The organism is Flavobacterium sp. (assembly GCF_027484705.1).
Lineage (GTDB): Bacteria > Bacteroidota > Bacteroidia > Flavobacteriales > Flavobacteriaceae > Flavobacterium.
In genome coordinates this window covers 57,672-115,342 of sequence record NZ_JAIXSL010000024.1, presented here as the reverse complement: position 1 = coordinate 115,342, position 57,671 = coordinate 57,672, and the positions used below count along the sequence as shown (strand labels likewise).

At 42.5% G+C, this 57,671-nt stretch carries 56 protein-coding genes (2 of these 56 cut by a window edge); 21 read left to right on the top strand and 35 right to left on the bottom strand.

What is annotated here, in order from left to right:
• The 3 genes from Q0058_RS14055 to Q0058_RS14045 all read left to right on the top strand — a co-directional run.
• Window positions 1-1,084, top strand: the 3' portion of a protein-coding gene (locus Q0058_RS14055; RefSeq protein WP_298225033.1) for a right-handed parallel beta-helix repeat-containing protein. It extends 467 nt beyond the left edge of the window; 1,084 of the gene's 1,551 nt are visible here — the last part of the coding sequence; its start codon lies beyond the left edge, outside the window; its stop codon occupies window positions 1,082-1,084.
• 117 nt (window positions 1,085-1,201) lie between these two features.
• The gene (locus tag Q0058_RS14050) at window positions 1,202-1,693 is read left to right on the top strand and encodes a nuclear transport factor 2 family protein (RefSeq protein WP_298225030.1); all 492 of its coding nucleotides are present in this window, start codon (window positions 1,202-1,204) and stop codon (window positions 1,691-1,693) included.
• A gap of 94 nt (window positions 1,694-1,787) precedes the next feature.
• Complete coding sequence (locus Q0058_RS14045; RefSeq protein WP_298225028.1) at window positions 1,788-3,179, top strand: alpha-amylase family glycosyl hydrolase; 1,392 nt, start codon at window positions 1,788-1,790, stop codon at window positions 3,177-3,179.
• A gap of 80 nt (window positions 3,180-3,259) precedes the next feature.
• Here the strand turns inward: Q0058_RS14045 and Q0058_RS14040 are convergent, their stop codons facing one another.
• Both Q0058_RS14040 and Q0058_RS14035 read right to left on the bottom strand, forming a co-directional pair.
• A complete protein-coding gene (locus tag Q0058_RS14040; protein ID WP_298225026.1) occupies window positions 3,260-3,895 on the bottom strand; it encodes a porin family protein in 636 nt (211 codons plus the stop codon).
• A gap of 63 nt (window positions 3,896-3,958) precedes the next feature.
• The gene (locus tag Q0058_RS14035; RefSeq protein ID WP_298225024.1) at window positions 3,959-5,083 is read right to left on the bottom strand and encodes a cysteine desulfurase family protein; all 1,125 of its coding nucleotides are present in this window, start codon (window positions 5,081-5,083) and stop codon (window positions 3,959-3,961) included.
• 142 nt (window positions 5,084-5,225) lie between these two features.
• Between Q0058_RS14035 and Q0058_RS14030 the strand changes: the two genes are divergently transcribed.
• Window positions 5,226-6,212, top strand: coding sequence for a hypothetical protein (locus tag Q0058_RS14030; RefSeq protein WP_298225022.1), 987 nt, complete (start codon window positions 5,226-5,228; stop codon window positions 6,210-6,212).
• Between the two features lie 61 nt (window positions 6,213-6,273).
• Here Q0058_RS14030 and Q0058_RS14025 read toward each other — a convergent pair whose 3' ends face one another.
• Genes Q0058_RS14025 through Q0058_RS14015 form a run of 3 tightly spaced genes read right to left on the bottom strand, consistent with a single transcriptional unit; the run spans window position 6,274 to window position 7,217 of the window.
• The gene (locus tag Q0058_RS14025; RefSeq protein WP_298225020.1) at window positions 6,274-6,441 is read right to left on the bottom strand and encodes a hypothetical protein; all 168 of its coding nucleotides are present in this window, start codon (window positions 6,439-6,441) and stop codon (window positions 6,274-6,276) included.
• A gap of 52 nt (window positions 6,442-6,493) precedes the next feature.
• Entirely contained in the window at window positions 6,494-7,042 is a 549-nt protein-coding gene (locus tag Q0058_RS14020; protein ID WP_298225018.1) for a Smr/MutS family protein, read from the bottom strand.
• Window positions 7,035-7,217 (bottom strand): hypothetical protein, encoded by a 183-nt coding sequence (locus Q0058_RS14015; protein ID WP_298225016.1) that lies wholly within the window; start codon window positions 7,215-7,217, stop codon window positions 7,035-7,037. Before Q0058_RS14015 ends, Q0058_RS14020 begins: the two co-directional genes overlap by 8 nt.
• 105 nt (window positions 7,218-7,322) lie before the next feature.
• Here Q0058_RS14015 and Q0058_RS14010 point away from each other — a divergent pair, with 105 nt between their 5' ends.
• On the top strand, window positions 7,323-7,604 hold the full coding sequence (locus tag Q0058_RS14010) for a DUF2752 domain-containing protein (RefSeq protein ID WP_298225014.1): 282 nt from the start codon (window positions 7,323-7,325) through the stop codon (window positions 7,602-7,604).
• A gap of 16 nt (window positions 7,605-7,620) precedes the next feature.
• Window positions 7,621-7,959 carry a CCC motif membrane protein gene (locus Q0058_RS14005; RefSeq protein ID WP_298225012.1) on the top strand — a complete coding sequence of 113 codons (339 nt, stop codon included), beginning with the start codon at window positions 7,621-7,623 and terminating at the stop codon, window positions 7,957-7,959.
• A gap of 30 nt (window positions 7,960-7,989) precedes the next feature.
• On the opposite strand, the gene rocD is transcribed toward Q0058_RS14005, so the two are convergent.
• The 20 genes from rocD to Q0058_RS13905 all read right to left on the bottom strand — a co-directional run bounded on the left by rocD (window position 7,990) and on the right by Q0058_RS13905 (window position 33,706).
• Window positions 7,990-9,270 (bottom strand): ornithine--oxo-acid transaminase, encoded by a 1,281-nt coding sequence (gene rocD, locus Q0058_RS14000; RefSeq protein ID WP_298225010.1) that lies wholly within the window; start codon window positions 9,268-9,270, stop codon window positions 7,990-7,992.
• A gap of 192 nt (window positions 9,271-9,462) precedes the next feature.
• Complete coding sequence (locus Q0058_RS13995) at window positions 9,463-10,506, bottom strand: HAMP domain-containing sensor histidine kinase (RefSeq protein WP_298225008.1); 1,044 nt, start codon at window positions 10,504-10,506, stop codon at window positions 9,463-9,465.
• A gap of 166 nt (window positions 10,507-10,672) precedes the next feature.
• Window positions 10,673-12,007: a hypothetical protein gene (locus tag Q0058_RS13990; protein WP_298225006.1), complete on the bottom strand. Its 1,335-nt coding sequence runs from the start codon at window positions 12,005-12,007 to the stop codon at window positions 10,673-10,675.
• 233 nt (window positions 12,008-12,240) lie between these two features.
• Window positions 12,241-13,089 carry a 2-oxo-4-hydroxy-4-carboxy-5-ureidoimidazoline decarboxylase gene (gene uraD / locus Q0058_RS13985; RefSeq protein WP_298225004.1) on the bottom strand — a complete coding sequence of 283 codons (849 nt, stop codon included), beginning with the start codon at window positions 13,087-13,089 and terminating at the stop codon, window positions 12,241-12,243.
• A gap of 7 nt (window positions 13,090-13,096) precedes the next feature.
• The gene (locus Q0058_RS13980) at window positions 13,097-14,515 is read right to left on the bottom strand and encodes a urate hydroxylase PuuD (RefSeq protein ID WP_298225002.1); all 1,419 of its coding nucleotides are present in this window, start codon (window positions 14,513-14,515) and stop codon (window positions 13,097-13,099) included.
• Window positions 14,515-15,531, bottom strand: coding sequence for an allantoicase (gene alc / locus Q0058_RS13975; protein WP_298225000.1), 1,017 nt, complete (start codon window positions 15,529-15,531; stop codon window positions 14,515-14,517). Before alc ends, Q0058_RS13980 begins: the two co-directional genes overlap by 1 nt.
• Window positions 15,513-16,877 carry an allantoinase AllB gene (gene allB / locus Q0058_RS13970; protein WP_298224998.1) on the bottom strand — a complete coding sequence of 455 codons (1,365 nt, stop codon included), beginning with the start codon at window positions 16,875-16,877 and terminating at the stop codon, window positions 15,513-15,515. Before allB ends, alc begins: the two co-directional genes overlap by 19 nt.
• Window positions 16,878-17,060: 183 nt before the next feature.
• Window positions 17,061-18,065: a GTP 3',8-cyclase MoaA gene (gene moaA / locus Q0058_RS13965; RefSeq protein WP_298224995.1), complete on the bottom strand. Its 1,005-nt coding sequence runs from the start codon at window positions 18,063-18,065 to the stop codon at window positions 17,061-17,063.
• On the bottom strand, window positions 18,055-18,960 hold the full coding sequence (moaCB, locus tag Q0058_RS13960) for a bifunctional molybdenum cofactor biosynthesis protein MoaC/MoaB (protein ID WP_298224994.1): 906 nt from the start codon (window positions 18,958-18,960) through the stop codon (window positions 18,055-18,057). The genes moaA and moaCB overlap by 11 nt, the downstream gene beginning before the upstream one ends.
• Before the next feature lies 1 nt (window position 18,961).
• Window positions 18,962-19,408, bottom strand: a complete 447-nt coding sequence (locus Q0058_RS13955; protein ID WP_298224992.1) for a molybdenum cofactor biosynthesis protein MoaE — start codon at window positions 19,406-19,408, stop codon at window positions 18,962-18,964.
• A 5-nt stretch (window positions 19,409-19,413) separates the two neighbouring features.
• Entirely contained in the window at window positions 19,414-20,478 is a 1,065-nt protein-coding gene (locus Q0058_RS13950) for a HesA/MoeB/ThiF family protein (protein WP_298224990.1), read from the bottom strand.
• 18 nt (window positions 20,479-20,496) lie between these two features.
• On the bottom strand, window positions 20,497-20,739 hold the full coding sequence (locus Q0058_RS13945; protein WP_298224988.1) for a MoaD/ThiS family protein: 243 nt from the start codon (window positions 20,737-20,739) through the stop codon (window positions 20,497-20,499).
• Window position 20,740: 1 nt separating this feature from the next.
• On the bottom strand, window positions 20,741-21,481 hold the full coding sequence (locus tag Q0058_RS13940) for a sulfite exporter TauE/SafE family protein (RefSeq protein WP_298224986.1): 741 nt from the start codon (window positions 21,479-21,481) through the stop codon (window positions 20,741-20,743).
• 49 nt (window positions 21,482-21,530) lie between these two features.
• Window positions 21,531-22,700 (bottom strand): gephyrin-like molybdotransferase Glp, encoded by a 1,170-nt coding sequence (gene glp, locus Q0058_RS13935; RefSeq protein WP_298224984.1) that lies wholly within the window; start codon window positions 22,698-22,700, stop codon window positions 21,531-21,533.
• Complete coding sequence (locus Q0058_RS13930; RefSeq protein WP_298224982.1) at window positions 22,697-23,614, bottom strand: XdhC/CoxI family protein; 918 nt, start codon at window positions 23,612-23,614, stop codon at window positions 22,697-22,699. Before Q0058_RS13930 ends, glp begins: the two co-directional genes overlap by 4 nt.
• Before the next feature lie 12 nt (window positions 23,615-23,626).
• On the bottom strand, window positions 23,627-25,873 hold the full coding sequence (locus Q0058_RS13925; RefSeq protein WP_298224980.1) for a molybdopterin cofactor-binding domain-containing protein: 2,247 nt from the start codon (window positions 25,871-25,873) through the stop codon (window positions 23,627-23,629).
• Window positions 25,870-27,273 (bottom strand): FAD binding domain-containing protein, encoded by a 1,404-nt coding sequence (locus Q0058_RS13920; protein WP_298224978.1) that lies wholly within the window; start codon window positions 27,271-27,273, stop codon window positions 25,870-25,872. The genes Q0058_RS13925 and Q0058_RS13920 overlap by 4 nt, the downstream gene beginning before the upstream one ends.
• A gap of 14 nt (window positions 27,274-27,287) precedes the next feature.
• Entirely contained in the window at window positions 27,288-27,770 is a 483-nt protein-coding gene (locus Q0058_RS13915; protein WP_298224976.1) for a nucleoside deaminase, read from the bottom strand.
• 144 nt (window positions 27,771-27,914) lie between these two features.
• Complete coding sequence (locus Q0058_RS13910; RefSeq protein WP_298224974.1) at window positions 27,915-28,973, bottom strand: NAD(P)-dependent alcohol dehydrogenase; 1,059 nt, start codon at window positions 28,971-28,973, stop codon at window positions 27,915-27,917.
• Window positions 28,974-29,185: 212 nt separating this feature from the next.
• Window positions 29,186-33,706 (bottom strand): T9SS type A sorting domain-containing protein, encoded by a 4,521-nt coding sequence (locus Q0058_RS13905; RefSeq protein ID WP_298224973.1) that lies wholly within the window; start codon window positions 33,704-33,706, stop codon window positions 29,186-29,188.
• A 236-nt stretch (window positions 33,707-33,942) separates the two neighbouring features.
• Here Q0058_RS13905 and Q0058_RS13900 point away from each other — a divergent pair, with 236 nt between their 5' ends.
• Entirely contained in the window at window positions 33,943-34,323 is a 381-nt protein-coding gene (locus tag Q0058_RS13900) for a DoxX family protein (RefSeq protein ID WP_298224971.1), read from the top strand.
• Window positions 34,324-34,381: 58 nt separating this feature from the next.
• Here Q0058_RS13900 and Q0058_RS13895 read toward each other — a convergent pair whose 3' ends face one another.
• Window positions 34,382-35,185 (bottom strand): TIGR00266 family protein, encoded by an 804-nt coding sequence (locus Q0058_RS13895; protein ID WP_298224969.1) that lies wholly within the window; start codon window positions 35,183-35,185, stop codon window positions 34,382-34,384.
• A gap of 228 nt (window positions 35,186-35,413) precedes the next feature.
• On the opposite strand from Q0058_RS13895, the gene rlmD reads away from it, so the two are divergent.
• From rlmD to Q0058_RS13880, 3 genes are read left to right on the top strand one after another with little or no spacing between them, the layout of a single operon-like run.
• Window positions 35,414-36,829 (top strand): 23S rRNA (uracil(1939)-C(5))-methyltransferase RlmD, encoded by a 1,416-nt coding sequence (rlmD, locus tag Q0058_RS13890; protein WP_298224967.1) that lies wholly within the window; start codon window positions 35,414-35,416, stop codon window positions 36,827-36,829.
• A gap of 30 nt (window positions 36,830-36,859) precedes the next feature.
• Complete coding sequence (locus Q0058_RS13885; protein ID WP_298224966.1) at window positions 36,860-37,369, top strand: DUF6452 family protein; 510 nt, start codon at window positions 36,860-36,862, stop codon at window positions 37,367-37,369.
• Window positions 37,341-38,075 carry a DUF6048 family protein gene (locus tag Q0058_RS13880; RefSeq protein ID WP_298224964.1) on the top strand — a complete coding sequence of 245 codons (735 nt, stop codon included), beginning with the start codon at window positions 37,341-37,343 and terminating at the stop codon, window positions 38,073-38,075. Before Q0058_RS13885 ends, Q0058_RS13880 begins: the two co-directional genes overlap by 29 nt.
• A gap of 2 nt (window positions 38,076-38,077) precedes the next feature.
• Here the strand turns inward: Q0058_RS13880 and Q0058_RS13875 are convergent, their stop codons facing one another.
• On the bottom strand, window positions 38,078-38,314 hold the full coding sequence (locus Q0058_RS13875; RefSeq protein ID WP_298224962.1) for a hypothetical protein: 237 nt from the start codon (window positions 38,312-38,314) through the stop codon (window positions 38,078-38,080).
• Window positions 38,307-39,497: a THUMP domain-containing protein gene (locus Q0058_RS13870; protein ID WP_298224960.1), complete on the bottom strand. Its 1,191-nt coding sequence runs from the start codon at window positions 39,495-39,497 to the stop codon at window positions 38,307-38,309. Before Q0058_RS13870 ends, Q0058_RS13875 begins: the two co-directional genes overlap by 8 nt.
• A 69-nt stretch (window positions 39,498-39,566) precedes the next feature.
• Here Q0058_RS13870 and Q0058_RS13865 point away from each other — a divergent pair, with 69 nt between their 5' ends.
• The 11 genes from Q0058_RS13865 (at window position 39,567) to Q0058_RS13815 (ending at window position 47,098) form a co-directional block, all read left to right on the top strand.
• Window positions 39,567-40,331, top strand: coding sequence for a class I SAM-dependent methyltransferase (locus Q0058_RS13865; RefSeq protein ID WP_298224958.1), 765 nt, complete (start codon window positions 39,567-39,569; stop codon window positions 40,329-40,331).
• Window positions 40,331-40,999, top strand: a complete 669-nt coding sequence (locus Q0058_RS13860) for a ZIP family metal transporter (protein WP_298224955.1) — start codon at window positions 40,331-40,333, stop codon at window positions 40,997-40,999. The genes Q0058_RS13865 and Q0058_RS13860 overlap by 1 nt, the downstream gene beginning before the upstream one ends.
• Window positions 41,000-41,129: 130 nt before the next feature.
• A complete protein-coding gene (locus tag Q0058_RS13855; RefSeq protein ID WP_298224953.1) occupies window positions 41,130-41,852 on the top strand; it encodes a YoaK family protein in 723 nt (240 codons plus the stop codon).
• Window positions 41,853-41,906: 54 nt separating this feature from the next.
• Complete coding sequence (gene murQ, locus Q0058_RS13850; RefSeq protein ID WP_298224951.1) at window positions 41,907-42,725, top strand: N-acetylmuramic acid 6-phosphate etherase; 819 nt, start codon at window positions 41,907-41,909, stop codon at window positions 42,723-42,725.
• A gap of 273 nt (window positions 42,726-42,998) precedes the next feature.
• Entirely contained in the window at window positions 42,999-43,229 is a 231-nt protein-coding gene (locus Q0058_RS13845; RefSeq protein ID WP_298224949.1) for a DUF6095 family protein, read from the top strand.
• Window positions 43,229-43,801, top strand: coding sequence for a pentapeptide repeat-containing protein (locus Q0058_RS13840; RefSeq protein WP_298224947.1), 573 nt, complete (start codon window positions 43,229-43,231; stop codon window positions 43,799-43,801). The genes Q0058_RS13845 and Q0058_RS13840 overlap by 1 nt, the downstream gene beginning before the upstream one ends.
• Window positions 43,802-43,839: 38 nt before the next feature.
• A complete protein-coding gene (locus Q0058_RS13835) occupies window positions 43,840-44,532 on the top strand; it encodes a DUF2490 domain-containing protein (protein ID WP_298224945.1) in 693 nt (230 codons plus the stop codon).
• Window positions 44,533-44,585: 53 nt separating this feature from the next.
• Window positions 44,586-45,155 carry a DUF1572 family protein gene (locus Q0058_RS13830; protein ID WP_298224943.1) on the top strand — a complete coding sequence of 190 codons (570 nt, stop codon included), beginning with the start codon at window positions 44,586-44,588 and terminating at the stop codon, window positions 45,153-45,155.
• A gap of 98 nt (window positions 45,156-45,253) precedes the next feature.
• Entirely contained in the window at window positions 45,254-45,622 is a 369-nt protein-coding gene (locus Q0058_RS13825; RefSeq protein WP_298224941.1) for a DNA topoisomerase IV, read from the top strand.
• A 24-nt stretch (window positions 45,623-45,646) separates the two neighbouring features.
• Window positions 45,647-46,507, top strand: a complete 861-nt coding sequence (locus tag Q0058_RS13820) for a TerC family protein (protein WP_298224939.1) — start codon at window positions 45,647-45,649, stop codon at window positions 46,505-46,507.
• A gap of 156 nt (window positions 46,508-46,663) precedes the next feature.
• Window positions 46,664-47,098 (top strand): glycine zipper family protein, encoded by a 435-nt coding sequence (locus Q0058_RS13815; RefSeq protein WP_298224937.1) that lies wholly within the window; start codon window positions 46,664-46,666, stop codon window positions 47,096-47,098.
• 132 nt (window positions 47,099-47,230) lie between these two features.
• Here the strand turns inward: Q0058_RS13815 and Q0058_RS13810 are convergent, their stop codons facing one another.
• The 7 genes from Q0058_RS13810 to Q0058_RS13780 all read right to left on the bottom strand — a co-directional run.
• Complete coding sequence (locus Q0058_RS13810; RefSeq protein WP_298224935.1) at window positions 47,231-49,927, bottom strand: DNA gyrase/topoisomerase IV subunit A; 2,697 nt, start codon at window positions 49,925-49,927, stop codon at window positions 47,231-47,233.
• A 136-nt stretch (window positions 49,928-50,063) separates the two neighbouring features.
• Complete coding sequence (locus Q0058_RS13805; RefSeq protein WP_298224933.1) at window positions 50,064-51,926, bottom strand: DNA topoisomerase IV subunit B; 1,863 nt, start codon at window positions 51,924-51,926, stop codon at window positions 50,064-50,066.
• A gap of 102 nt (window positions 51,927-52,028) precedes the next feature.
• A complete protein-coding gene (locus tag Q0058_RS13800) occupies window positions 52,029-53,018 on the bottom strand; it encodes a transglutaminase domain-containing protein (protein WP_298224931.1) in 990 nt (329 codons plus the stop codon).
• A gap of 74 nt (window positions 53,019-53,092) precedes the next feature.
• Window positions 53,093-53,770 (bottom strand): porin family protein, encoded by a 678-nt coding sequence (locus Q0058_RS13795; RefSeq protein ID WP_298224929.1) that lies wholly within the window; start codon window positions 53,768-53,770, stop codon window positions 53,093-53,095.
• A 258-nt stretch (window positions 53,771-54,028) separates the two neighbouring features.
• Window positions 54,029-55,549 (bottom strand): response regulator, encoded by a 1,521-nt coding sequence (locus Q0058_RS13790; protein ID WP_298224927.1) that lies wholly within the window; start codon window positions 55,547-55,549, stop codon window positions 54,029-54,031.
• A 153-nt stretch (window positions 55,550-55,702) separates the two neighbouring features.
• On the bottom strand, window positions 55,703-56,797 hold the full coding sequence (ychF, locus tag Q0058_RS13785) for a redox-regulated ATPase YchF (protein WP_298224925.1): 1,095 nt from the start codon (window positions 56,795-56,797) through the stop codon (window positions 55,703-55,705).
• 100 nt (window positions 56,798-56,897) lie between these two features.
• On the bottom strand, window positions 56,898-57,671 hold the 3' portion of the coding sequence (locus Q0058_RS13780) for a hypothetical protein (RefSeq protein WP_298224923.1). Its footprint extends 393 nt past the window's final position; only the last 774 of its 1,167 coding nucleotides appear in the window; its start codon lies beyond the right edge, outside the window — the gene reads right to left on this strand; it ends in the stop codon at window positions 56,898-56,900.

Sequence of the window (57,671 nt, the reverse complement as noted above, 5' to 3'; positions counted from 1 at the left end):
ATATAACAACGATGCGAATAAACCACATCATAATATTGTACGAAATTGTACCGTTTCCAAATGCGGCGGCGGCGGAATATACACTTACAATGCCGATTACACCACCATCGAAAATAATACAGTTTCAGAATGCGGCTGGTATTCGCCTTATGACAATAGCGGTATTTCGATGTATCAAAACTGGAATTCTGATACCTTTACTGGAATCAAAAATTATATTGTAGGAAACACCTGTTATCGAAATGAAAATTACATTCCATTCTTCGCCGTTGGAAGCATTACCGATGGCAACGGAATTATTATCGATGATGGAAGAAACACGCAAAACGGCTCAACACTCGGCATTTATACTGCGCAAACCTATATCGCCAATAATTTAATTTTTGATAATGGCGGTCGAGGCATTCATTGTTATGAAAGCGATAATGTGATTATCGTGAACAATACTTGTTATAAAAATTGTCAATCTCCTTTTACGAGAGAGGGAGAACTTACTGCATTTGACGCTTCAAACATCACGTATCTCAATAATATTGCAGCTCCAGATACTGATATTCCTCCCATTTTTGCTTATGCTGCAACAACTTCAAACACCACCTCACAATATAATTTGTTTACTGCCAATGAAACCCTTGCAAGTCCAATAGGCACTACCAACAGTGTCGGAAATGCAGGTTTTATGTTAGCTTCCTCAAATCCAGTCATTGCTGATTTTCATCTACAAGCCACGAGTGATGCTCTAAATTCAGGAACACTGAGCAACGCACCATTGCTCGACAAGGACGGAATCGTTCGATTATCAAACGGAACCATTGATATGGGTTGTTATGAATTTCAAAACACTTTTAATGTAACAAATTTTAGTATGAATGGAGTAACTGTCTATCCAAATCCAGTGACATCCTTTTTGCATATCGATTTCACTATCAAAAACGAAAAAATTAAAGTTGTAAATCTTCAAGGTCAAATAGTATACACCAACGAAAATCCTGGAGAAACTATTGACTTCAGTACTTTTCAAAATGGCATATATTTTCTATCCTTTGAAAAACAAAACAAAACTATAAAAGTGGTTAAGCAGTGATTCAGGATAACAATTAAGCTTAAAAATAAATATTCATGATTTAAAAAACACTAACGCATTCAAAAAGAATAAGTTAAATTTACTCTGCAATTCATTCTAACTTTAATTAATATGATTATGAAAAAAAGAATTTTATCATTAGTACTTGTGGTTGCAAGTTTTGTCTTGACAACTAGTTGTAAAAAAGAAGCTGCTCATACCCAACAGACATTCGATGCCGCTGCGGCAAAAACAGAAGTAGAAGCACGATCAAAAATTTTCGTAGAAGCTTTAAATTCTAAAGACTCTGTCGGATTAGCAAATTGCTACACGAATGATGCTAAGTTCATGCAACCGAACGACAAAACGGTTGAAGGAAGAGCCAACATTCAAAAACTATTTGGTTCATGGATGAAAGGTCCGATGATGCAAATCACTATCAATACCATAGAAGTATGGGGCGACGAAAATATGCTCGCTGCTGAAAACACCTGGACTTTTATGGATCAAAATGGTAAAACAGTAGACACAGGTAAATCCTTAGAAATCTACAAAAAGGAAGATGGCGTCTGGAAATTGCATCGGGATTGCTACAATTCTGATATGCCCGCCATGCCTGCAGGGAAATAGTTTCAATCGTAAATCTAGGAAAATCCGCTTTATTCGTAGGGCGGATTTTTTTATTTCAAAAAAATAATATCTTTATGAAAATAAAATAATTGCTATGAACATACTCTGCAAAGCCGCAGTTTCCCTGCTTCTGATTACGCTGTTGGGATGCAACACCTCCGCAAAAAAAGAAACCGCAACCGATGATTCTAGATACCAGCCCCATGAATATGTAGAACTCAAACACCCGGAATGGAGCAAGAATGCTACGATTTATGAAGTCAATGTCCGGCAATTTACACCAGAAGGAACCTTCAAAGCCTTCGAAGCGCATTTGCCCAGACTCAAAGCGATGGGCGTTGATATCATCTGGCTGATGCCGATCCATCCGATTGGCGTCGAGAAAAGAAAAGGCACTTTAGGCAGTTATTATTCTGTGAAAGATTATTATGGCGTCAATCCTGAATTCGGTACTAAAGAAGATTTCAAAGCTTTGGTCAACAAAATCCACAGCATGGGCATGCATATGATTGTTGATTGGGTCGCGAACCATTCCTCATGGGACAATCCACTCGCGAAGGAACATCCGGATTGGTATTCTAAAACACCTGAAGGTCATTTTCAGCCAACGCCATGGTACGATTGGGATGATGTGATTGACTTTGATTACGAACAACCCGGATTGCGTAAATACATGACTCAAGCGCTTGTGTATTGGGTTAAGGATTTGGACATCGATGGTTATCGTTGCGATACTGCGGGATTTGTTCCAACAGATTTCTGGGACAATGCTAGAGTGGAAATGGATGCGGTGAAACCGGTTTTCATGCTCGGCGAATGGGAATCGCGCGATTTGCACAAAAAAGCTTTTGACATGACCTATTCCTGGACTTTGTGGGACAAAATGGCTGCCGTAACGCGCGACCATAAACCTTTAGGCGGATTGATTGAATATATGGCGCATGATGTGAGTACGTTCCCGCGTGATGGTTACCGCATGGTGTTTACCGACAACCACGACATGAATTCCTGGAACGGCAACCAGAAAGCCAATTTCGGTGCAGGATTAGAAGCTTCAATGGTTTTATGCGGTACGATCAATGGGATGCCGCTCGTGTATGGCGGACAAGAAGCCGGACTCGACCGCTCGTTGAAATTTTTTGATAAAGATTTAATCGACTGGAGCAAGATGCCTTATGAATCGTTGTTTAAAACTTTGTTCGATCTGAAACATAAAAACCATGCACTCTGGAACGGCAAGCAAGGCGGCGTCATGATCCGTATTTTTAATGACAAACCCGAACAGGTGATTTCATTTTCAAGAACTAAAGACAACAATCAGGTGATTCCGATCATCAATTATAGCGACAAACCCGTTACCGTAACTTTAAATTCCCAATACCAGAAAGGAAAATATAAAGAGTTGTTTTCAAACACAGATTACGAATTGAAAGGCGATGATGTCATTACATTAGCACCTTGGAAATACCTTGTTTTAGTAAAATAAATCTGAAATTTTGAAATAAATTAGCCACGAACGCACAAATTAAACGGTGCGTTCGTGGCTGTTTTTATAGTGATTGGGATCTATTTCAAAAGAAAGTTAACGCCTACATTCAAGCTGAAACGGCTGTTGGTAATGGTTCCGTCCGATTGTTTGAAAACCTGTGTAAAACCATCCTGTCCGTCGTATTCCAAGGAAATTTTCAATTTATCCGATACCGGGATTTTAACGCCAATACCTACTGAAAGTCCGAAATCGGTAGTGTTGAAGCCGTCTTTAAGATCAGTCCCAAATTTGGTTTCTTTGGCATTCATCAGAAAACCGACATAAGGCCCGAAGTTTAAATACCAATTTTTTGTTCTTCCGAAATGCCAATTGGCCATCACCGGAATGGTCAGGTAATTTAAATTAAAATCCGTTGTATAAATGTTTCCAGGTATACTTGGGTCAAATTCATTAAAGAAAGTAATATAGCCATCATTCCAGCCTTTTTGGTCATAGATCAACTTTCCTTTGATACTCCATCTTTTTGAGAAATAATAATCGGCTGCGAAACCCAAATTTATACCACTGCCTCGTGCAGCACTATTTTTTGAATTTGAAATCGTTGAGCCGTTGTAACCAATATTAATTCCGAATTCTACTTTTCCTTTATCCTGAGCAGAAGTAGTCATCGAAAAACAAAATGCAAAAAGCGCTAAGGCGAGTAATTTTTTCATGGGTTTGGTTTTAGTTTGGGCAAACATACTTTTATTTTGGATATGTCTACAAAAAATATGTCGTCAGAGGCTTTTTAGCACTTCAATTAAATAATCAATATCGGCGGTTGTATTCTGATGGCTGAGCGAAATGCGCAGCGAAGGTTTTCTGAGATCATCATCGCTGAGTATTTCCGCCAGCACGTGCGAAGGTTTGATACTTCCCGATTGACAAGCGCTACCACGAGAAACCGCAATGCCTTTCATATCGAGATGGAATAAGATCATCGTTGTTTTATCTTCTGAAAAGGGAAGTTGAATATTGATGATGTTGTAAAACCCGTTGGGGTTACCGTTGATTTTAAAATCAGGAAAATGTTGTTGGAACTGCGTTACGGTATAGGATTTCAAATCCGCAATATCCTTTTGATTCGCTTCCAAATGCTCGTATGAAAGTTCGAGTGCTTTGGCCATTCCGGCTATATTGTGAATTGATTCCGTACCCGGGCGCAAACCTTTCTCTTGTTCACCACCAAACAAAAGCGGTTGGATGGCCAATCCTTTACGAATAAATACGAAACCGACGCCTTTCGGGCCGTGAAATTTATGCGCACTGGCCACGATAAAATCTACCGGAAGTTCCTGCAGGTCAAAAGAAGTTTTTCCAATCGATTGTACTGTATCAGAATGGAAATAGGCCAGGTGCTGTCTGCAGATTCTGCCGATAAGCGCCAAATCGAGTACAGTTCCGATTTCATTATTGACGTGCATCAGCGACACGAGTGTTTTTTTGTTATCTGAAAGCAGTGTCACCAAATGCGTCACATCGACTTCACCGTTGGGCAATAGGTTGACATAATCGATTTCGATTTTAAATTCATCCTGCAAAGCATCGAGCAGGTGCAACACGGCATGATGCTCAATTTTACTCGAAATAATCCGTTCTATTTTCAAATTTGAAACTGCCGAACGCAACACCCAATTGTTGGATTCCGTGCCACCCGAAGTAAACACGATTTCCTGCGATGTGGCTTGGATTGCTTTGGCTATGGATTTTCTAGCAAGCTCCAGAACACTTTTCGCTTGACGTCCGAAACTATGCGTAGACGAAGGATTTCCATAATCTTCATGCATCACACGTGTCATTTCAGCAATCACTTCAGAATGAATGAAAGTCGTGGCTGCGTTGTCGAGATATACTTTTTTCATGGCAGCAAAGTTAATAATTTTGCGTGCTTAATCGTTGTGAAATTAATTGCCAATTTATTTTGTTTCACTCCATACAATTCGCATCGTAATACTTGCTCGGATTTCAATTAAAATCCTACTTTTGTCAAAAAATAGCCTGAATATGAAAAAATTTCTTGGATTATTGTTTTTAATGCTGATTCTCAACGGATGCGATGATGGCGATATGACCATTGAGACGATCAATTTCACAGACGTGCAAGCCGGCAGTTGCGGCGAAACCATATATAAATTGAACGGAAATGAGGCTATATATATCAAAATTCCCGGAACATTACAGCCTTTTACCAATGAGGTAACGCCTGTCGGCAGTCCGAAATCAATTCAGATTGGCAGCACTGCCAGTGGCATTGTCAGTGTCACTTACCGGGCTTATGACGGCGCAGTTACCGTAAATAACATCTGTACTACTCCGGCACCAATTTCCCCCATAGCCACAGAAGAATGGATTGCGACTTCAGGAACTATAGAAATTGCCACTATTGCAGTATATTCTACTCCTGATGCAACTACGGGGGGGTACCAAATCTCAAAATACCTCCACAATATCGTATTCAAGAACGTCGTGTTTTCCAAACCAAGCGGCACCCAAGTGTATGAGCGTTTTCCTTTTGGTGAATACTCGACAAATGCCACTGAACTGCCTCTGAATTTCGACCCTGAGGATATTAGCATTTGCCCATCAAACCAGTTGCTTTATAACGCAAGAACCAATGGTATTGAAGGAATCTACATTCAGAATTTTGACCCTACCCTACTCGATATAACGAATCTAGGGGTTCCTAAAACCGCTTTGATATCAAGCAATTCGAACCGATTGGTTTACAGATTGTTTCAAACGGCATTAACTGCGAGCAATCAGGATTATTTTTGCAGCGGTACTTTACCTGCTACACCTGCTATCAATGAAGAATGGATAGCGAAAGATGGAGTGGATAATGTCAGTGGCATCATCGAAGTCGTTACGACAACAAACGGTTCAGGATACTTGCATACGATTACTTTAAAAGCGGCAACGTTCCAAAAAGACAACAACACCTTTTATCTTGGAAATACGTATGTGATGGGAACACTTTTGACGGCTAATTAATCTGACAACAAGTATAATTACTACTTTTGATGCGTCTCAATATGATGCTGCAATTGGGTTTTTAAGCTCTCCAAATATTGCTTAAGATCTTCGTACTGATTTTCTCTTTAGGGGTATAAGTTAGCCCTAACGGAGTTTCATTTAAGTATTTGTATAATTCTGGATAATCCGTTTCGATTTTTGTGGTCAGACGAATGATGTCCTGCATGAGTCCGTTGAGTGATTTCATAATCCTGTGTTTTTTTGTTTACTGCTGAAATGAAAAAGTTCTTTCCTTTAAACTATTTATTTTGCCTGATATAAACTTCAGTGGCGCCCAATCCGTATTTCTGATAATTGGCATCGTGGAAAGAAATATTGTCGTATCGGCCTAACAGAAAATCGAGTTCCGCTTTTAAAATTCCTTCGCCGACACCATGAATGAAAACGATTTTTGGGATGCGGTTTCTGATGGCAAATTCCACATGTCTTTTAGCGGTTTCAGATTGCAAGGTGAGAATGTCATGGTTGCTCATTCCTCTGAAATTTTTGACGAGTTTTTCGATATGCAAATCAAATTCAGGCGGTGGAATTTCACCTTTTACTTTAACTTCTTTAGCAAAACTTCGCGGTTTTGGGATTTCTTTTTCTTGTTTTATTTTATCTGAATTGAAACTTCCTATATCCTTACTTAAATTACTGGTTTTAAAATTTTTAATCAATTGATTGACAAAATAAGTCATCACAAAACCTTCGTCAGTTTCGATTGTTATTTCGTTATTTTTCACCGAAACAACCACACCATTGATGGCTTCATCCAATACCGAAACCTGATCGCCTATACTAAACATCTTGCTCCTCCTCTTCTTGATTTTTGCTTGGTGTTTTAGCACTCAAACGCATCATCCCGAACATAAAAATAGCGATGGCAATTACGATGATATAGATGTTTTTATCGGGTTTGCTTTGCTCGTAAAAAGCGATAATAATGGCAAGGACCATCATCGGAATAAGTATCTTTTTCATAGGAAATTATTTTAGCACCTTCAAAAGTAACAAACTTTAAATTAGCAAACTTGTTATTTTCAATCAATATTTTTTTGTAAAATTGTAAATACAAAAACGCTTATTTTGGATTTAGAGAAATACATGATTCCGTGTCTGAACAAAAAACTTTTCGGGGTTGACTGTTTAGGCTGCGGAACGCAAAGAGCAGTGCTTTTAATATTGAAAGGAAATTTTTCGGGAGCATTCCATCAGTTTCCTGCGATTTATACGACGCTTTTACTTTTCGGATTTCTGGGATTGCATTTTATCGACAAAAGCAGGAATTACCATAGAATCATCATCAGCCTCGCCATTATCAATGCCATCATCATGATTGTTTCTTACCTATACAAAATGACGCTCTAACTCAAAAACCACTGATATGGAAAAACAAAAATTACCCAATGCCTCTGCCGTTCTTATTTTAGGAATTTTATCGATACTGACCTGTTGTTGTTGGGGCGTTATCGGACTTGTATTGGGTATTGTCGCCTTAATGCTGGCCAAAAAAGATACCGCTTTGTATATGGAAAATCCCGAATTGTATCAAGGATATTCCAACATCAACACCGGAAAAATACTCGCCATTATAGGCATTGTGCTAAGTGCGATCTACTTCATCATCAACATTTATATGTATGCGGTTATGGGCGAAGAAGGCATTAAAGACTTTCAGCAGAACCTCATCGAGAAACTCAAACAACAAGAAGAAATGGAATAAACAAAAAATCCTCCGAATTGGAGGATTTTTTTATTTTTCAAACTGTTTCAAGGTCTTAATGATAATCGAAACACAATCGAGCAATTGCTCATCATTCATCACCAAAGGCGGTGCAAAACGGATGATGTTACCATGTGTAGGCTTGGCTAGCAAACCATTATCGCGCAAGGCCATGCAGATGTTCCAGGCCGTATCGCTTTCCTCAGTATCATTGATCACAACAGCGTTCAACAATCCTTTTCCACGCACTAAAGTGGCAATGTTCGATGTTTCGATGTATTTTCCAAGCTCAGCACGGAATATTTTCCCAAGTCGATTCGCATTTTCAGCCAGACGCTCTTCGCGAACGACTTCTAACGCAGCAACTGCAACCGCCGCAGCAATTGGATTCCCTCCAAAGGTTGATCCGTGTTGTCCGGGTTTGATTACGTTCATGATATTATCATTGGCCAAAACTGCCGATACCGGATAAGCACCACCTGAAAGTGCTTTACCAAGAATTAAAATGTCAGGAGAAGCATAAGTGGCTTGTTTTTCACAATGACTTTCACAGTTACAATTCCCACAAACTGCCAGCAAAGAACCTGTTCTGGCAATTCCAGTTTGCACTTCATCGGCAATAAACAATACGTTATACTGGTTGCACAATGCTTTAGCGCGCATCATATAATCATCCGCTGGAACATAAACGCCAGCCTCGCCTTGGATAGGTTCCACCAAAAAGCCCGCTATATTTTTTGAAGATTGCAAAACTTGTTCGAGTGCTTCAATCGAATCGTAAGGGATTTTTATGAAGCCTTCTGTGTAAGGCCCAAAGTTTTTACGGGCGTTATCATCATTTGAAAATGAAATAATCGTCGTAGTTCTTCCGTGGAAATTCCCGTCACAAACGATGATTTGCGCCTGATGTTCGGCAATCCCTTTGACTTCATAAGCCCATTTTCTGCAAAGCTTCAATGCGGTTTCAACAGCTTCTGCACCCGTATTCATGGGCAACACTTTGTCGAAACCAAAATATTTTGTGAGGTATTCTTCGTACGGACCTAACTGATCGTTATAGAAAGCACGCGAAGTTAAGGTCAGCGTTTGAGCCTGTTTCATCATCGCATCCACAATCTTCGGGTGGCAATGTCCCTGATTTACTGCTGAATAAGCCGACAGGAAATCATAATATTTTTTCCCTTCCACATCCCATACATAAACGCCTTCCCCACGGCTTAAGACCACAGGCAGCGGATGGTAATTGTGCGCGCCGTATTTGTTCTCGAGATCAATGATTGAAGCTGAACTTACTTTTTCTATAACTGACATGTATTTGCATTTTTAAATAAATGATAACAATTCCTGCTTGTGGAGAGAAATCACCCAATTATGACACAAAACTAGATAAAAAATTGAGAATTTAATAAAATTACTGTAGAAATTAGTGGTTGCGTTTAGTATATTTCTAATCCAAAGTATTTATTGTTTCAAAATACACTTTTGAGCACAAACCTAAAAGCCTTAAAAACTCAAGGTAAAAGTAGCGCCCTGATTGACACCGTCGCTCGAAGCGGTAATTCTTCCTTTGTATTTCTCGACGATGGTTTTACAAAGATACAGCCCAATTCCCGTCGAAGATTCGTTGGCCGTTCCGAGTTTTTTCTGGTTGGTGAATTTCTCAAATATGGCATCTTTCTGACGTTCCGTAAAACCCAATCCGGAATCCGTGACCACAATCTGCGTATGTCCATTCCTGACATCATAACGCAAATTGATCTGGCTTCCCGGATGTGAAAATTTAATCGCATTATCGACCAGATTGACCAATACACGAACGAGCAACTCGGGATGAATCAACAGTTCTTTTTTCTTGACTTCCATCGAAGAAATGAGCTCGATGTTCTTCAGCGCAAGTTGCTGTTGCACCTGTTCTAAAACTTGAGCATGAATCTTTTCAAATGAGATATTACGCACTTCAGGAATATTTTTGACGATTTCATCCTGCACTTTGAGCAGTTTTAAAAAACTTTCCATGAAATGCAGTTGCTGACTTGTAGATTGCGCTATAAGTCCTGCATACTCGGTAATTTGACCGGTGGGTTTTTCTTCCAATATCAATTGCGCTAACGACTGCGAATTGCCTGTAAATCGTTTTAAATCGTGCGACAAAAGATACATTAAATCCTGTTTCTCTTTAATGTGTTTTTCATTGTCCTGAATGGTTTCGAGAATATTCCGCATCAACAAACCCGCTTCATCCTTAAATTCTATTGGTAACAAAGGCATCGTTCGGTCTTTCCTGTAATTCTTCAACGCATCCGAAGCGAGTTCTATGGGGCGAATCAGTCTTTTTAAAATGGTCAATGTAATCGCCGTAGCCACCAAAGTCATCACCAAAGCGAAAAGCAAAATCATCCAAGGCGATTCGGGTTGTGGCGCATAAAGCACAAAAAATAAAATGCCTATGAGCGGAATATGAATGCCGAGAAAAGCGATAAAAAGAAACTTAAAAGCATAACTGTTTTGCAGAAAACCAAACCGGGACAATCTTTTGTATAGTTGCATAAAGAGTAATTAGGTTCATAGATATACGATTGTTGTGTTGTTTAGTTTTTTAAAACTACGAAAGTTTTTTCAATGAACAGTAAATCAGTCAAATATCTTTACTAAATTCCAAAAAAAAGCCACCAATACAACAATGCATCGGTGGCTATAAGTAAAGTAAAACAGCTTATTTCGCCATCCTGTTCTCTAAAATTTTCTTAAACGAACGACCTCGAATTTCATCTAAAGTCAAGCCCGTCGCCAAAACTTCTTCCTCAGTAATCGCCCCGCTGTTGAGTGCACGCAAGAAATAATTCAACAAACCTTGTCCTGTGGCCGCATCATCGAATACATCGCCAATCAAAGTCGCGCGTGCCGCTTTATCCACAAACGTTTTCAGACGTTCTACAGCATCATCATAACTTTCCAAGAAAAACGCATACACCGCCGCATAACGCATCGGAAACTGCGCCGGATTCAAATCCCAGCCTTGGTAATAACCATTCCATAACGAATGACGGATATGATCATATCCTTTTTTCCACGCACGGTGCACGACTTGACGGTTTTCTTCTTCCTGTTGCGGCGTCAGATCACCGCGATGCGGGCCGATCGGCATCGTGTTCGTCGCTCCGTCGCTAAGCCAGATTCCTGTGTGTGCCAAAGCTACTTTAGTCATATGGTGTGCAAAATCGCAGACCGGGTGGTCCATTTCCTGATATTTAGCGGTAATGCTGCAACTTGCCGTGTAATCATAAGTGCCGAAATGCATCGCAACACAACGTCCTTGAGCCGCTTTGATGAATCGGTATAACGGGTTCGTTCCGTTAATGTCCATAATGGCTTGCGTAGTTTCGACCATCATTTCCATTTTTAGAATTCCTTTTGGCAATTTCAATTCTTCCTCTAAAATCGCAAAGCAATTCGCCAAAGTTTCCGGTTGTTGCGGAATCGTCACTTTAGGCAACATCACCACAAAATTATCAGGTAAAGCGCCTCCGGTTTCTTTGACCAAAGTCGTCAGAAAAATATCGAGCGTGCGCAAACCGCGTTCCTTCATTTCTTCGGTAAACGGCTTGATGCGGATTCCTATGAAAGGTGAAAGCGTCTTTTCTTTCATACCTTTAGCGACTTCAATAGCTGCGGTTACTGCTGTCGCGTCTTCTTCTTCATTGCTGCGGTTGCCATAACCGTCTTCAAAATCGATCCTGAAATCCTCAATCGCTTCCGACTTCAACTTCGCCACCACTTTATCATAAATGCGCTGGCTGAACTCTTTGCCACCGGTCAAACCGAACGCTTTTCCAAAAACTTCTGAATTCGGCGCATAAGTTTCGAGTATTTCAAGCGCACGATGTCCTAGAGCAATAGGCGCATCCGATTTAAAAAGATTAGCACCGCCATATAAAGTATGCACGGGTTGGCGATCGCTTCTGTCGCCGGGATAAATTTCGTTAAACGCACTATTCGCCTGGCTTAAGCTCTGAAATAGTTGGTCTTTTTTATGAGATGGAATGGTCATTATTTTATATTTTGAATGATAAATTTTGAATTTTGAATGATTAGAAGCTGATCCCGCTATCCACTAAATCTTTTGTTCTGAACGACAGAACAAAAGGATACCGCTACTATCGGGGCTAGAGTTTTCGTTAATATTCATATTTCGTTTTTTAAACTTAGAACAAAAATACCTGAAGTCCACCGGACTTCCTCCTCTTAATATCAAATTATCGGGGCTAGGCATCGGTTTTTAAATTAACTTCCGCGGTAAGTACTATACCCAAAAGGATTCACGAGCAAAGGAACGTGGTAATGCGTTTCGTCAAACGTGCTGAACAGGATTTCGACTTCGGGATAAAACGTTTTTAGGTTTTGTTTTCTGTAATAGCTTCCGGTATCGAAAACCATTTTATAAGTATCGGGTTTCAGGTTTTTCTGTTGCGGCAACAAATCCGGAATCCTGCCATCCGCATTCGTAATGCCTTGCGCTATGGTTTGCCAAACGCCGTTTTGCTTGCTTTGCAGTCGGATCGAAATGTCCTTTCCAGGCAAACCGACCGAAGTATCGAGCACGTGTGTCGTGATCTGACTCACTTTCAAAAACTGAAAATCCGCTTCCGTCAATAGTTTCTTGAATCGTATAATCGTGATTTTTTGCTGCTCGCCCATCGCTATGTTGCGCTCTTCTTCGACCGTATTTTGAAGCCTGTCCAACAACAACTGTAACATTTCAGTAGCCGATTTTCCGGTGGCGCAGACGATGAAAATAAAACCAAACTTATTTTCATAATCCGCATTGGCTTTGGCTAAAGCTTCAATGGTTTCAAAAGTAGCCACCGCAACGCCCGCTTGCTCTTTACCCGCAAATTTTTCCGTCAAGCTTTTGACATCGCCAATTTTTGGATGGTGTGTAAACGATTCGAGCCAATCCGTTTCATTACATTGCTCATACCAAATGCGCGTCGCTTCATCGACCAATTGTTTTTCATTGGTAAACGGAAAAAGCGACAGCATCGCATCGGCCCATTTTGTCGAACCACAACAGGCGAACAAATGTTGCCTTGCCGTTTCTTTATCTAAAGTATTGAATGCTGCTAATGTCATAATATTTTTATTTCAAACTGGCGCCTTGCTCAATCCAACAACGAATCATATCGCGCTCTTCTTGGGTAATATTGGTTTTGTTGTTCTGAGGCATCGTTTTGGTCACGACGACGCGTTGCATAATTAAATCTTTTTTCTTTAAAATATCTTCCGGCGTGTCATACATAACGCCATTTGGAGCAATTTTATACACATCATCGGTCGGATTTGCGGAATGGCATTGCGTACATCTTTTTTGGATAATCGCATTGACTTCGGTGAACGAAACTTCTTTCTTGCATTCATACGGATTCGTAGTCGGCGCCGAAATAAAACAAGCCGCCAGAAGTATCACGACCGAAACCGGCAAAATCCAGACGTTGAGTTGCTTTTTTTCTTTCAGATTGAGGTAATGCTTCACGCCTGCCGCGCCCAGCGAAATGACCGCCAAAATAAGCCAAGGATATTCATAGCCAAAAGTCGACGGAAAGTGGTTGCTGACCATCACGAACAAAACCGGCAACGTGAAATAGTTGTTGTGTAGTGAACGCGCCAAAGCATTTTTCCCCAAAGTCGGGTCTAAAGGCAAGCCCATTTTAGCGGCGTGCACCATCGCTTTCTGCGCCGGAATGATGACGAAAAATACATTCGCGACCATAATTCCTCCAATCATCGCTCCGAAATGAATATAAGCCGCACGGCTGCTGAATACATGGCAATAAAACGCAGCAAACGCAATGAGAATCAAAAATCCTACAATCGAAAACAACAGTTGGTTTTTAATCAGTCTTGATTTGCACATCAGATCGTAAATCAGCCAGGAGACTACAAACGATCCGATTCCTATTAAGATGCCTTGCGTCGCGGTAATGTCCAATACATTCTTGTCAATCAAAAGCGCCGAAGCATTGAAATAATAAACTACAAACAACAAGCAGAAACCAGAAAGCCAAGTAAAATAAGCTTCGTATTTAAACCAATGCAAATGTTTCGGGATTTCTTTCGGGGCGATTTTGTATTTCTCCACATAGTAAAATCCACCGCCGTGCACTGCCCAAAGGTTTCCGGCCAATTCATCGCGTACATTTTCGGTTCTGTTCAACGCATTTTCAAGAAATACAAAGTAAAAAGATGCGCCAATCCAAGCGATTCCGAACGTAATGTGCATCAAACGAATGACGATATTGAGCCATTCCATCATATGGCTTTCTAGCGGCGTTCCGAGTACTAAAAGATACGTATTCACAAGTATCCCGAGAATCGCGAACAGCATTCCGGTATACATATAGTTGAGGCTCGTCGTTTTGATGGTTTCATCGTCATCGGAACTTTCTTTCGATTTCCAAAACCTGAAACCCGGCATCTTATAAGACAGATAACCCAACGTAATCAGGATGCCAAAGTAAACGGCATACAACACCAGCAATATAAAAATATTGACCTTCACTATCGGACGATTTTTCCAAAGATTCTCAATCGGCTCACACCTCCGTCAGGGAAAATATTGAGTCTGACATGCGTGATGACTTGCCCTTTGTTGATTTTATTCTCGAATTCGTGTATAAAATCAGCGTTGAGTTTTTGCTGCGGCAACAGCATTTGCCAATCGGCGTTTTCAAGATTATCGGTAGCCGAATGACAAGCCTCAATCGAACAACTGTCGGGATAATTGCCTTTGAAATGACAAGTATCGACGACAATTCTGTCAACCAATCCCTGATGCGCAAGTTTTAAAATCACCCAGTCGCGGTTGTTCGGCGTACGGTTTCTTTTGGTTTCCCAGCCGTCGCCCATATTCGCGCCACGGTTCGGCATGATTAAGTTGCTCATGGCGCTGAAGAACATATCGTTGCACGCAATCGCTTGACCACCATTGATCGCAGCCGCCAAATCAATCGATTCTGAAGTGGATACGGCGTCCCAGTTTTTGAACACTTCGCCATAAACCCGGAATCTTGCGACACCGCCATCTGGATAAATATGCAATCTTAAATGCGTGAAAATCTCATCACTGGCACATTCGTAAAAATTCTGTGAACCTGCATCGAGATGTGATTTTGGGAGAATTTCCTTCCACGCTACATTGTCCCAATCGGTGATTCCTTCGGTGCTTTCAAGGTTGACAGCCTCAATAGAAGCGTGTGGCGGATGGTTGCCTAAAAAGAAATTGGTATCGATGTCGAAACCGGTGATTTTCCCGGAGGTTGCCAATTGAATCACTGCCCAATCGTGTCCGGGCGTTCTTTTTCTGCGGCTTTCCCAACCGTCCATCCATTTGCCGCGGTCGGTATATTTGTCGGTGATAAAAATGCCTCGTGTCGGAGCAATCAAATTTTCTTTTTCTGCGAAGAAATCGTCCGTCGCATACAATACTTTCCCGCCGAGTCTTTCAGCAGCTAAGTCCGTTAATTGGGTGAATGCCGGAGATTCCTTGATGATTTCTTTTACTTTCTCAAAAGCCATTGTCCTTTATTTTTGTTTTGATTTTTTCCGCTACGCTCCAAACAGTTCGGCTGCGCCTCGGGTGATTCATTTTGATAAACGGTTTCGCCATTCACAATCGTTTCATGAACAACACCACTCAAGTTTTGTGCAATATAGGGACTTATTTTATGTCTAAAAAAAATGGAAGCCTCATTTACAACGTTTGCGCTGTGCGGATTCCAAATGACTATGTCAGCATCTTTTCCTACGGCAATTAATCCTTTCTTATCTGCTTTGATGAATTGCGCCGGTTTCGAAGTGACCAAAGGAATAAATTGCTCCAAAGTCATCATTTCTTTCAAAGCCGTCCACGAAGCTGAAAGCAAAAACTGGATTCCGGCGATTCCGCCCCACGCTTTTTTGAGATTTCCGGTTGTGATTTCTTTCAAATCAGCGGGTGCCGGTGAATGGTCCGTCGTGATGAAATCCAAAACACCAGTCAGAAAAGCTTCCTTCAAATATTGGTTGTTGGCGCGTTCGCGAATTGGTGGCGCACATTTATATATCGTATGCGCGTCCGGAATTTCTTCGGCATCGAAATAAATATATTGCGAGCAGGTTTCCGCCGTAATCGGCAATCCTTCTTGTTTGGCGGCTTCAATTTTGGCTAAAGCTTCGTCGGCCGCGACATGAACAATATGTACAGGACATTTATGTTTTCTACACATGCGAATCATTAAATCGACTGCATCGTTTTCCCATTGTTTTGGGCGGCTTGCCAAATAATGCTTGTAACTTGTAGGATTGTTTTCGAAATCACAATCAACTTCGTTTTCGTATAGTTCACAATGTGCCAATAACGGCAAGTTGTATTTTGCTATAATCGGCATCGCTTCGTCTAAATCTTTTTCAGTGACGTTTGGAAATTCATCGATACCCGAATGCGTCAGAAAGCATTTCACGCCCACAACTCCGGCTTGAATCAGTGATTCTAAATGAGGCGCATTTCCGGGAATCAATCCAGCATAAAAACCAACATTGACATTCATTTTCCCTTTCGAAGCTTCAAGTTTTTGTTCAAAAGCATCAAGCGTTGTCGTGACCGGACTTGCGTTCAAAGGCATATCGATAATCGTTGTCGTTCCGCCAGCTGCAGCGGCTTGGGTTGCGGTATAAAAACCTTCCCAATCGGTGCGCCCAGGTTCGTTGATATGCACATGAACATCAATCACGCCGGGCATGATGACGTGATTTCCAAAATCTTCAGCGCCGTTTAATTTTTCGAAATGAATTGCAGTAATGGTTCCGTTGCTGAAACTCACGGTCGCTGGTTGCAATCGGTTTTCAACCCAAACGTTTTCACTGTATATGCTTCTTTGTTGCAAGTTATTTTATTTTAGTTTTTCTGAATTGCAAACCTACAAATATAGATTTTAATCAAAAAAATACAAGTTTTATTGGTAATTATTGAATCAAAATTTCTTAGCGTCTTTGTGTCTTTGCGAGCCAATTTTTTATCTCACAAAGACGCAAAGGCGCAAAGTTTAAAATGATTTAGATGTAAGAAATTAGCCTCCAATCGCAATCATGCTCCGGTTTTTGGAGAACAAATCGGGATTCTGGAATTTCGAATCGTCATCCATGCCGCCACGCACCGCTTTTTTGGCGAGCAGGTTTTGTTCGATCAAAGGTAAAATCGATTCGCCAGAACGCAAAGTTTCGAGCAAAGCAGTTTCGGAATTCGAGAAAAGGCAGTTCTTCAATTTTCCGTCGGCCGTCAATCGGATGCGGTTGCAAGTGCTGCAAAACGGATTCGTAACCGAACTAATGATCGCAAAACTTCCGAAATGCGATTTGATTTTGAAGTTTTTAGCCGTGTCGTTTGGCGCGTCGGTCAGGCGCTCAATTTCATGAAATGGATATGCTGATTGGATGGTTTCGAGGATTTGCGAGTAAGTCACCAATTTCGATTTGTCCCATTGGTTGCCGTTGAAAGGCATGAATTCTATAAAGCGGATTTGAATATTCTTGAATTTCGTCAACGCAATAAAATCGATGATTTCATCCTCATTAAAACCTTGCATCAAAACCACATTGAGCTTGACTTTAAAGTTGTGTTGAAGCAACAAATCGATGTTTTCCATAACCGTAGCGAAGTAATTCCTTCTCGTAATCCGATTGAATTTCTCTTCGACCAAACTGTCTATGCTGATATTGACGGTATGAATTCCTGCTTCTTTAAAAGTATCGATGAAATCAGAAACCAGAATGCCGTTGGTTGTAATCGTAAGATTGACGCCCAATTTCCCCAAACGCAAAATAATCGCTTTCGCGTCTTTCCTTACTAAAGGTTCGCCGCCCGTCAAACGAATTTTTTTAACCCCAAAATTAACAAACGTTTCAGCAATTTGAAGGATTTCGTCTGCTGTCATCAAATGCGGTTTCGGAGTCAGCGCGATGCCTTCTTCGGGCATACAATACGTGCAGCGCAGGTTGCAGTGTTCCGTAATCGAAATGCGCAGGTAATCGTGGTGGCGTCCTAGTGAATCCTCCAAAAACGTACTATTTTCCATGGTTGAAGCCGTTCAGGATTTGAAACAAATGCAACACCGACGGAAAAACCGCATCGATAGATTCCGCCGCGCCAGTAGTTGAACCCGGTAATGCCATTAACAACGTATCGCCTTTAAAACCAACGACTGAACGTGACAACATCGCATAAGGTGTGCGTTCTTGTCCGTAGGAACGAATCGCTTCCTCAATGCCCGGAATGCGTCGGTCGAGCAATGGAACAATGGCTTCGGGCGTAACGTCATTATGCGATAAACCTGTGCCTCCAGTGAGAATAATTAAATCGGCTTTTTGGTTTTGGATTTGTTTTTGAATGGTTTCAATATCGTCAGGAATGATGGTATAACTGGAAACCGACAATCCGAATTTTTGAAGTTTTTCGACGATGACTTTTCCTGAACTATCTTCTTTGGTGCCCTCGGAAACGCTGTCGGAGCAAACAATCACGGCCACTGATAAATTTGAATAATCTTTATTGGAATAATCTGAATTTCCTCCTTTTTTATGAAGCAATTTTATATTCGAAATTTCAACATTTTTATCGATGGGCTTGAGCATATCGTAAACCGTCAACGCCACTATGGATGCGCCGTGCATGGCTTCGACCTCAACGCCCGTTTTGTAAATCGTTTTGACCGTGACTTCAATCTGAATCGAATTTTCCAGACATTCGATCTCAATTCCGGTGAACTCAATCGGCATCGGATGGCAATCGGGAATCGCATTCGAAGTGTTTTTCACGGCAAACAATCCCGCAGTTTTGGCAACCGAAAGCACATCGCCTTTGGGAACGGTTTTTTCAAGAACAGCTTTAATGGTTTCGGGCGAACCGACTTTGACAATCGCTTGTGCGACCGCCGTTCTTAAAGTTGTGATTTTATGCGTGATGTCGACCATTTTAAGTGTTTTTTTTCCAGGTGTAAGTATCGTCTTCGAAAAGCTCTTTTCCGAAAACCGGTGCTTTCTCTTTAATCGCTTCGACCAAATATTCCAAAGCTTCGTAAGTCACTTTTCTTCTTGGCGCCGAAACGAAAACGAACAGGCAAATCTCGCCGGCTTTGACCAAACCCAAACTGTGATAAATGTGCAGGCAAGTCAAATCGAATCTTTCAAAAGCGGCTTCGCGGATTTCGTAGAAATTTGCTTCTGCCATTTCTTCGTAAGCGGAATAGTCGATGGCGACGACCGTTTTTCCGTCAATCACATCAGCACGCACTTGTCCTAAAAAAATATTGTGCGCACCAATCGTGGTTTTGCTCTGATGTTTCGCAATCGATGCGCTTATAAAATCAGACGAAATCGCGCCCGAAACAAACGATGTTTTTTTTGGTTTGGTGGTCGACATAAGATTTAAATTGGTTGTATTTCGGATAAAGCTTCACTGCCATTTTCGAGATGAAACACAGTCGTGAAACCGTTTTTCATGAGGTAATTGGCGGCCAGTAAACTTTTATTTCCGTAAGGACAAAATAAGATAATTTTTTGGTTTTTATCCCTGTTTTGCAAATAGTTTTCGAGTTGATTTAAGGGAACATTCTGAATGTTGGTTCCTTGTATTTTGGAATCTTCGTGCGCTTCCGTAAGATCAATAATCAACGTAGATGCATCGTTGATAACTTCATAAAAAGAAGTTGCAGCAATGCTCTTGACCGTTTTCCTTTTGCGGTTTAAAATATCGATGCCGCGCAACAATCCGTTTTGAACTTCGAGCGGATTTTTTTGGATTTCGAGCGTTTGCATTTGGTGTCGCAATCCGTCATAAACTAGCAATTTTCCGCTTAAAACTTCTCCGATTCCCAAAATGATTTTGAGGACTTCCGTAGCTTGCAAAATTCCTAAAGTATTGGGTAGAATTCCCAAAATGCCAGTTTCGTTGCAATTTGAATTTTCATTTAAACCTTCTTTTTCGGGAAACAAACAACGATACGTCGGTCCAAGCCCATAATTGAATACTGAAAGCTGCCCTTCAAAACGATGCACGGAACCGTAAACCATAGGAATCTTTTTGGCCAAAGCGACGTCATTGATGAGATAACGCGTGGCAATATTATCGGTACAATCTACAATGATTTCAAAGCCTTCGGCGATTTCGAACGCATTTTGAGGTGTGAAATGATTTAAAAATGGCATTACTTTCACTTGCGGATTTTGTCTTGAAATGACTTCTGCAGCAACGGTTGCTTTATGTTTTCCGCAATCCGATGGAATATACAACACCTGTCGGTGCAGATTGCTTTCTTCGATTAGATCGCCATCCACAATACCGATACAACCCACGCCAGCCGCAGCCAAATGTTGCAGAACGGGACAACCCAAACCACCGGCGCCGATGACCAATACTTTGGCTTCGGTGAGTTTTTGCTGGCCTTCGGTTCCGATTTCGGGTAAGGCGATTTGTCGTTCGTAGCGTTTCATTTTTGAGTTGCTGAGGTTCTAGCCGCCTGAAAATGGTGGCAATAAAGCTATTTCGTCTTGATCTTGAAGCGTTTCATTTTGGTTCGTCAGCTTTTGATTTATAGCTAATGAATAAGTTGTATTCTTAATTTCGGGATATAACTGTTCCAAATGAAATTGCAAGGATTGTATCGAATTTACAGCATCACTCAAAGTAAATGTTTCTTCTTTTTTTGAAGTAACATCCGCGATGATTCCGAAGTATTTTACCGTAATATCCATCTTAAGTCGTGTATAATTTCAAAATTGCGATGCCTAAAACAAAAGCCAAAACATTTCGCAAAGTAACCGTATTGAATTTTTTACTGCCGTAATAACTTCCCAAAATGCCGCCAATCAAAACCACGCCAATCACGACAGCCGAAGACAATGGCAAACTGCCGCCTTTCGAGACGAAACCAAAAAGCCCCGCAATCGAATTTACAAAAATAAACAAAGCCGAAACCGCCGCCGTTTGTTTCATATTCGCCCAACCCAAAAGCAGGATGACAGGACTTAGAATAATGCCGCCACCGATGCCGATCAATCCTGATAAGAATCCTATAATCGCTCCGATTAATAAGGCTAGTGGAAGATTAATGGGTTTCAAGTCAGAAGTTTCTTTCCCGAACAAACCGAGCAATCGCAATACGGCGACCAACAAAACGGAAGCTAAAATGACTTTGTAAATATGAATTTCCACGGTGAGCAAACCACCCAGGAATGAAAATGGAACTGATGTAATCGCAAACGGATAAAACAGCTTCCAGTCGAATTTTTTTTCACGGAAATAAAAGTAAAACGAAATCCCCGAAACAAGAATATTAAGTACCAAAGCTGTGGGTTTCATCACCGAAATCGGGAACGCAAAAAGGCTCATGATAGCGATATAGCCGCTCGCTCCACCGTGGCCTACACTCGCATAAAGAAACGCGATGATCGGCAACAGCAGTAATAACAAAGGCGAAGTGAATAAATCGGCCATCGGCATAATCGAATTTTTAACAACCCACAAAGATAACCACTTCTTTTGGCTATAAAAGATAAACGGCAACTTTATCGTTTTGCTTGAGTTCGTAATTACCGTGAGGCAAATAAACCAAAGCATTCGCGAGCGCAAATGAATCGAGCATCGAGGAATCCTGATGTAGCAGTATTTTAACTTCATCGTTTGAAACTATCGCTTTCAAGAATTGGTCGCGCGTATTGTTGACCGAATAATCATGCGCTATTTTCTTTTGAATTGTTGTTTCATACGAAGCTGTGATTCCTGACATTTTCTGAAGTGTCGGCAACACATAAATGTAAAAACAAGTCAGGCTCGCCGCCGGATTTCCGGGCAACGCGAATATCATTTTATCACCAGATTTTCCAGCCAATAAAGGCTTCCCGGGTTTTTGATTGACTTTATAGAATAAGGTTTCAACGTTTAAACTTTCCAAAGCTTTCCCGACAAAATCGTAATCCCCGACCGAAATACCTCCGGAAATTAGGATAACATCATTTTCTTGAATGGCGTTTTTTAATGTGGATTTCGTGTTTTCAAAGTCATCATCGACCTGATATAATTTGACATCGTTGAAATGCGCGTCGAGCAAGGCGGTTTGCAGCATAATGGCGTTGCTTTCGTAGACTTGGCCGTGTTTCAGAGGCTTTCCGGGCTGTACCAATTCATTACCAGTTACGACAATTCCGACAGTGGGTTTCTGATAAACTTTCACGGAAGTGAAGCCCAAACCTGCCAAGAGCCCAATCGATGCCGGATTTAAGAAAGTGCCTTTTTCGAGCGCGATGTCGTTTTGCCGAATCTGCGATCCTAAAGGCCGAACATTCGTTTCTTGCAAAACAGTTTCTTGTAAAATCAATTGGTTGCAGTCGGTCGAGACTTTTTCAATCTGAATCACAGCCTGCGCTGAATCCGGAACTGCTGCACCCGTAAATATTTTGACGGCTTGTCCGGGTTGAAGATGGATTGGATTGGAATCGCCGGCTTTGACTTCGCCTACAATTTCATACTCTAATTTTTCGTGCAACGAAAGCGCAAAACCATCCATGTTCGATTGGCGGAATGGCGGCATATTGATCGGTGACAAAACAGTTTCAGCCAATACATATCGACACGCATTGGCCAGTGGAATCTCAATTTCGTTGAATCGAAAATTCACGCCATTTAAAATCGAAAATGCTTCGTGGACTGCAATCATGACGTTTTATTTTTTACACTGATAAGTTGCGCCGCCACGCTGATGGCGATTTCCTGAGCCGATTCGCTTTTAATGTCGATGCCGATTGGCGAATATACTTTATCGAGTTGTTCCTGTGTAAAACCGTCAGCAAGCAAATGCGTGTAAAGTGTCGCGATTTTCTCCTTGCTGCCCATCATGCCGATGTATTTGAAACGGCGGTGCAGCAAGCGTCGGATGATGATTTCATCGGTGCGATAACCGAAAGACATGATCACGACATAGATGTTGTTGCCTTCGGGAATTTCGTGGTCGATATGTTCGAATTCGATGGTTTTTCGGAAATGCGCAAAAGTATTCGCTTCCATCGTATTGAGGTTTTCTCTGTGGTCGAGCATGTAGATTTCAAAGTCGAGTCGCGACAAAACTTCACTCAGTGCCAAACCCACGTGTCCGCCGCCGACAATATAAACGCGATTTGGTAATGCAACCGATTCGACGAATTCCCATTCGTGCTGCGCTGTGGGATGCAAATCGGTGTTAAAGCCTTTTTCGGTGTATCGGATGTGGTGGTTTTTCTTGCTTACAATCGAATCGATAATCGGAATATGTTCGGTATTCAAATCATAAAAAGCAATCGTCTGCTGCCCGGAACAAATCATCCCAGATTGATCTATTGGTGCTGATTTGTCGTGAATCTGGTGTTTGATGAAAGGACGGAATGCAGCTTTGGTCAGAAGATTTTGTGCGTATTCGACGAGCTTGTGTTCCATAATACCGCCGCCGATCGTACCAAACATACGTTTTTTGGAAACCGCCATCTTGAAGCCTTTTCTTCCTGGGCTGCTGCCTTCATTGGCGATGACGACCATGAGAATTAGCCGCTGTTCTTGTTGCAATAGCTCGCGAACGCTTTTATAAAAATCTAAAACCATGGGTTTGGCGTGTTACTTTTTATAAAGATCCATCAGCACTTTTTCCGGAGTGTAAGGCGCATTAACCGCTAAATCGGCTGTTGGATTGAACGCTTTGACCGCATCGCGAATCGCGAAATAAGCGCCAAGTCCGTACATCAATGGTGGTTCTCCGACTGCTTTTGATTTTTTGACCGCAAGTTCGTGTCCCTCAGTTTCCAAATGCGTGATGTTAATTTGTTTCGGAACCGAATAAATGTCGGGCACTTTATAAGTAGAAAGCGCATTTGACAGCAATCGGCCTTGATTGTTATAAACGATTTCTTCAAGCGTCATCCAGCCGATGCCTTGCACCAGTCCGCCTTCGATCTGGCCGTTATCGACGTCTTTGTTCATGCTTTTTCCAAAGTCATGAACGACATTCACTTGGTCGAAATCGTAAGTTCCTTTCAGGCAATCTACGGTTACTTCCAAAATTGCGGTTCCATAAACATGGTAAGCAAACGGATGGCCTTTCTCTTTGGTTTTATCGTAATGAATCGTTGGCGTGGCGTAATGTGCGTTTTCAGTCAAAGCGACTCTCAGCACAAAAGCTTTCATCACTAAATCGGGCCAACTGATTTCCGTAGCTTCATCGTTGGCGAAAACAAATTCGTCGTTGATTTGTATTTTCTCGGTATTCAATTCTTTTTGGGCGACCGCAATCAAACGTTCGAGCAAAGCGTTGCAGGCCATTTGCAAAGCCTTTCCGTTAAGATCGGCTCCGGCACTTGCAGCGGTTGGTGAAGTATTGGCAACCCTCAAAGTATTCGTCGATTCTATGCGGACGCGTGAAGCACTGATACCAAAAGTTTCGGTAACGATTTGTAATAATTTGGTGTTGACGCCCTGCCCCATTTCGACGGCGCCGGTACTTACGACAACACTTCCGTCGTGGTAAATATGCACTAATGCGCGCGCATGGTTCATCATCGTGTTGGTAAATGAAATCCCGAAACAAATCGGCTGTACGGCCAATCCTTTTTTATACCGTGAATTCGCAGCGTTGAAATCGGCGACGCGTTTTTTCTGAGCTTCGTATTGGTAAGTCGATGTACACGCTTCCCAAGAAGCATGCGCATTGGTTTGCTGTAGAATTTGCCCGTAAGACAATTCATCGCCATCAACTACTAAGTTCTTTTTTTGGATTACCGCCGGGCTCACGCCTAACGATTCCGCAGCTTTGACTATTGCAGCTTCAATAGCGAATTTTCCTTGCGGACCACCAAATCCACGGAAAGCGGTGTTGGGCGGCAAATTGGTTTTGCAACTATAGGCTTTAGCGTTTACATTAGGAATAAAATAGGCGTTAGTGGAATGAAATAAAGTACGTTCCATCACCGCTGGTGACAAATCTGCGGCAGCTCCGGCATTTTGATAATGCGTCACTTCATAAGCCAAAATCTTCAGCTCTTTCGACAACCCGATTTTGAAATCCGCGGAATACGGGTGGCGTTTTCCGGTCATGCGCATATCATCCATGCGGTGCATCGACATTTTTACAGGTTTGTGTAAAAGCTGCGTCGCTAATCCGACCATTACAGCCCAAGGTGTTGCTTGGTCTTCTTTTCCACCGAAACCGCCGCCGAGACGAACGGTATCGATTTCAATTTTATGCATCGGAATGCCCAATACTCTGGCGACCATTCTCTGGACTGCGGTCGGCCCTTGCGTGGAAGATGAAATGACAATGCTGCCATCTTCTTTCGGTCGTGCATAAGCGCCTTGTGTTTCTATATATAAATGTTCCTGTCCGTTGACATCGGATCGCCCTTCGAAAATATGTTCGCATTGTGCCCAAGCTTCTTCTATATTTCCGAGTTTGAAATTGCGCGGTGGCATAATCAGTTTGCCTTTTGCCTGCGCTTCCCGAGGATCAACGATGACGGGCAATTCCTCGTATACAACTTCAATGAGTTTGGCAGCTTGTCGGCAATGATGCTCTGAAGTTCCTACAATCAAAGCGATGACTTGTCCACGGAAATGTACTTCACCTTCAGCAAATAATGGTTCGTCGGGAATGATGCCACCGATTTGATTTTCGCCCGGGATGTCTTTAGCGGTCAATATGGATACAATGCCTTTCGCTTTTGAAGCTGCGTCGTAATTGATGCTTTTGATTTTAGCATGCGCAACGGTAGCATCGAAAGGCAAAGCGTATAAAGTGCCTTGCAATTCCTGAATGTCGTCAAGGTAAATCGATTTTCCTTTGACGTGGTTTTGTGCGTCTATATTGATCATATCAAATCGTCCATTTTTATAGTATCGGGAAACAGTGTGATGAAATGCGAGAAAAACAACTGACGCCCAAGCAATCTTTTATAAGTTTCCGTGCCACGCGCGTCGCTGATCGGCGACAATTCGCTTTGCAGGATTTGTTCGGCTTGCAAAATCGTTTCCGTATTGATTGATTTTCCGTTAAGGAATTCGCTCGTTTTTGCCAGGTATTTTGGAATCGGACCGACGCCACCCATAGAAACTTGCGCTTCGTTGATGGTTTGGTTTTCGACTTTAATGTAAAAGGCAGTATTGACGCTCGCAATGTCTAAATATTGGCGTTTACACACTTTCTCAAAATGGAACTGGCTTCCGTTATTCGGGATTTCAAAAGTGATTTCAGTGATGATTTCGTCGGCTTTCTTGTCGAGCGTTTTGTAGCCCAAATAGAAATTTTTAAGTGGCACTTGGCGACTAACATTCGCTTTGTTGGCTAGTGTCAGTTGCGCTTTTAATGCCAATAATATAATTGTAAAATCTCCGATGGGCGAACCGTTGGCGAGGTTTCCTGCAATCGTAGCGATGTTTCGGATTGGCGTCGAAGACAATAATTTCATGTACTGATACCAATTCGGAATCGATGCGAGCAAGGTTTCATTTTGCATCAGATCAGTAACCGTAACGGAAGATTTGATGGTGCAAAGTGAGCCGTTGAAACTAATGCCATTCAACGCAGTTCTGTCGAACAGATATTCCAAATCCATGGCGTGCATGTCGTCGTGTTTCTGCACATATAAATCGGTTCCGCCTCCAATAGGAACGGCGCCTTGACTCGCAAACGCTTCGGTTTTGATTTCACTTAATCTGGCTTCAATGCGTGTAAAATAATCGGGAATAAAATTGTTTTTGACGAGCCATTCAAGCGGTTGGCTTTGATCTTTTTGCTTCAATTGCTCGGTGAATTTTGCCGCCGCGCGTTCAATCGATTTGTAACCCGTGCAACGACAGATGTTGCCATCAATCGCACTGATCGCATTATCGTAAGTAACGTCCGTGCTATTCAACGCAAAACCGCACATCGAGTTCACGAAACCCGGCGTACAGAAACCGCATTGCGTGCCCGAACATTCGACCATCGCTTGTTGTGCCTGATTGAGTTTGTCATTCAAATTGATACCTTCGACCGTCACGACATGTTTGCCATGCACGTTCGGAAGTGGTGTCAGACAGGAAGTCGCGCTGATGTATTCGAGTTTGCCGTTTTTTAGTGAACCGATCAAAATCGTACACGCACCACAATCGCCTTCACGGCATCCGATTTTAGTGCCGCGCAAATTTTCGTCATAGCGGATAAAATCGAGCAAAGTCGTACTCGCCGCTTTGTCGGTCTCAATCAGCCGGTTATTTAATAGGAATTGGATCATGAATCAGTATAAAATCAATATTCGATTTTGTTGAGGCTTTCGGTCCACAAACGGAAGGCTTCCAGCGCTTCTTCGCGCATCATCGGGATGGTTTCGAGTTTGCGGTCGGTATATGGGATTTCAATTTCCTCGTAGATGAACTGGTCGTCGAACTGGATATCGGCCGCATCTTTTTTGGTGTTGGCGAAATACATTCTGTCAGGACGAGCCCAATAAATCGCTCCTAAACACATCGGACAAGGTTCGCAGCTTGTGTAGATTTCACAGCCGTCAAGTTGGAAACTTCCCAACTCCTTGCAGGCATTTCTTATGGCAACGACCTCAGCATGCGCCGTCGGGTCATTCGATGAAGTTACTTGATTGGCTCCGCGCGCGATGATTTTTCCGTCTTTTACAATCACAGCGCCAAATGGGCCGCCTTTTCCACTCGTTACATTTTCAATCGACAGGCGAATGGCTTCCTGCATAAATTCATTCTTGTTGGTTGTAGCACACATATTCTTTAATTTTGGGTAAATATAGCGAAAAGTTGGAAATGGATATAACGTTGTAGTAATGCGGTTGGTTGTTAAAAATCGATACCAATAAAAATGCAGCTACAAATGATTTGCAACTGCATTTTCTTTTTAAGGTATGTTTTTTTATTTTTTCAATGAAGCCATATCAATCACAAAACGGTAACGGACGTCGCTTTTGAGCATTCTTTCGTAAGCTTCATTGATGTCTTGCATATTGATGAGTTCGATTTCAGAAACGATGTTGTGCTCGCCACAGAAATCCAGCATTTCCTGAGTTTCCGCGATGCCACCAATGAGGGAGGCCGCTACTGATTTTCTTCCCATAATCATTGGAACGGTGTTTAGAATCGGTTCCAATCCGCCTAGATAACCAACAAGAACCAAAGTTCCGTTGATGTTCAAAGTCGTCACGTAAGGATTGACGTCATGTACATAAGGAACGGTATCAATAATCACGTCGAATTTTCCTTTGACAGTTTCCATCTGACTTTCGTCCGTTGAAATGATTACGGCATCCGCACCTAAATCTAAACCATCTTTTTCTTTGCCAGGAGTTCTTGAGAAAAGCGTCACTTCTGCTCCTAGCCCTTTCGCAAGTTTAATCGCCATATGCCCTAAACCGCCCAAACCGACTACAGCTACTTTACTGCCTTTACCCACTTTCCAGTGACGCAATGGCGACCAAGTGGTGATTCCAGCGCAAAGTAATGGTGCAGTCGCAGCCAGATCAAGGTTCGCTGGTACTTTAAGTACGAAATGTTCTTCAACGACTACTTTTTCTGAATAACCCCCGTAAGTCATGCCGCCCAAATATTTGTCGGCGCTGTTGTAAGTACCTACCCAACCGTTGAGGCAATATTGTTCTAAGTCTTTCTCGCAGCTGCTACAAGTTCCGCACGAACCGACCAGACAACCTACAGCGGCAAAATCGCCAACTTTGAGTTTGGTCACTTCGCTTCCTACGCTGGTTACCTTTCCTACGATTTCGTGTCCCGGAACAGCAGGATAAGTCGTAAATCCCCAATCGTTTCGGGCCGTGTGCAGATCGGAATGGCAGACACCACAATAAAGGATTTCGATTTCGATATCTTTGGCCGATACTTCGCGGCGGTCAATATTCATAGGGTTTAATGGCGCATCGGCAGCCTGAGTTCCGTAGGCTTTTACATTCGTTGTTTTCATAGTGTATTTATTTTTTAGGTGTTGTTTTTTGTCAACCTGATCAAGGCTCTGAAGTAGCCGGTTGACTTTCTAAAGGTACTACTATTCCTTTAATTTACAATAGTTGGTCAATACGATAACACAAATCTAACTAAAACAAATTCAGAAATAAAAAACAGGGCAACCCATTACGGATTGCCCTGTTTTCTTTTGAAAAAATCTTAAAGTTATTCTTATTCTTTCATGACTCTTCTGGTGAAAGTACCTTCGGAAGTTTCCAGTTTCAACAAATACATTCCCTGAGGCAAAGTATTTAACGAAATGCTGTATTTTTCAGCTTGTTGTCTGTATGATTGTTGCAAGATCAATTGTCCTGACAACGCATAAAGACTCATCACACGAACCGTTATGTTATTGCCCGGTTCGATATACACCGTGTCAAAAGTTGGGTTCGGATACACTGCAAAAGCCGCTTTTTCGTTATGTGCGATTCCCAAAGCCTCGCAGAAATTGCTTGGATCGGTTACCGTTACAGTTGCCGTTTGATTGATAATGTTTCCATGAATATCAATAACCGTTACGGTCACCACATGGTCGCCCAATTCGGTACAACTAAACGTATTTGGGAAAACAGTAATACTGGCGATGCCGCAATTGTCATTGGCCGTACCGTTTTCGAGTTGGTCAGGCGTTACCGTTACGGTTCCGGCTACATTCACTGATACGGTGATGTCGCTTAATGTAACCGTTGGAGGCGTATTGTCACCAATCAAAACATCTTGTGTCTGGCTTGCCGTATTGCCATTCGCGTCAGTATAAGTCCACGTGATTGTGGTTACACCTTGTGTTGTAATCGGGAATATGGCATCGCTGGTTACGGTTACTACACCCGAGCAATTATCGGTTGCAGTTGGTACAGTGACATCAGCTTCCAATACCTGACATTGTGCCGTGATGTCTGAAAGCACAAGACTGTCCGGAGTTGGTGGCGTCGTATCATTAATCACGATATTCTGCGTTTGAGAAGCGCTGTTTCCATTAGCATCTGTGAAAGTCCAAGTGATGGTTGTGGATGCTGAAATCGGGAACGTTCCATCGTTGGTTACCGTTACGGTTGCTGTACAATTATCAGTCGCTGTTGGAACAATAAGATCCGATTCGAGCACTTCGCATTGCGCGACAACATCCGTAAGCGTTGCGGCATCAGGCGTTGGCGCTGTAGCATCACTAATGATGATATTTTGGGATTGTATTTCGCTGTTTCCGTTAGCGTCTGTGTACGTCCATGTGATGGATGTTGAAGCTGTGATTGGGAAAAGCCCGTCATTGCTTACCGTCACGATTCCTGAACAATTATCAGTAGCAGTCGGAACAATCAAATCCGTTTCCACTACTTCACATGGCGATGTAATATCGGCAAGTGTCAACGCATCAGGAACCGGTTTAGTAGTATCATTGATAATGACATTTTGGGTTTGCGTTTCGGCGTTTCCATCGTTGTCCTTGTAAGTCCAAGTGATCGTTGTCGAAGCATTGATTGGAAACACCGCGTTATTGGTTACAGTTACAACACCTGAACAATTATCGGTCGCTGTTGGTGCGATGACATCAGCTTCTAGCACTTCACATTCCGCTGTGATATCGGCAAGTGTCGCAGCATCAGGAGTTGGCGCTGTAGTATCATTTACCACCACATTTTGCGTCTGGGTTTCACTGTTTCCGTTGGCATCTGTGTAAGTCCAAGTAATTGTTGTCGAGGCGGTGATTGGAAATACACCGTCGTTGCTTACCGTTATAACACCTGAACAATTATCCGTTGCTGTTGGTGCAATGACGTCTGCTTCAAGCAATTCGCATTGTACATTGATATCGGCTAATACCGCCGCATCAGGAGTTGGCGCAGTAGTATCATTCACAACCACATTTTGAGTTTGGGTTTCGCTGTTTCCGTTCGCGTCAGTATAAGTCCATGTAATGGTCGTTGAAGTTGTAATTGGGAATACGCCATCGTTAGTTACTGTTACAATACCGGAGCAATTATCTGTTGCGGTTGGCGCAATAAGATCGGCTTCGAGCACTTCACATTGTGAGATAACATCGGCCAAAACCGCTGCATCTGGAACTGGTCTTGTACTATCGTTGATGATGATATTTTGCGTTTGGGTAATTGAATTTCCATGAGCATCTGCGTACGTCCAAGTAATTGTCGTAGAAGCTGTAATTGGGAAAACGCCATCGTTGGTTACCGTTACAATTCCGGAACAATTATCAGTCGCTGTTGGAACGATTAAATCTGCTTCGAGTACTTCACATTCTGCGGTGATATCAGCCAGTGTTGCCGCATCAGGCGTTGGCGCGATCGCATCAGTAATGACGACATTTTGGGTTTGTGTTTCACTATTTCCGTTAGCGTCTGTAAAAGTCCAAGTAATGGTTGTGGAAGTCGCAATCGGGAAAGCTGCGTCGTTGGTCACCGTCACAATGCCAAAGCAATTATCGGTTGCCGTTGGTGCTGTAACATCAACTTCGAGCACTTCACATTCGGCGGTGATATCGGCAAGTGTTGCAGCATCCGGAGTTGGCGCTGTAGTATCATTGACAACCACATTTTGCGTCTGGGTTTCGCTGTTTCCGTTGCTATCAGTGTAAGTCCAAGTAATGGTTGTTGATGCTGTGATTGGAAACACACCATCATTAGTTACCGTTACAATTCCGGAACAATTATCGGTAGCGGTTGGCGCGATAACATCAGCTTCAATCAATTCGCATTGTACGTTGATATCGGCAAGTGTCGCAACATCCGGAGTTGGTGCGAGCGTATCATTGATTACAATATTCTGAGCCTGAGAAGTACTGTTTCCGTTGGCATCAGTGTAAGTCCAAGTGATGGTGGTTGATGTACTAATTGGAAATACACCATCATTAGTCACCGTTACAATTCCGGAACAATTATCAGTAGCCGTTGGAGCAACTAAATCAGCTTCAAGCACTTCACATTGTGCGATAATATCAGCAAGTGTTGCAGCATCCGGAGTTGGCGCTGTAGTGTCATTGATGACGATATTCTGGGTTTGAGAAGCGGTATTTCCATCAGCATCAGTGTAAGTCCAAGTCAGGGTTGTAGATGCTGTGATTGGGAAAACGCCATCATTCGTTACCGTTACAATTCCGGTGCAATTATCCGTAGCAGTTGGAGTGGTTACATCGGCTTCAAGCACTTCACATTGCGCGGTAATATCGGCCAATAATGCGTTATCCGGCGTTGGCGCAATCGTATCATCAATGATGATATTCTGGGTTTGAGAAGTGTTGTTTCCGTTAGCATCCGTAAAAGTCCAGGTTATCGTTGTGGAAGCCGTGATTGGGAACACACCATCATTCGTTACCGTTACAATTCCGGTGCAATTATCGGTAGCCGTCGGAACCGTAAGATTCGTTTCTAACACTTCGCATTCTGCAGTCACATCGCTGAGTACTGCAACATCCGGTGTTGGCGCTGTAGTATCATCAACGATAATAATGTTTTGGGTTTGCGATGCGCTGTTGCCGTTATTATCAGTGTAAGTCCAAGTAATCGTGGTTGAAGTGTTGATTGGAAAAACACCATCATTGGTCACCATAACATTAGTAGTACAATTATCGGTAGCGGTCGGAACCACCAAATCAGCTTCCAATAAAGCGCATTGCGATGTCACATCAGCAAGTGCGGCAACATCCGGAACCGGGCTTGTATTGTCATCTATAATAATATCCTGCGTCTGAAAGCTGCTGTTTCCATTATTATCGGTATAAGTCCAAGTAATCAATGTTGATCTTACGATAGGAAAAGTAGCGTCGTTAGTTACTATAACATTCGCCGTGCAATTATCGGTGGCTGTTGGAACCGCCAAATCAGCTGCTTCAACCTGACACAATGCATGAACATTGGGCAACACTACCGCATCAGCTACAGGAACCGTAGCATCGTCGATGTAGATATCCTGATCCTGATAGCTTACGTTTCCGTTAGCATCAGAATAGAACCATGTGATCAAGGTAGATCTTACAATCGGAAAAGTTGCGTTATTGGTTACCGTCACAATTCCCGAACAATTGTCGGTAGCGGTAGGAACCGTCAAATCAGCTTCTTCGACCTGACACAACGCATGAACATTAGGCAAAACGGCCAAATCAGCTACAGGTTCGGTGAAATCATTGATGTAGATATCCTGATCCTGATAAGTAACATTGCCAGCCGCATCGGTATAATACCAAGTGATGAGCGTCGATACCGTGATTGGAAAAACACCATTATTGGTTACCGTTACCGCCGAACAATTATCGGTTGCGGTCGGTACCGGAAGATCTGAAAGTTGCACGGCACATTGCGAGTAGAAATTCGGAAGAATGGCCACATCTGGAACCGGTTGCGTAAAGTCGAGGATGTTAATATTTTGCGTCGAGGTTTCGATATTACCGAGCTCGTTCAAATATTCCCAAATGATGGTGGTCGTACCTCTTGCCGTAATGGGAAAAATACTTCCATCGGTAGTCGGCACTACGGTATTGCCACAACTGTCGGTAATTACCGGAATCACCAAATCGGAAAAGGCGACTTGGCACGGCGCATTGACACTCGGAATACTCGCAGGAAGGTTTAGATCGCAAGCCAATATTTGCGCGGCATGGGTTGCGTTGGGCGTAATGGATTGTCCGTAAACAGGCAAAGCCAATAGCACGGTGACCATAGCTAAAAAGCGTAGTGTTTGTTTCATAAGCTAAAAAAAAGTTTGTTAGTTGTTGGTGTAAAAATAGCCTTTTTTTCTGGAGCCATTTGGGGTGTTTTCTAAGGATATGAACAAATGTATTGACAAAAAAAAGCTCAAAAACGCGAAAATATTTCAGACTGACGTTTAATTTTTACGCATTAAATTATCTTTTGTTAAATTAGCATCATTCACTTGATGAAAAGAACGCACCAACAATCATTTCTAACTTAAATTTTATGACCATGAAAAGTAAAGTGTTATTCGTATTTTCCTTATTGTTCGGATTGATGTTTATCAATGCTGGGCTCGACAAGTTTTTCCATTATATGCCTATACCCGAAAACATGCCTGAAAAAATGACCAAAGCAATGCAAGCCTTCATAGAAATCGGCTGGTTGATGCCTTTAGTTGGCGCTGCAGAACTACTTGGTGGGATATTGGTGATTTTTCCAAAAACAAGAGCTTTGGGCGCCCTGATTATTTTTCCTGTGATGGTGGGAATATTCCTTACCAACACGGTTACAGACACCAGTGGTTTGCCTATTGCGTTGTTGTTCAGCGCCGTTTTAATCTGGATTCTTTATGAAAACAGAGCCAAATATGCCCCTTTGTTTGAAAAATAAAAGTAATATTACTTAAAAGAAAAAGCCACAAACCTGATTCGTTTGTGGCTTTTATCATTTAAAACCTGTTGTCGCCGTCGAGCAAGTTGCCCAATCCGCCGAGCAGGCTTCCTTCTTCTCTGGAACTGCCTCCGTTTTTAGGAGCCGAAGCGAAAATTCTATCGGCCAATCTGCTGAAAGGCAACGATTGCACGTAAACGGTACCAGGACCGCGCAAGGTTGCGTAAAACATACCTTCGCCGCCAAACAGCGTATTCTTGATGCCGCCGATGAATTCAATATCGTAATCGACGTCTTTAGTGAACCCTACGATACAACCCGTATCGACTTTGAGCACTTCTCCTGCTGCGAGTTCTCTTTTAGCGAGCGTTCCGCCCGAATGCACGAATGCCATTCCATCACCTTCAAGTTTCTGCATAATGAAACCTTCCCCGCCGAAAAGACCGCGTCCGAGTTTTTTGGAGAATTCAATGCCCACCGAAACGCCTTTGGCAGCGCACAAGAACGAATCTTTTTGGCAAATGAACCGGCCACCAAACTGCATCAAATCAATCGCGATGATTTTCCCCGGATAAGGTGAAGCGAATGAAACTTTGCTTTTCCCTGAATTATTATTGAGATAAGCTGTCATAAACAAACTTTCTCCCGTCAGCACGCGTTTTCCCGCGGAGAGTAATTTTCCGAAAATGCCGTTTTGCTGCGTATCCGACCCGTCGCCGAAAATGGTTTGCATCGAAATTCCGTTGTCCATCATCATAAAACTGCCGGCTTCGGCGATGACGACTTCCTGCGGATCGAGTTCGATTTCGACGTATTGCATTTCTTCACCAAAAATCTTGTAATCTATTTCATGAGCTTGCATAATGATTTTTTTAGTTGAACGGATTAGTTGGTATTGCTTCCCAATTGTTACAAATTTAAAAATAAGACAATAAATTAGGAAGAATCCGGGAACCTGCCCCTTCATTATTCTGTCCTTCTCATTCGTTGATGTACTGGTCTTTATGATACACCAATTTTCCTCATTCAATCATTTAAATATCTGAAATCCCATGTTTAAAATATAGCAAACTTTCGCTACTTTTGCGGCATGTCAAGAAAAACTACCGATAAAATTATATTCGAACATATTAAAGTCTTAGATGCCGGCGCTAAAGGTGTTTCGGTGGCGAAAGCTCCGGACGGCAAAGTGATTTTCATCCCGAATGTCGTGCCCGGCGATGTTGTCGATGTGCAGACTTTCAAAAAACGCAAAGCTTATTACGAAGGCAAAGCGATCCGTTTCCATGCATTTTCCGAACACCGCATCGAACCGGTCTGCGAACATTTCGGCGTTTGTGGCGGCTGCAAGTGGCAGAACATGAATTATGCGCAGCAATTATTCTACAAACAGAACGAAGTCAAAAACCATCTGCAGCGCATCGGTAAAATCGAACTTCCGGAATTTGAACCGATTTTGGGTTCCGAAAAACAATTCTTCTACAGAAACAAAATGGAGTTCGGGTTCTCAAATTCACGCTGGCTTACTGAAAACGAAATCAGCAGCGACGCCGATTTGGGCAACCGCAACGCACTGGGCTTTCACATCCCTAAAATGTGGGACAAGATTCTCGACATCACCAAATGCCATTTGCAGGAAAATCCGTCGAATGCGATTCGGAATGAAATCCGCGCTTTCGCAAACGAGAACAATCTCGAATTCTTCGACCCAAGAAATCACGAAGGTTTGCTTAGAACGCTCATGATCCGCACGGTTTCGACGGGTGAGATTATGGTTTTGATTCAATTCTTCAAAGAAGACAAGGCCAAGCGTGAATTGTTGCTCGACCATCTGATTCAAAAATTCCCGAACATTACGTCTTTGCAATACGTCATCAACGGAAAACCCAACGATACGATTTACGATCAGGACATAAAATTATACCAAGGACGCGATTACATTTTAGAGGAAATGGAAGGGCTGCATTTCAGCATCAACGCCAAATCATTCTATCAGACGAACTCCGAACAGGCATACGAATTATACAAAATCACTAGAGAATTCGCTGGTTTGACGGGCAATGAAATCGTTTACGACCTTTACACCGGAACCGGAACCATCGCGCAGTTCGTTTCCAAAAAAGCGAAAAAAGTCATCGGCGTCGAAAGCGTTCCCGAAGCCATTCTCGATGCGAAAGAAAACGCCAAACGCAATAACATTACGAATTGTGAATTTTTTGTAGGCGATATGAAAGTGGTTTTCAATGAGAGCTTTATCGCGCAACACGGCCATCCCGAAGTAATCATCACCGATCCGCCACGCGACGGCATGCACAAAGATGTGGTCGAACAGATTTTAAAAATCGCTCCTGAAAAAATTGTCTATGTAAGCTGTAATTCCGCGACACAAGCGCGTGATTTGGCTTTGATGGACGCACAATATCGAGTGACACGCGTCAGACCGGTCGATATGTTTCCACAGACGCATCACGTAGAAAATGTCGTACTTTTGGAAAAAAGGAAATAGAATCCGGAACCAATAAAGATCAAAAGGTTTATGAAAAAAATAATGTTAGTTCTTTTTTTGGTCGCAGCCGTTTTTTCGGGCTGTGAGAAGGATGACATCTGCGATGAAACTACCGGAACCACACCGCGACTGATCATTGCTTTTTATGATGTCACCAATCCGACACTGACCAAAAACGTGACGAATCTCGCGATCATCAAAAATGGCGACACGACGCCTTATCAGGTTTATAACGGCGTGAGTAAAATTAAGGTACCACTAGATATTGCTGCTAATTTGTCGCAATACCAGTTCGTTTTAAATTATAACAATGCTAATTCAGCCTTGATTGATCCCGACAACCTCCAATTCAACTATACGCGTGCCAATATTTATGTATCGCGTGCCTGTGGTTATAAAACCGTTTTTACTTTAGACGCCACCACGCCTTTTGTGCATACTGATACTACTGGCGACGATGGCTTGTGGATGCGCAATATTACTGTAATTCAATCTGATATTTTAACCGAAAATGAAACACACCTCAACATTTCTTTGTAGCCTTGTCCTGGTGCTGTCTTCGTTTTTAGTCGAAGCGCAAACCCAGAAAACCGATAGTGTTGCTGTTCCGGTCAAAACGAACCGTTTCGGTATACGCGTCGGAATCGATTTGTTTAAGCTTACGCGCAGTTTTTACGAGAAAGATTATAAAGGACTCGAGATTGTCGGCGATTACAGGATTTCAAAAAAATATTATCTCGCAGGCGAATTGGGCAATGAAGACAAAACCGTCAATGATGACCAGCTCAACTTCACTACCAAAGGCACGTATTTCAAAGCAGGTTTTGATTATAACTTGTATGAAAACTGGCTCGATATGGAAAACATGGTCTACATCGGCGCGCGTTATGGTGTGAGTTCGTTCAGCCAGACCTTGAATTCTTACACGATTTACAACCGTTATCCATATTTTGGACCGTCGCAAGAAATCGTTTCAGGAGAAAAATTTACAGGATTGTCAGCGCAATGGATTGAAGTGTTGCTCGGTGTAAAAGCCAAAGTCATCAACAATTTCTATGTAGGTTTTAGTTTCAGAATGCACAAACTAGTGTCAAACAAAAAACCTGAGCGTTTTGACAATCTCTACATTCCGGGATTCAACAGGACTTATGATGGTACTTTCGGAGCGGGTTTTAATTATACCGTTTCGTACTTAATTCCGATTTATAAGAAGAAAGTTCCGTTGCCTCCTGTGAAAAAGAAATAGCGTTATTTGATTTGTTTAATGCCTTTCATAAAAATCCACTTCATAAACAACTTTTCACCGTCTTTGGTTTTGACGGCCTGAAATTGCGGTGCTAAAATGGTTCCGACCACAAAAGCCGTAAGCGGAATAAACCAACCTGATAAATCGGTATATTTTTTTATTAAAAATTGCAAGCCGATAAATAAAATTCCGAAGGAGATTAACTGGTAAGCGAATGAACGCAATTGTAGTTTAGTCATCGTTATTGGTTATTTGTTCATTATTATTCGAATTGAATTTCGTGCGCTTGCTGCCTTCATACATCTCGTACTTCACCAAACGCGCTTCGAGACTTCCGTTGAACAATTTGATTTTTCGCGAAGGTTTCAAACCGACAAATTTCAAAGCTTCGAGATTCGCTGTGATAAACCACGCGTTGGTTCCTGGATAATTCTGTTTTAACGTATCTCCGATTTCCCTGTAAAAACGTTCCATCTCAATATCCAAACGTTCTCCATACGGCGGATTGAAAACCATGTGCAACGGGCCTTTGGTTTCCTTTTCGGTATCGAAGAAATTCTTTTCCTGAACCGTCACGTATTCTTCCAAATTCGCGTTTTTGATATTGTCTTTGGCTTTCTGAACGGCGCTCGGCGCTTTGTCATAGCCTTTGATGGTGTAATGAAACTCGCGTACTTTCTTCAAACACGAATCCATAATCTGGTCGAACAAATCGTTGTCCCAATCGTTCCATTTCTCAAACGCGAATTCTTTTCGGTTGATGTTTGCCGGAATGTTACATGCAATCATCGCCGCTTCCGCGAGAATGGTTCCTGAACCGCACATCGGATCGAGGAAATCGCCTTGGCCTTCCCAACCTGAAAGCAAAATCATACCGGCGGCCAAGACTTCATTGATCGGAGCGATATTCGTGGCTGTTTTATAACCGCGTTGGTGCAAAGAAGCACCTGAAGTATCGAGCGCTACGGAAACCTGATCTTTATCGATGTGAATGTTGATGCGCAAATCAGGATAATCCTTATCGACACTTGGGCGTTGTCCGGTTTTGTTTCTGAATTGGTCTACAATCGCATCTTTAGATTTCTGCGACACGAATTGCGAATGCTTGAAATAGTCCGAATGCACTGTTGTGTCAATGACAAACGTCTGATTCGAATTCATATACTGCGACCAGTTGATGCCCGAAATGCCTTTATACAAAGCCAAATCAGTATTTGCTCGGAAATGGTAAATCGGTTTTAAAATCTTCAAAGCGGTTCGCAACGACAGGTTCGCTTTATACATAAAACCTTTATCGCCTTTAAAGCTGACCATCCGGATGCCTTCTTCGACTTCCTGTGCGCCCAGCATGCGCAGCTCTTTGGCGAGTATTTCTTCAAAACCGAAAAAGGTTTTGGCAATCATTTTAAAATTATTTTCCATGGCAAAATCAAGTATTCGGTGCAAAAATACACTAAATTTGCACGTTCATAATTCAATGTGAAAGATTAAATGCCGAATTCTCAAAAACCGAAATCTCAAAACGAAGATTCCACTTGCAGCAACTGGTTCGCTTCATGGTTTGATTCTCCTTATTACCACGTTTTATACAAAGAACGCAACTATCGGGAAGCCCAGATTTTTATGGACAACCTCACGCATTACCTCAATTTGCCCGAACATGCGAAAGTTTTAGATTTAGCTTGCGGAAAAGGCAGGCATTCGATTTATTTGAACCAACTTGGTTTTAACGTGCTGGGAGTAGATTTATCTGAAAACAGCATCGCGATTGCGAACAAAAATGCGAACGACACGCTGCATTTCCAAGTGCATGATATGCGGGAACCTTTTGCTGAAAAATTTGACGCCATCTTCAACCTGTTCACGAGTTTTGGTTATTTTGCGTGCGATTCCGACCATCTCAAAACGCTCATCGCCATCAAAGAAAGCCTTTCAGAATATGGCTTCGGCGTGATTGATTTCATGAACGTTCCGAACGTTTTAGCGAACTTAGTTCCCGAAGAAACCAAAACTGTTGACGGTATCGATTTTCATATCAAGCGCTTCCACATCGACGGTTATATCTACAAAGAAATCGATTTTGATGATCAAGGTATCAAACACCATTTCACTGAAAAAGTCCGCGCGTTTACGCTGCAAGACTTCCAGGATTTGATGGCTGAAGCCGGCATTTATTTGTTGGACATTTTCGGCGATTACAAACTCAAGAAATTTCACAAAACCGATAGCGAACGTCTCATCATGATTTTCAAATAATGAACTATCTATTGCCTCTCATATCGGTCTTATTGGGTTACGGCATCGCGATGTTTCTAAAACCCAACAACAAGAAAAACCTCAAGTTATTGCTGGCATTCAGCGGTTCTTTTTTACTGTCGTTAACGGTTGTTCATTTACTGCCTGAAGTTTACGAAAGTCATTCACACTCCGTTGGGATTTTCATCATGGTCGGGATTTTATTCCAGATCGTATTGGAATTTTTCTCCCAAGGCGCCGAACACGGACATGTGCATGGCCACGATAAAATGGTGCAAATCCCGTGGTTGCTGTTCATCAGCCTTTGCCTCCACGCCTTTTTTGAAGGATTGCCTGTGAGCCGCCACCATAATTTAGCACTCGGAATCGGCATCCACCACTTGCCTATCGCGGTCATCTTAACGACGTTTTTCATCAAAAGCCAGCTCAACAAAAAAGCCATTTTTGCGTTCATGCTGACCTTCGCGCTGATGACGCCGCTGGGAACATTCTTAGCCGATGCTTTACCGTTTGTCAATGCGTATTATACCGAAATCACCGCCATTGTCATAGGAATTCTGTTCCATATTTCGTCGACGATCATTTTCGAAAGCAGCGAAGGACACAAATTCAACATCGCCAAAATTTCGATGATCCTTCTCGGGATTGCACTCGCTTATTTTTTGTAATTTTATGGGCGTGACCACAAGGGTCGGGCTATTCGCTAAATCTTTTGCGTCGAACGCCGCCACAAAAGGATATCGCTGCTATCCCTCACGCACCCTTGTATAAAGACCACGAACTGAAACACAATTCAAAATGTTCACACACCAAGGCAAACGAAGAACCGCCAAACACAACTTGCAGATTGCCTCATTGCTGTCGTTTGTTGCGGGAATTGTCAATGTGGCGGGCTTCCTTGCGGTAGCCAAGCTCACGACGAACGTGACCGGGCATTTTGCTTTTTTCGTAGATGAAGTTTTCAAACTCAATTTCTGGCAAGGGTTCATCTATTTCCTTTACATTTTCTTCTTTTTCCTAGGCTCATTTTCATCGAATTTCTTGGTTGAAATCATCTCGCGCAGGAATGACAACTTTGTCTATATCGTCCCAACTTCGATTGAAAGTTTGATTTTATTACTAGTCGCCATTTTCGGAAAAAACATGATCATCGAAAACCCAAACCTTATCGCCTGTAGTTTGCTTTTTGCAATGGGGTTACAAAATTCGTTAGTGACGAGAATCTCCAACGCAACAGTCCGAACCACACACCTTACCGGACTTTTCACCGATTTAGGCATTGAACTGTCACAGTTGTTTTTCTACCGCGAAAAAGAAACAAGAGAAAAACTTTATTCCTCGATAAGATTGCGAATGACGATCATCAGCTTCTTTTTTATTGGTGGCATCATCGGCGGGATTTTCTATTCTAAAATAGGTTTGCATGTGTTGTTCATTGGTGCGTTTGCGTTGGTAATGGGCATCATCTTCGACAACATCAAACTCAAAGTGAAACTGCTCCAAAAGAAATACAAACATTAGAAATTCGAGCAAAAAAACACTATTTTTGAAGGTCTAAAAATTTAAGCTTCCAGCATGTCTTTCACCAAAACCACCGAACAAGCCTCGAAATACGAACAGCTCGAAAAAATGTCCGTACACGAATTGCTGACTAATATCAACCGCGAAGACCAAACCGTTCCGTTGGCCGTGCAAAAAGCGTTGCCACAAATAGAAAATCTCGTAGCCGCAGTCGTTGAAAAAATGAAACTCGGTGGACGTTTGTTCTATATCGGTGCGGGAACTTCAGGAAGATTAGGCATCGTAGACGCTTCGGAATGTCCGCCCACTTTCGGCGTAGCTTTCGACCTCGTCAACGGAATCATAGCCGGTGGCGACCAAGCGATTCGCCGTGCCGTAGAAAATGCCGAAGACAGCACGACACAAGCTTGGCTCGATTTACAGGAACACCACATTGATCATAATGATGTCGTGATTGGAATCGCCGCGTCGGGAACCACGCCTTACGTCATCGGCGGACTTGAAATGTGCCATCAGAAAAACATAGTTACAGGTGGAATTACTTGTAATGCCGGAAGCCCGTTAGCACTAACCGCAAAATTCCCAATTGAAGTTGTCGTCGGCCCGGAATTCGTCACCGGAAGTTCGCGCATGAAAGCCGGAACCGCCCAAAAATTGGTTTTGAATATGATCTCGACCGCAACCATGATCCAACTTGGCAAAGTCAAAGGCAACAAAATGGTCGATATGCAACTCAGCAACAACAAGCTCGTAGACCGCGGCGTCAAAATGATTATGGACGAAATTGCGGTTGCTTACGAAGAGGCTTCCGCTTTATTGCAGGAACATGGCAGCGTTCGGAAAGCCGTTGATGCATTCAACGAAAAACAGTAATGTATTTTTTCTACAGCCTTGTAGCGCTCATTCCGATCATGATGATTTGGAGTTTGTTTCTTTTGAGGAAATGGTCGCTCATTTATCGTTACGCCGCCATCAATGTGTTGGTTTTCATAATTTATTTTTATCTGATTTTATTCTCGCCGTTGCATTTTTTCGCGCAAGATCAGCTTGGATTGAAAAAAATATTTTTATTCCTGTATATAATCTTCATTCATGCGGCAGGAAGTTTTATTTTTGCAGTTTACCGCCACTATAAGTCAACACCACATGGGAATCGATAAAGAAGTCTTGAATAAAGGAATCCAGTATTTAGCCTGGGCTTTGCCGCTTATGTTTATTGGGCCATCAGTGATTTACAATGCGTTCATCAACAAGAACAATGGCTGGCATTGGCTGGTTTTGGCAGTTGGCATCGCAATCTGTTTTGGTGCGGTTTTCTTATTGTTTAAAGGCGTGCAGACCTTAGTGAAAAGTCTGTTTGACAACAACCAAGACTGATGGAAGATTTAATCCACATCCACAAGACTTTTGACAAGGTCGTCGCGATTGCCGCGAAAATCCAGAACCGTGAATTTGAAGGCTGCGTGTTTAAAAACTGTGATTTCTCGAACAGCGATTTCTCGAACAACACGTTTATGGAATGCGAGTTCATCGATTGCAACCTTTCGATGATGCAGGTCGGCAATACGAGTTTGCAGGATGTTTCTTTTAAGAATTGTAAGTTGCTCGGCATCCAGTTTCAAAGCTGTAATGATTTTCTGTTTCGAGTGGGTTTTGAGGAATGTGTGCTTGATTACGCTTCGCTCGCGAACAAGAAAATGCCCAAGACCAAATTTGTGTCGTGTTCGATGAAGGAAGTCACTTTCATTGGCGCCAATCTTACGCAATCCGTGTTCGACCATTGCAATCTTGAAAACGCGATTTTCAATGAAACACAACTCGCCGCTGTTGATTTTACGACCGCAGCAAATTATAAAATAGACCCGCAGTTCAACCCGATGAAGAAAGCCAAGTTCGCAACCTCAGGAATCATGGGACTTTTAGAACAATACGATATTACAATAGAATAATCGCGTGGTACATGAGAATCATTTACATTTACATTGCTATGTTATTGCTCAACTTTTCGTCAAGTGCTTTTGGTCAATCAAGCGAATTGGGCAGTTGGAATGTGTTCAATCTAAAATATACTTTCAATGATAATATGAGCGTGTTTGGGGAAGCGCAATTGCGTTCCTTGCACTTTTATGATGACTTTCACTATTACGAATATAAAGGTGGTTTTGACTTTAAAGCATTAAAAAATCTAAAGTTGACTTTGGGTGCCGGGAGTTACCAAACGTATAAAGAGGGCGGAAACTTTGTGCAGCCAAAAAACAATAACGAATTTAGAATTTGGCCACAAGTTATACTTTCTCAAAAACTAGGCGCGTTTACTGTCGAGCAGCGCTACCGGGCTGAATTTAGATATACCAGCAATGGTTACCGAAATCGCTACCGCTACAGACTTGGTATAGCTTATCCATTTGGAAAAGAAAGCAACGGATTTAAGCCCTTTCAGGTTAGTGCCAGTAACGAACTCTTTTTTACAAACAAGGAACCGTATTTTGAAAGAAATCGGGCGTTGCTCGCTTTTAGCTATAAACCGACAAAGTCTACTACTTTTCAAATGGGTTATTTGCATCAATTTGATTATAAAATAAATGACGAAACCGGTCGAGATTTTTTGCAAGTGGGCTATTTTCTGGAGCTATTTAGAAAGCAGTCTACCCCAGCGGATAGTAATTCAAAAGATAATTAATGGGTCGAATGAGTCTCAGTAAGTATCATTAAATATATAAACAATATAGAAGTATGACTGAAAGTTACCTCGAAAGTGTCAGAAAACAGTTTCTCTATTACAAAATGCTCGGCGAGAAAGCCATGAGCCAACTCGAACCGGAGCAACTTTTTGTGATGGTGAACGAAGACACAAACAGTATCGCGACGATTGTCAAACATTTATCGGGAAACATGCTCTCGCGATGGACGGATTTCCTGACGACCGATGGCGAAAAAGAATGGCGTCAGCGCGATGCCGAATTTGAAAACGACCTGACCTCCAAAGAAGAAGTCATGGCGTTTTGGGACCAAGGCTGGACTTGTTTTCTAAGCGCGCTTGACAGTCTGCAAACCGAACAGCTTTCGCAGATCATTTACATCCGCAACGAAGGCCACACGGTCGTGGAAGCGATCAACCGACAGTTGGCGCATTATCCGTATCATATCGGGCAGATCGTGTTTTATGCGAAACAGTTGAAAAGTTCCGCTTGGGATAGTTTGTCGATTCCTAGAAATGCGTCGAAAAGTTATAATGCCGATAAATTTGCGAAAGACAAAAGCATCAAGAATTTTACGGACGAAGAAATACGTCGATTGAAATAATGGCCCTAGCCCCGATTGAAGGGAAAATCCTTTTTTGTTTTTTCTTTAAAAACAAAAAAGATTGGAATGAAAGCGGGAAATAGCTTCTAAAAAAACTTATGAGAAAAATTACACTTTTACCGTTATTACTGCTGCTGGTTTCGTGCTACAATGCCGAGCGCAACTGCAAGGATTTTAAGACCGGAACTTTTGAATCGGAGATCACGATCAATGGCGTGAAGCATAAAACAGTTTCGATCCGCACCGATTCGATGGTGATTGAGACTTATAAAGGCAAGACCGACACGGCTTCGATCCGTTGGGTGAACGACTGCGAGTATGTGTTGCAGAAACTGCATCCGAAAAATATGGCTGAGGAAAAGGCAATCTCGATAAAAATTTTGACCACGTCGCAAAATTCCTATACTTTTGAGTTCGCTGCGGTGGGCAATGATGAGAAACAACGCGGAACGGCGAGAAAGATCTAAAACTTAAACTGATAAATAGATACTATGTTTGAAATATTTTTAAACCCCGATGCATGGGTAGCTTTATTGACTTTGACTTTTCTGGAGATTATTCTCGGGATTGATAATATCGTATTCCTGTCGATCGTGTCGGGGAAACTCGAGGCTAAAGACCAACCGAAAGCGCGCCGTATTGGTTTGCTTCTGGCGATGGCGTTCCGGATCATCTTGTTGTTCGGCATCACATGGGTGTTGAGCTTGCAGGATACTTTGATCAGTCTTGAATGGGGTTGGTTCTCGGCGCACATTACTGGGCAGAGCATCATTATTTTTGGAGGTGGATTGTTTTTACTGTACAAAAGCGTGACTGAAATTCACCACAAACTCGAAGGCGAAGAAGACGGCGCGAATGCCAAAGCGGGGAATACTTTAGTGAATGCGATTATTCAGATTGCGGTGTTGAACTTGGTTTTTTCGTTCGACAGTATTTTGACCGCAGTCGGTTTGATCAGTATGAAACCGATTCCTGAAGGTGGATTCGGTTACGCCGGTGCTTTAGAGATTATGATTCTGGCGGTGGTGATTTCCATTCTGATCATGATGATTTTCGCCGGACCGGTGAGCAAGTTTGTGAATGACCATCCGACGATCCAGATTTTGGGCTTGTCGTTTTTGATTTTGATTGGCGTGATGTTGATTGCAGAAGGTTCGCATCTGGCACATTTCAAATTCTTTGGCGACAGCGAAGTGACGAGCATTCCGAAAGGTTATTTATACTTTACGATTTTCTTCTCGTTGTTTGTGGAATTCCTCAATTTAAGAATCAAAAAATCAAAAAATCCTGTGAAATTGCACAACAATAAGATTAGAGATAAAAAACTCGAAGATACCGATTTGATGGATTAAAGTGCTTTAACTGTAAGATAAATCAAGGCGTGAAGATTATTTCTTCACGCCTTTTTTAATTGATGATATAGCAAATCCTACAAATTAATAGTTGAAAAATGTAAGCCTTTTGGAATGGTTTCCCTCATCTTTACTTTCAATTCAAAACACTACATTATGAAAAAGTTAATCATCATCCTCACGTTAAGCCTGACTGTGTTTTCGTGTAAGCCAACCGCCAACGAAGCCAAGGTCGTCGAAGAAGACAAACAGGCCGTTATCGATTCGATGAATGTCGTACTCGCCCAGCAAAAAATGGAAATCGCCAAACAAAAATCGATTGACTCGATGCAAGCCATCGTCGAAAAAGAAAAACATTCGCGTCAGGCCGTCACGCATACCAATACCACAACGACCGTAACCGAAAAAAGAAAAGGTTGGAGCCGTGCCGCCAAAGGCGCTGTAATTGGTGCGGGTGTCGGAGCCATTACCGGTGCTGCGGTCTCCAAGAAAAAAGGAGAAGGTGCCATCATAGGCGGACTTGCCGGTGCAGGTTTGGGTGCCGGAACCGGAGCCATCATTGACAGCGAAAAAGCCAAACAAGGCAAATAAAGTTATTGCTATGAAAAGAAAAGGCGTAAAGATTAAATTCTTTGCGCCTTTTTTTGTTTGTCGTGGATTTGGTTATGCGGTTATTTGTTGATTCGAATAACCGAATAACCGAATCCACAAATCCACAATGATTTAAAACAATGTAATCTGTCCGTCGTCATCCAGTTGGATGTCTTCGTCGGCAATATCGGGTTGGGTTTCTCCGATCACTTCTATGGTTTCTAGAACTTCTTCCGGTGCTTCGTAAGGCAATGGTTCCAACAGATTCACTTGCTTTAATTTATCCGTCGTGAGTTGATTTCCTAAAGCCTTAAAGCCTTTGACCGTGATGAATGCTTCGAGATCGACCACTTGGTTTTCCTTTTGCACGCCTTTGACCTTATTGAACACCAATTCTGCCACTGGTCTGTAATCCGTAGCGACGATTTCCAATTGCGAATTCGGATGCTCCGTAATGAAGCTTTCCTCCTTGCCTTCGCTTTCGACGAGGAAACGTTTCACATAATAGCGCTCTTTTTCGCCGTCGTAATAAATCGCTGAAATCGGTTTGCTTGGAATCCATTTTTCAAGCACGACCATGTCTTCATCAAAATGCGTCGTAAGTTCTGGAATGATCACTTTGAGTTTTCCGGTTTGTGAAATCACGAGGATTTTGTCGCTCGGACGGAATTCCCCAAGCAATTCACCACGCGCGTCGGTATTGAGTTTCTGCACCGTATCGTCGAACCATATTTTTCTTGGCAACAACGTCGAAATACCTTTTTCCTTAATTTCAATTTTCTTAATTGGGTATTTCGTCACCAGATTTCCTTTCGAAGCACGGCCTTTAATCGCAATACTTGCAAAATCTAAATCCCATTTGAGCTTTTTGATGCTGCCAACCTGACGCAATAAAACTGTAATTACTTCGGCTTCCCCATTCGGATTGCAAGTAAAATACAAAATCTGCGAACCTTTGGTTTCATTGGTCAGATCGTATAATTTATCGCGCGTCACACCCGAAACATTGAATCGTTTGATGTAAGCCGGGCCGTTTTTCCCGTCGCGGTAAATCATGTTGTAGATCGTGCGTTTGTCGCTCTTGTCAAACACCGCCACGTGAATGATGTCTTTGCCGACGAATTTCTTATCATCGACTTTTGAAATCATCATATTACCATCGCGCAGGAATACGATGATGTCGTCGATGTCAGAACAATCGGTCACATATTCGTCTTTCTTGAGTCCGGTTCCGATGAAACCTTCCTCGCGGTTCACATACAATTTGGTGTTTCTCAAAACGACTTTCGTCGCTTCAATATCGTCGAAAATCCTGAGTTCGGTCTGGCGTTCGCGGCCTTTGCCATATTTCTCTTTGAGTTTGGTAAAGTATGCAATCGCGAAATCGGTCAAATGTTCCAAATCGTGTTTGACTTGTTCGATGTCGCCTTCCAACGCGTCGATTTTGTCCTGCGCCTTATTGCTGTCGAATTTCGAAATACGCATGATCTTGATTTCGGTCAAGCGCAAAATATCTTCTTCGGTAATCGCTCTTTTCAACGGTTTGACGAAAGGTTTCAAGCCTTCATCGATCGCGGAAATCACGCCTTCTTTGGTCGTTTCTTCCTCAATCAGACGGTAAATCCTGTTCTCGATGAAAATGCGTTCGAGTGACAGAAAATGCCATTGTTCTTCAAGTTCGCCGAGCTGAATTTCAAGTTCGCTTTTGAGCAATTGTACCGTGCGTTCGGTTGAAATCTTCAACATATGCGAAACGCCTACGAACAAAGGTTTGTTGTCTTCAATGACGCAACCCAAAGGCGCGACAGAAGTCTCACAAGCCGTGAAGGCAAACAGCGCATCAATCGTTTTATCGGGAGAAACGCCGGGATATAAATGAATTAGAATTTCGACTTCAGCAGCCGTATTGTCTTCGATTTTCTTGATTTTGATTTTACCTTTTTCATTGGCTTTCAAAATGCTGTCGATCAAAGTCGTCGTATTGGTCGAATACGGAATCTGCGTAATGACCAAAGTGTTTTTATCAAGTTGCCCGATTTTCGCACGAACCCGAACGCGACCGCCGCGCATTCCATCGTTATAATTAGAAACATCGGCAATTCCGGCCGTTTGGAAATCAGGAAAAATCTGGAAAGGTTTGCCTTTTAAAATCTTAATCGACGCATCGATAAGCTCATTGAAATTGTGCGGCAACACTTTCGTCGACAAACCCACCGCAATCCCTTCAGCACCTTGCGCCAAAAGCAACGGAAATTTTACGGGAAGGTTGTTCGGTTCCGCTCTTCTTCCGTCATAAGAAACGCCCCAATCGGTGATTTTCGGCGAATATAAAACCTCCAACGCAAACTTCGACAAACGCGCCTCGATATAACGCGAAGCCGCGGCGCCATCGCCTGTGAGGATGTTTCCCCAGTTTCCCTGACAATCGATCAGCAATTCTTTCTGGCCAATCTGCACCATCGCGTCGCTGATACTTTGGTCACCGTGCGGATGGTACTGCATCGTGTGCCCAACGACATTCGCCACTTTGTTGTAACGGCCGTCATCAAGTTCTTTGAGCGAATGCATGATACGGCGCTGTACGGGTTTGAAACCGTCCTCAATCGCAGGAACCGCGCGCTCTAAGATGACATACGAAGCATAATCGAGGAACCAGTCTTTATACATTCCGGTAACCTTGGTAATCGTATCGCTGGCGTCTTCGTCGTTTTCGTAAAAATGATGCTCAGAAGTTGGTGCTACTGCCTCGGAAAGTTCCTCTTGGGAATTTTCGTCAGTGCCGTCATTTTCCAAATCATCGTTAGTGTTTTCGTCTTCTTCGTCTTTCATTAATGCTGAATTATTTTCAGAATTTTAGTATTTTATTTTAGAAGCTTTTCCTGCTTTTCACTATATCTTTTTCCGTCTAAAGAAGCCGGAAAAAGGATGCCGTTACAATCAGGGCTAGGGCTTTCGTTACCATTGATTAATTCGCTTCCACGACATCGAGTTCCACCTTCAGATTGTGGATGATGAATTCCTGTCGGTCGGGCGTATTTTTCCCCATATAGAACGACAGCAACTGCTCTACCGAAGTGTTCTTATCCATCATAATCGGATCGAGTCGGATCGTTTCTCCGATGAAGTTTTTGAACTCGTCGGGCGAAATTTCTCCCAATCCTTTAAATCGCGTAATCTCAGGCTTCGGTTTGAGTTTTTCAATCGCATTTCTGCGCTCTTCGTCAGAATAGCAATAAATCGTTTCTTTTTTATTTCTGACGCGGAACAATGGCGTCTGCAAGATATACAAATGCCCTTCTTTAATCAATTCAGGAAAAAACTGCAGGAAAAACGTAATCAGCAACAAACGGATGTGCATCCCATCGACATCGGCATCGGTCGCAATCACGATATTGTTGTAACGCAAGTTTTCCATGTCATCTTCAATATCCAAAGCGGCTTGCAACAAATTGAATTCCTCGTTCTCATACACAATTTTCTTGCTCATGCCGTAAGAGTTCAAAGGCTTACCGCGCAAACTGAACACGGCCTGCGTATTGACATCACGCGATTTGGTGATCGAACCCGAAGCCGAATCTCCCTCAGTGATAAACAAAGTACTTTCGAGGTAACGCGGGTTTTTGATGTCCGACAAATGCACGCGGCAATCGCGCAGTTTCTTATTGTGCAAACTTGACTTTTTCGCACGGTCTTTGGCAAGTTTTCTGATTCCGGATAACTCTTTACGTTCGCGTTCGGCCTGTAAAATCTTGCGCAACAGCAAATCGGCGGTTTCAGGATTTTTATGCAGGAAATTGTCTAATTTGGTTTTGATGAAATCATTGACGAACGTACGCACGGAGGGCATTCCGGGTTCAGAACCCATATCGGTCGAGCCCAGTTTGGTTTTGGTCTGCGATTCGAAAACCGGTTCCATGACCTTCACACTAACGGCACTGACGATTGATTTTCTGATATCCGAAGGCTCAAAACCTTTGTTGTAAAACTCGCGGATCGTTTTGACAATCGCTTCACGGAAAGCCACGAGATGCGTTCCGCCCTGGGTCGTATTTTGTCCATTCACAAACGAATGGTATTCTTCTGAATATTGTGATTTACTGTGCGTAATCGCTACTTCGATATCATCGCCAAGCAAGTGAATGATTGGATAAACCATGTCTTCAATCGCGATATTCTCATCGAGCAAATCTTTCAGACCGTTGTCGGAATAGAATTTCTCCCCGTTGTAGATGATCGTCAAACCCGTATTCAGATAACAGTAATTCTTCAACATCTTGATTACATACTCGTTTCGGAATTTGTAATTCTTGAAGATGGCTTCATCGGGAATAAACGTAACTTTGGTTCCTTTGCGTTTGGTCGTCTCGATGACATCTTCTTCGAGTACCAGATTACCACCGTTGAATTCCGCGGCTTTTTGTTTGTCATCACGCACGGATTCTACGCGGAAATAATTCGACAAAGCATTGACGGCTTTCGTACCGACACCGTTAAGCCCAACTGATTTTTTAAACGCTAGCGAATCGTATTTTCCACCGGTATTCATTTTAGAAACCACATCAACGACTTTCCCTAACGGAATGCCACGACCGTAATCGCGCACCGAAACAGTTTTGTCTTTGATCGTGACTTCGATGGTTTTTCCCGAGCCCATGACAAACTCATCGATACAGTTGTCGATGACTTCTTTGAGCAAGATATAAATACCGTCATCAGGCGACGAACCATCGCCGAGTTTTCCGATATACATTCCGGGCCGCATGCGGATGTGTTCTTTCCAGTCTAGCGAGCGGATATTGTCTTCCGTATATTGATTTTGTTCGGACATAGCAGATTTTAAGGAATGACGCTAATGTAAGCTATCTCAGCAAAAATCGGAAGTGCTACGACGTAAAGTTATTAAGATGATATTGACAGTGTTTTCGGGATTTCAGGGAATAATTTTATAAGCCACGACAGACTCATGATTGACATAAATCGTCAGAAATCCGCGGTTTCTTTTCGTCAGCGGAATGTGAAATGTGGCGGTCTTTCCATCGCGTTCCACTGTCACCAGATTGCCTTTACCATCATTGCTGAACACATAGGCAATCTGATCATTTTCAGGCAAGTCAGCGATACTGAATGTAATGTCTTGGGTTTCTTTGATGGAAAAGATGCCGTTTTCCGGAGTGAGAAATTCATAGCCGGATTTGAGATACCGCCCGTAATATAGCGGAAGCGCCGCAAAATCCTGCGCGGTCTTATCGGTCATCAGATAGCGTTTGTCATCAGGAAAGTGGTTCAGGAAAAAGATTCCGGGTGGCGTAAAAAAGTACGCGTCGTTGAACTGCTGGATCATTTTTCCGGATTCGAGGTTCATCATACCTGAAGCCCAAGTCACATCGATGAAGCGCCACGCATCGCCAACTTTTACAGCATTCCACGCATGGTCGCTCGTCGTGGGTAATTTGCCGATATGCACCAGATTGGTTTTAGAAGTTCCGACGATGGTCATACATTTCAAGCCAGAAAGTTCGCAAACCGTATGGAACAGCGCCGTATAATCCTGACAAACGCCTTTTTTAGTGCGCAATAATGCAACGGCTCCGTCGCGACGGAATTTTTGTTCTTTGACAATACGGTCTTCCTCGCTTGTAAACGAATAAGCCATTTTAGGATTGTTCAATTGCGATTGGAATGCTTTAAGATCATAACGGATGTTGAGCGCAATCCAGGTGAAAATGGCGCGCGCTTTTTCTTCTTCGGTCGTGAAATCGGTTTTGATTTTCTCCGCGAGTTTTTCGGGCGACGTGAACGATTTCGGGTAATTGGCTACAGCGTCATCAATCGTTTTGTAGGATTGGGAATAACCGCTGGCGGCAAAAAACAGCATTAAGAGACAGCTCAAAACCATCTTATTCAGGAATCGTTTTTTCATTATTGAATTTGGATTGGTCGTGAAAATCATTACTGATGATAACGAAAAAACATAAGTTTATATTGCCGAAGCGATTAAAGATCATAAGACCAACCAACCAACAGATTATACGAATTAGAGCGTACGGTATTGTTGTTAAAAGTATTGTTCTTGTTGGTTTGGAACAGTCCGAGATTGTTTCTGAACTCGACTACGATGCTGCTTTTGTTTTTTAACTGGAAAACTTTCCCAATGCCTGAAGTGATACCAAAATCGAATTTGTTGTTATAATCGGTTGTAGATTCTGTGTAATTTTGAGAGGTTATACCATCGGAGGCACTTCCTTCAAATTCAGAATCGAGCAGGTAACCAAAAAACGGCCCGCCATTGATGAAAAATCCGTGGGTATTTTTGAATTCGTATTTGAGCAATACCGGTAAAGTCAGATAATTATAATGGAACTTAAAATTAATATCAGCCTCCGTAAATGCCGGATCTGGAAACTCCTGCACTACCGTATGCGTGCTTCCCTTACTGCTTTTTTTATCATATGATAAATTGGTTTTGATCGATAAGTTTTCACTGAGGTAATACTCGTAAGAAAGCCCGACCAAGATACCGGTTTCGTACCCGTAATCTACATTTGGCACATCCATATTGCGGAATGCGGAATAAGTTACTCCTGTGTTGATGCCAAATTTCTGGCGGTGTTGCGCGAAGGAAAGGCTCGTAAACAATGACATTAAGAACAGGAACACGATTGATTTTTTCATGGGATTTTACGGATTGTATGTTTATAAGAGCGCAATATATTATTTCTTTTGGATTGTTGCTTAATAGACTGTAAGATTTAGGACAGACTTTAATTTGGAAACGAATACCTGCCCCGGATGGCAATGGAAAGCATTTTTGCCCAAACGCTATTTTTTGCCGTGCTGAAAACGCGACCCACGGAAGCGCTTTTCGGTGCGAGCAAAAAAAGGGTTTCGGTGAAAATCTTGGGAATGGACAGCCGGTTGATGGCCCTGAAATTAAGGATTGTAATACTTCCGCAATTTCATATTAAGTTCTTTCGGGTTGAACGGCTTGATGATGTATTCGTTGATGCCGATCTGCAACGCGCGGTCGAGATAGCCGAACGAAGCCGAAGCCGTGAGCGCAATGATCGGAATGAGTTTGTCGGTCTGGCGAATCGCCGTGGTGGCGTCGTAACCGTCCATGACGGGCATCGAAAGATCCATGAGGATGACGTCGTATTTGTTGTTGTTGAATTTCTCGACACCGATGAGCCCGTTTTCTGCCAAATCTACGTCAACGTCCCATTGGCCCATGATTTTCTGCGCGATTTTGATGTTGATTAAATTATCTTCGACCAGTAATACTTTGAGCCCTTTGAGGTTTTCTTCTTTGTAATCTTCCTGCAAATCATGCGTATTGACGGCGTTCTGTTTGATGTCGATGGGCAGATGCATCGTGAAATAGAAGTTGGAACCCACACCGAGTTCGCTTTCAAATTTGATTTCAGAACCAAGTAAACTCAAGAGTTTTTTGGTGATGACAAGTCCTAAACCGGTGCCGCCATAAAGCCGCGAAGTTTTGGTTTCGGCTTGGGTGAATTTCTCAAAAATGGATTGGAAATTCTCTTTATCGATGCCGATGCCGTTGTCGATGACTTCGACTTTGAAAGTGGAGAATTTGTTCTGTACGGCGATTTGTTTGAGTTTGATCGTGATGGTTCCGTCGTAAGTAAATTTAACTGCGTTCGATACGAGATTCGTAATGACTTGGTTGATGCGCAGCGGATCGCTGATCAGGTTGGGTACAAAATCAGGATCGACGACGACTTCAATTTTATTGAGGTTTTCAGACGCACGGGCTTCCATCGATTTGGCGATTTGTTGTGCGAGTTGTTCGAGATTGAACGGGATTTTTTCGATATCGACTTTTCCCGCTTCGATTTTGCTGAAGTCCAGAATGTCATTGATCAACAAAAATAAATTCTGCGCCGAATTCTTAAGCACTTCGATATTCTCATGGAAACTCTGCAGCGAATTTTCCTTTTCCATGATGTAAATCAGTCCGATGATCGCATTAAGCGGCGTGCGGATTTCGTGGCTCATCGTCGATAGGAATTCGGACTTGGCTTCATTGGCTTCCTCGGCCATCGCTTTGGAATTGAAGAGTTGCTGCTGAAATTCTTTTTTAAGTTCGATTTCTTTGTGAAGGATATCGAGCAAACCATCGAGATTGTCATTGTGCTCGAGGTCTTTTCCTGCTCCGTTGAGCTGTTGGATTGCGGCGATAAGTTTGTCCTGAAAAACTACTTTTTTGTCTAATTCCTCTTTGAGTTTGGCGTTGCTTTCGATGAGTTCCTTCCGCGTGAGCTGCGAGGTTTTCTTAGACGATTTCGCAACTTTTTCGTGGTTTAGATACGTTTGATTGACTTCATTAATAAAATTCTGAATTTCAGGAAGGTTATCTGAGAGTACTTTCGATAAGTGGTTATCGATTTGAATCTTGAGCTTGTGATGTAAAGGCGCATTACTCATCATATCGGATATTTCTTCATTCCGGCGGTATTACGACCGAAACTATGTAGTAGGATTTAGGGTCGCATAAAGTAACGCAAAGCTAGACTAAAAAACAAAAAAACCCGTAAAATAATTTACGAGCTTTTCTATTTTGATTACGTATAAATACTGACACTACACATTGAAGCGGAAATGCATCACATCGCCGTCTTTGACGATGTATTCTTTCCCTTCCACACGCAGTTTTCCAGCTTCTTTTACTTTGGCTTCGGAACCGAAAGACACGAAATCATCATAAGCAATCACTTCGGCACGGATGAATCCTTTTTCAAAATCGGTATGAATAACACCAGCGGCTTGTGGTGCGGTGGCACCGATATTAATCGTCCAAGCTCTGACTTCTTTGACGCCGGCGGTGAAATAAGTTTGTTGTTTCAACAATTTATAGGCGGCACGAATCAGTACTGAAGAACCCGGTTCGCTCAATCCTAAATCTTCCAGAAACATTTTGCGTTCTTCATAAGTTTCGAGTTCGGTGATGTCGGCTTCTGTTCCTACGGCGAGCACAATAACTTCGGCATTTTCGTCTTTAACGAGTTCGCGGATTTGATCCACGTACGTATTTCCACTGACAGCGGAACCTTCGTCTACATTGCAGACATAAAGCACCGGTTTTGAAGTGATCAGTTGGAAGTTTTCCATGAGTTCTTCTTCGTCGTGGTTTTGCGGGATAACGGTTCTTGCGGATTTCGCCTGCAATAAAGTTTCGCGGATTCTGTCGAGCAACCCTTTCTCTACTTGTGCTTCTTTGTTTCCTGTTTTCGCAGCGCGGTTGACTTTTTCTAGACGTTTTTCAACGGTTTCAAGGTCTTTCAGTTGCAATTCGATATCGATGGTTTCTTTGTCGCGGATCGGATTCACATTGCCATCAACGTGCACAATATTGTCATTGTCGAAGCAACGCAACACGTGGATAATCGCGTTACATTCGCGGATATTTCCTAAAAACTGGTTCCCCAAACCTTCGCCTTTACTCGCGCCTTTGACCAAACCGGCAATATCGACGATATCGACCGTTGCCATCTGCACACGCTCGGGTTTTACAAGTTCTTCGAGTTTTTCGATTCTCGGATCAGGAACGTTCACCACTCCAATATTCGGTTCGATGGTACAAAACGGGAAGTTGGCACTTTGCGCTTTGGCGTTCGACAAACAATTAAACAACGTTGATTTTCCTACGTTCGGCAATCCTACAATTCCTGCTTTCATATGCTTGGGTTTACGGAAAACTTAGCGTTGACCGTGATTATTCGTTAAAAAAAGTGTGCAAATATAAGCTTTAAAATGGTTTTTGAAAGCAAGATTTTTTCTAATTCTGTTCTTCGATGCTGCTGATGATTTTTTGTTCTTCATCAGTCGCGGTGAGCCCGGATTCGTTCCAGTAGTCGGACAGGATCACATCTTTCTTGTTGTAAAGCGTTTTGTCTTTGTAGACTTCGCTGTCTTTGTAGGCATAGTTTTGCGTACTGAAATTAGTAGTCAGGAAGTAATTGCGCACCTGAATGTCTTTGTTGTGGTCTTTTTCGATTTTCTCAAAACCGATTTCCTCTTTCGAACACAATAGATAGTAATTGTTGTTTTGGAGTTTGTAAATCGTTTTGAACGAAGACTGGTTGATGTTGCGCGAACCGCGGCTCGTTTTGTCCTTCATTTTAGACAATACCATCGGCGAAACCACCGAACTGACTTCGATGATGATTTTTTTGTGCGGATCATAAATGATCGAGAAATCGTCAAGCAAACCCGTCGCTGTTTCGTTGGGAATGGCGCTAATAATGTTGAGCTCTTTGTTTTTAGAATACACTTTGATCACGAAATCATATTCCTTTTTGGCCTGCGCTTCGAGTAGCGGATTGAGGTATTTGAAGTTGTAATAATTCTCCATGATGTCGTTGAGATTATAACCCAGCAAATCATCCGAAATGTTCTCTTCTATCAAGCTTTTGGATCGGTTCTGTTCGACCAGTAGCACCGCATTGATTTTTCTCGATTTGTCAAGCAGCTGGAAATTCATCAAACCGTCATTATAATAGGAATAGTTGCCATTGAGTTTGAAAAATTCCCTCGAATAGACTTTGAGCCG

Bases quoted from the DNA above. Each gene is read 5' to 3' on its own strand.
- Q0058_RS13885 (WP_298224966.1), top strand. From the start codon at position 36,860: ATGAAAAAAATAATGTTAGTTCTTTTTTTGGTCGCAGCCGTTTTTTCG.
- Q0058_RS13905 (WP_298224973.1), bottom strand. From the start codon at position 33,706: ATGAAACAAACACTACGCTTTTTAGCTATGGTCACCGTGCTATTGGCT.
- Q0058_RS13940 (WP_298224986.1), bottom strand. From the start codon at position 21,481: ATGGCCGATTTATTCACTTCGCCTTTGTTATTACTGCTGTTGCCGATC.
- Q0058_RS13825 (WP_298224941.1), top strand. From the start codon at position 45,254: ATGAGAAAAATTACACTTTTACCGTTATTACTGCTGCTGGTTTCGTGC.
- Q0058_RS13800 (WP_298224931.1), bottom strand. From the start codon at position 53,018: ATGAAAAAACGATTCCTGAATAAGATGGTTTTGAGCTGTCTCTTAATG.
- Q0058_RS14050 (WP_298225030.1), top strand. From the start codon at position 1,202: ATGAAAAAAAGAATTTTATCATTAGTACTTGTGGTTGCAAGTTTTGTC.
- Q0058_RS13925 (WP_298224980.1), bottom strand. From the start codon at position 25,873: ATGATCAATATAGACGCACAAAACCACGTCAAAGGAAAATCGATTTAC.
- Q0058_RS14045 (WP_298225028.1), top strand. From the start codon at position 1,788: ATGAACATACTCTGCAAAGCCGCAGTTTCCCTGCTTCTGATTACGCTG.
- Q0058_RS14025 (WP_298225020.1), bottom strand. From the start codon at position 6,441: ATGAAATCACTCAACGGACTCATGCAGGACATCATTCGTCTGACCACA.
- ychF (WP_298224925.1), bottom strand. From the start codon at position 56,797: ATGAAAGCAGGAATTGTAGGATTGCCGAACGTAGGAAAATCAACGTTG.
- Q0058_RS13820 (WP_298224939.1), top strand. From the start codon at position 45,647: ATGTTTGAAATATTTTTAAACCCCGATGCATGGGTAGCTTTATTGACT.
- Q0058_RS14015 (WP_298225016.1), bottom strand. From the start codon at position 7,217: ATGAAAAAGATACTTATTCCGATGATGGTCCTTGCCATTATTATCGCT.
- Q0058_RS13805 (WP_298224933.1), bottom strand. From the start codon at position 51,926: ATGTCCGAACAAAATCAATATACGGAAGACAATATCCGCTCGCTAGAC.
- Q0058_RS13910 (WP_298224974.1), bottom strand. From the start codon at position 28,973: ATGAAAACAACGAATGTAAAAGCCTACGGAACTCAGGCTGCCGATGCG.
- Q0058_RS13930 (WP_298224982.1), bottom strand. From the start codon at position 23,614: ATGGTTTTAGATTTTTATAAAAGCGTTCGCGAGCTATTGCAACAAGAA.
- Q0058_RS14005 (WP_298225012.1), top strand. From the start codon at position 7,621: ATGGAAAAACAAAAATTACCCAATGCCTCTGCCGTTCTTATTTTAGGA.
- Q0058_RS13945 (WP_298224988.1), bottom strand. From the start codon at position 20,739: ATGGATATTACGGTAAAATACTTCGGAATCATCGCGGATGTTACTTCA.
- Q0058_RS13895 (WP_298224969.1), bottom strand. From the start codon at position 35,185: ATGCAAGCTCATGAAATAGATTACAAGATTTTTGGTGAAGAAATGCAA.
- alc (WP_298225000.1), bottom strand. From the start codon at position 15,531: ATGGCTTTTGAGAAAGTAAAAGAAATCATCAAGGAATCTCCGGCATTC.
- rocD (WP_298225010.1), bottom strand. From the start codon at position 9,270: ATGTCAGTTATAGAAAAAGTAAGTTCAGCTTCAATCATTGATCTCGAG.
- glp (WP_298224984.1), bottom strand. From the start codon at position 22,700: ATGATTGCAGTCCACGAAGCATTTTCGATTTTAAATGGCGTGAATTTT.
- moaCB (WP_298224994.1), bottom strand. From the start codon at position 18,960: ATGGTCGACATCACGCATAAAATCACAACTTTAAGAACGGCGGTCGCA.
- rlmD (WP_298224967.1), top strand. From the start codon at position 35,414: ATGTCAAGAAAAACTACCGATAAAATTATATTCGAACATATTAAAGTC.
- Q0058_RS13870 (WP_298224960.1), bottom strand. From the start codon at position 39,497: ATGGAAAATAATTTTAAAATGATTGCCAAAACCTTTTTCGGTTTTGAA.
- Q0058_RS13810 (WP_298224935.1), bottom strand. From the start codon at position 49,927: ATGAAAGACGAAGAAGACGAAAACACTAACGATGATTTGGAAAATGAC.
- Q0058_RS13790 (WP_298224927.1), bottom strand. From the start codon at position 55,549: ATGATGAGTAATGCGCCTTTACATCACAAGCTCAAGATTCAAATCGAT.
- murQ (WP_298224951.1), top strand. From the start codon at position 41,907: ATGTCTTTCACCAAAACCACCGAACAAGCCTCGAAATACGAACAGCTC.
- Q0058_RS13995 (WP_298225008.1), bottom strand. From the start codon at position 10,506: ATGCAACTATACAAAAGATTGTCCCGGTTTGGTTTTCTGCAAAACAGT.
- Q0058_RS13875 (WP_298224962.1), bottom strand. From the start codon at position 38,314: ATGACTAAACTACAATTGCGTTCATTCGCTTACCAGTTAATCTCCTTC.
- Q0058_RS13920 (WP_298224978.1), bottom strand. From the start codon at position 27,273: ATGATCCAATTCCTATTAAATAACCGGCTGATTGAGACCGACAAAGCG.
- Q0058_RS14035 (WP_298225024.1), bottom strand. From the start codon at position 5,083: ATGAAAAAAGTATATCTCGACAACGCAGCCACGACTTTCATTCATTCT.
- Q0058_RS14040 (WP_298225026.1), bottom strand. From the start codon at position 3,895: ATGAAAAAATTACTCGCCTTAGCGCTTTTTGCATTTTGTTTTTCGATG.
- Q0058_RS13915 (WP_298224976.1), bottom strand. From the start codon at position 27,770: ATGTGTGCTACAACCAACAAGAATGAATTTATGCAGGAAGCCATTCGC.
- Q0058_RS13860 (WP_298224955.1), top strand. From the start codon at position 40,331: ATGAACTATCTATTGCCTCTCATATCGGTCTTATTGGGTTACGGCATC.
- Q0058_RS14020 (WP_298225018.1), bottom strand. From the start codon at position 7,042: ATGTTTAGTATAGGCGATCAGGTTTCGGTATTGGATGAAGCCATCAAT.
- Q0058_RS13990 (WP_298225006.1), bottom strand. From the start codon at position 12,007: ATGACCATTCCATCTCATAAAAAAGACCAACTATTTCAGAGCTTAAGC.
- Q0058_RS13880 (WP_298224964.1), top strand. From the start codon at position 37,341: ATGAAACACACCTCAACATTTCTTTGTAGCCTTGTCCTGGTGCTGTCT.
- Q0058_RS13840 (WP_298224947.1), top strand. From the start codon at position 43,229: ATGGAAGATTTAATCCACATCCACAAGACTTTTGACAAGGTCGTCGCG.
- Q0058_RS13855 (WP_298224953.1), top strand. From the start codon at position 41,130: ATGTTCACACACCAAGGCAAACGAAGAACCGCCAAACACAACTTGCAG.
- Q0058_RS13830 (WP_298224943.1), top strand. From the start codon at position 44,586: ATGACTGAAAGTTACCTCGAAAGTGTCAGAAAACAGTTTCTCTATTAC.
- Q0058_RS13950 (WP_298224990.1), bottom strand. From the start codon at position 20,478: ATGAAACGCTACGAACGACAAATCGCCTTACCCGAAATCGGAACCGAA.
- moaA (WP_298224995.1), bottom strand. From the start codon at position 18,065: ATGGAAAATAGTACGTTTTTGGAGGATTCACTAGGACGCCACCACGAT.
- Q0058_RS13835 (WP_298224945.1), top strand. From the start codon at position 43,840: ATGTTATTGCTCAACTTTTCGTCAAGTGCTTTTGGTCAATCAAGCGAA.
- Q0058_RS13955 (WP_298224992.1), bottom strand. From the start codon at position 19,408: ATGTCGACCACCAAACCAAAAAAAACATCGTTTGTTTCGGGCGCGATT.
- Q0058_RS13795 (WP_298224929.1), bottom strand. From the start codon at position 53,770: ATGAAAAAATCAATCGTGTTCCTGTTCTTAATGTCATTGTTTACGAGC.
- Q0058_RS14030 (WP_298225022.1), top strand. From the start codon at position 5,226: ATGAAAAAATTTCTTGGATTATTGTTTTTAATGCTGATTCTCAACGGA.
- Q0058_RS13815 (WP_298224937.1), top strand. From the start codon at position 46,664: ATGAAAAAGTTAATCATCATCCTCACGTTAAGCCTGACTGTGTTTTCG.
- Q0058_RS13845 (WP_298224949.1), top strand. From the start codon at position 42,999: ATGGGAATCGATAAAGAAGTCTTGAATAAAGGAATCCAGTATTTAGCC.
- uraD (WP_298225004.1), bottom strand. From the start codon at position 13,089: ATGACATTAGCAGCATTCAATACTTTAGATAAAGAAACGGCAAGGCAA.
- Q0058_RS13900 (WP_298224971.1), top strand. From the start codon at position 33,943: ATGAAAAGTAAAGTGTTATTCGTATTTTCCTTATTGTTCGGATTGATG.
- Q0058_RS13865 (WP_298224958.1), top strand. From the start codon at position 39,567: ATGCCGAATTCTCAAAAACCGAAATCTCAAAACGAAGATTCCACTTGC.